Raw genomic sequence first — 54,286 nt, forward strand, 5'->3', positions numbered from 1 at the left:
GCTTCAGGCGGGGACGGCTCTGGGGAGCGGCATCGGCAGCGGCAGGTCGGGTCATGGACACCACTCCAGAGAAGCGCAGCTTCCTATGAGGCGCATGAGGAGGACTCATGCACTTCTTGGGAGACGCCGATGCGGCCCGCCGCGGGTCGAGGTCTCGACGGCGACCCGTCCTTGTTCCACAGCGTTGATCCCGCCGTAACAGTGCGGAATCACTCGCCCGGTGGAATTGGTCCCCTGCACGAGCCCGATCGGGACGGACCGGAGGCACGATGACACTCCACGGGGAGGTCGCTGTCGCGGCCCCGTCGGCGACCGGCGGCACGATGCGGGCCGCCGTGCTCGATCGATTCGGCGACGCGGGCGCGCTGCGCGTGATCGACGTCGCGCGGCCCGTCCCGGTCGTGGGCGAGCTGCTCGTGCGCGTCGTCGCCGCGGGCGTCAACCCGATCGATCTGAAGACCCGGGCCGGCGGCGGCGAGGCCGCCGGCGTCGCCGGCTTCCCCGCGGTGCTCGGCTACGACTTCAGCGGCGTCGTGATCAGCGCGCCCTACGAGGCGTTCCGGCTGCAGCCGGGCGACGAGGTGTTCGGCATCAGCAACGCGCCGCGTGCGACCGGCAGCTTCGCGGAGTACCTGACCGTGCCGGCCCAGCAGGTCGCGTCGAAGCCGAAGATCCTCTCGCACGCCGAGGCCGCGGCGGTGCCGCTCGCGGCGCTCACCGCATGGGGCGCCGTCGTCGAGCTCGCGAAGGCGCACGAGGGCCAGCGGATCCTCATCCACGCGGGAGCCGGCGGCGTCGGCCACCTCGCCGTGCAGTTCGCCGCCTACTTCGGCGCGCACGTCATCGCGACCGCATCCGGACGGAACACGAACTGGCTGCGCGAGCTCGGCGCGAGCGAGACGATCGACCACACGACGAACCGCTTCGAGGACGTCGTCGCGGAGGTCGACACCGTCATCGATCTGGTCGGCGATCAGCAGGACCGAACCGGGCCCCGCTCGCTCGACGTCCTGCGGCCCGGCGGTCTCCTGGTCAACGTGCCGAGCGGCAGCTGGCCGACGCTGATGGACGACGCGCGACGGGCGGGCGTGCGCGCCACGTCGTACCGGATGGTGCCGGACGCCGCGACGCTCGCGGTGATCGGCCGCCTCATCAACTCCGGCGACGTGCGCGTGTCGGTGCAGGAGGTCTTCCCGCTCGACCGGATCGCGGACGCCCAGCGGCTGCTCGAGGCCGGCCACGTGCGCGGCAAGGTCGTCGTCCAGGTCGCCGACTACTGAGACGCCGAACGGCGGGCCTCCGAGGAGACCCGCCGTTCTGTCAGCGTGTCCGTCGTCATCCGCAGCGCACGGTGTTCATGAACAGCGTGCGCTGCGCTACGACACAGGCTTCGATCCGCTCGCGGATCGAAGACCATCAAACGAGTGCGGCGACGTCCAGGGGGATGCCCGGGCCGAAGGTCGTGGAGACCGACGCCTTCTGGATGTAGCGCCCCTTCGCAGCGGAGGGCTTCAGCCGGTTCAGCTCGTCGAGCGCCGCCTTGAAGTTCTCGCTCAGCGCCTGCTCCGAGAAGCCGGCCTTGCCGACGACGAGGTGCACGTTGGAGTGCTTGTCGGTGCGGAACTCGATGCGACCACCCTTGATCTCGGACACGGCCTGCGCCGCGTTCGGGGTCACGGTGCCGGTGCGCGGGTTCGGCATGAGGCCGCGCGGGCCGAGGACGCGGCCGAGACGGCCGACCTTGCCCATCATGTCCGGCGTCGCGACCGCGGCGTCGAAGTCGGTCCAACCGCCCGCGACGCGGGCGATCAGCTCGTCGCCGCCGACCTCGTCGGCGCCCGCGGCGATCGCGGCCTCAGCGGCCGGGCCGATCGCGAACACGATGACGCGGGCCGTCTTACCGGTGCCGTGCGGGAGGGAGACCGTGCCGCGCACGATCTGGTCCGCCTTGCGCACGTCGACGCCGAGCTTGAACGCGACCTCGACCGTGGAGTCGAACTTCGCCGACCCGGTCTCCTTCGCGAGCGTCAGGGCCTCGTCGGCCGAGTAGAACTTGCCCTCTTCGATCTTGGCGGCCGCGGCGCGGTACGCCTTGCTCTTCTGTGCCATGGTGTCCGCCTCCTACTGCTCGACCGTGATGCCCATGGACCGCGCGGTGCCGGCGATGATGTTCGCGGCGGCCTCGAGGTCGTTGGCGTTCAGGTCCGGCTGCTTGGTCTGGGCGATCTCGCGCACCTGGTCGCGGGTGAGGCGACCGACCTTGGCGGTGTGGGGCGTGGAGGAGCCCTTGGCGACGCCCGCGGCCTTCTTGATCAGCTCGGCGGCCGGCGGGGTCTTCAGGACGAACGTGAACGTCCGGTCCTCGTAGACGGTGATCTCCACCGGGACGACGTTGCCGCGCTGCGACTCGGTCGCGGCGTTGTACGCCTTGCAGAATTCCATGATGTTGACGCCGTGCTGACCGAGCGCGGGCCCGATCGGGGGCGCCGGGTTGGCGGCGCCCGCCTTGATCTGGAGCTTGATCAGGCCGGTCACCTTCTTCTGGCGAGCCATGTTTCCTTCTCTCTCGAAGACGCGGGCGGATGCCGCACGTCTGCTCCCACCTCCGTGCCCGTGCACGGCGTGGTACCGCGGCCGAAAGGCCGACGGACGATCTTACGCCACTGAACGGGGCCACCCCCGTCCATCGACTCAGAGCTTGGTGACCTGGTCGAACGAGAGCTCGACCGGCGTCTCGCGCTCGAAGAGGGAGACGAGGACGGTGAGCTTGCCGCTCTCCGGCTTGATCTCGGAGATCGTGCCGGGGAGGCCCGCGAACGAGCCCTCCTTGATCGTGATCGTCTCGCCGGTCTCGAAATCGACCTCGGCCGGGATCGGCTGGCGAGCCGTCGCGCCGCGGGCGCCCTTGGCCGCGCCGGCGCCGGACTTCGCCGGGGCCTCGGCGACCTGGACGGTGCTCTTCAGCATCTCGAACGCCTCGTTGAAGCGCAGCGGGGTCGGGTTGTGCGCGTTGCCGACGAAGCCGGTGACGCCCGGCGTGTGGCGGACGAGCGACCACGACTCCTCGTTCAGGTCCATGCGGACGAGCACGTAGCCGGGGATGCGCACGCGGTTCACCAGCTTGCGCTGGCCGTTCTTGATCTCGACCACGTCCTCCATCGGGACCTGGACCTCGTAGATCGCGTCCTCCTGGGCGAGCGTCGTCTTGCGCTGCTCGATGTTCTGCTTCACGCGCTTCTCGAAGCCCGCGTAGGAGTGGATGACGTACCACTTGCCGAGCTTGCCGCGCAGCTCCTGCCGGAAGGCCTCGTACGGGTCGACCTCGACCTCGTCGTCCAGCTCGTCCTCGGCCACGTCCGCGGCGATGCCCTCCGCGACGGTCTCCCCGTCACCGGTGGCCGCGGCCTCCTCGAAGGCTTCGTCACTCTCGTCGTCGGTCGCCTCGGCGGCGGCCTCGTAGTCGGCGGGGTCGTGCACCTCGAGCGCCTCGTCGACGGCGCGGTCGGCAGCGGGGTCCGCCGCCTCCTCGATCGCCTCGAGCTCCTCCTCGAAGTCCTCGTCGTCGTCGTCGACCGGGCTCAGGCGGTCGCCCTCGACGGCCTCCTCGAGCTCCTCCTCCCGGCTGGGGAGGTGGGAGTCGTCAGCGAGCGCCAGCTCGGGGTCGCCCTCGTCGGGGCCGGCGTTCTGCTCGTACTCGGGCTCGAGGTCGAGCTCGTCGCGGTGGGACTTGGCCACGGTTCTTCGCGTTCCTTCTGGATCGATGACGGCGGGGTTCGCCTCGTCGGGCGTCGCCCGCATGGGTGCGCGGGCGGGCGGCGCTGCCGTGCGGCGGCGCCGGGGGTCAGCTGGTGCCGGCGAACACCCACACCACGAGGGCGCCGAACCCGAGGTCCAGCACGTACACGATCGCCATCATGACGACGACGAAGCCGAGCACCACCCCGGTGTAGGTGATGAGCTCGCGCCAGGTGGGGGTGACCACCTTGCGCAGCTCGGCGACGACCTGCCGGAGGAACAGGGCGATGCGGGCGAACGGACCACGACGTGCCTGCCGCTCGAGCCGCGCCACCGCGACGACGTCCTCGCCGGGCTCGTCGAGCACTCTGCGCGCCACCTGGGTCCTCCTCTCGCCGCTGTTCTCCTGCCGAACACGGCCCCGGAGGGGCCGCCTTCGCAGGGCGGACAGGACTCGAACCTGCAACCTGCGGTTTTGGAGACCGCTGCTCTACCAATTGAGCCACCGCCCTAGGGCTGCTCGCGGATCGGGTGCGCGCAGGCGCGCTCCGTCCCCACGGGCGCCGCAAGTGTAGCAGCGGCCCCGCCGGGGACCGCGGGCGCCACGGTCAGAGACCGACGCTGCCCTGCATGATGCCGCCGTCGACGACCACGGTCGTCGACGTCATATACGACGCCCTGCCCGACGCGAGGAACACCACGACGTCGGCGATGTCGCTCGACTCGGCAAGGCGCCGGAGCGGGATCGCGTCCTTCAACTCGCCCAGCTTCTCCGTGTTGCTGGTGGTCGCCGCATTGATCGGCGTGTCCACCGCGCCCGGCGCGACGTTCACCATCCGGATGCCGTGCGGCCCGAGCTCGACGCCCGCGGTGCGGGTCAGCATCCGCATGCCGCCCTTCGAGACGCAGTAGGCGATGTTGCCGGGCATCGGCCAGTCCTCGTGCACCGAGGAGATGTTGATCACGAGGCCGCCGTCGCCCTGCTCGATGAACCGCTTCGCCGCGGCCTGCGAGGCGAAGAACGCGCTCTTCATGTTCACCGCCATGACCTTCTCGTAGTCCTCCTCGGTCGTGTCGAGCAGCGACTGCCGGGTCTCGATGCCCGCGTTGTTGACGAGCACGTCGAGCCGCCCGAAGGAGTCCACCGCCGTCCGCATCATGCGGTGGAGGTCGTCCGCCTTCGAGATGTCGGCCTCGACCCCGACCGCCTCCCCGCCCGCGGCCTCGACCTGCGCGATCAGCTGCGTCGTCGCGTCCTCGTGCGCGACGTAGTCGACGACGACGCTCGCGCCCTCCGCGGCCATCGCCAGCACGATCGCCTTCCCGATGCCGGAGTTGCCCCCGGTCACGACGATCGACTTCCCCTCGAGCAGCATCTCCGCCTCCATCCGCCGCGCACGGTCGCGCGTCGCACGCGAGCGTGCGCCGTCCCGCCTGAACCCGACCCGTACGCGTCCCGCGTCGCTACGCTTGGGCAGCGTGCCTCGCACCGCTCCCGCCCCGATCTCCCCGCGCATCGCCGCCATCGCCGAGTCCGCGACCCTGAAGGTCGACTCGAAGGCGAAGGCGCTGAAGGCCGCCGGCCGCCCGGTCGTCAGCTACGCGGCGGGCGAGCCGGACTTCGACTCGCCGCAGCACGTCGTGGAGGCCGCCGAGCGCGCGGCCCGCGACCCGCGCAACCACCACTACACGGCGGCCGCCGGCCTGCCCGAGCTCCGCGAGGCGATCGCGGCGAAGACGCTCCGCGACAGCGGGCTCGAGGTCTCCCCCGCGCAGGTGATCGTCACGAACGGCGGCAAGCACGCCGTCTTCCAGACCGTGGCGACCCTCGTCGGCGACGGCGACGAGGTGATCATCCCCGCGCCGTACTGGGTGACGTACCCGGAGGTCGTGAAGCTCGCGGGCGGCGTGCCCGTGGAGGTCTTCGCCGGCGCGGACCAGGAGTACAAGGTCACCGTCGAGCAGCTCGAGGTGGCCCGCACCCCGCGGACGAAGCTCCTCGTCTTCGTCTCGCCGTCCAACCCCACGGGCGCGGTCTACACGCCCGAGGAGACCCGGGCGATCGGCGAGTGGGCGCTCGAGCACGGCATCTGGGTGATGACCGACGAGATCTACCAGAACCTCGTCTACGACGGCGTGCGCGCCGTGTCGATCGTCGAGGCGGTGCCGGACCTCGCGGACCAGACGGTGCTCGTGAACGGCGTCGCGAAGACGTACGCGATGACGGGCTGGCGCGTCGGCTGGATGATCGGGCCGGCCGCGGCGATCAAGGGCGCGAACGACCTCCAGTCGCACCTGTCCTCGAACGTGAACAACGTCGCGCAGCGCGCCGCGATCGCGGCCCTCACCGGACCGACCGAGCCGATCGAGGCGATGCGGCAGGCGTTCGACCGCCGCCGGTCCGCGATCGTCTCCGGCCTGAACGCGATCCCGGGCTTCCGCACGCCGACGCCGCAGGGAGCGTTCTACGTCTACCCCGACGTCACCGCGCTGCTCGGTCGCGAGTGGGGCGGCACGACGCCGACGACGACGCTCGAGCTCGCCGACCTGCTGCTCGACCGGCTCGAGGTCGCCGTCGTGCCGGGCGAGGCCTTCGGCCCCTCCGGCTACCTGCGGCTCAGCTACGCGCTCGGCGACGACCAGCTCGCCGAGGGCGTCTCCCGCCTGGCCGACTTCTTCGGCTGACCTCCCGGCTCCGCAGCTCCTCCGGGTCGGCGCGCCCCCAGAACGCGGCGGCCCTGGCCGGAGGGGCACGGCACGCCCTACGGTCGGAACCATGTCGTCGGTGGTGACCGCAGCGCTCCGCCTCGTCGTCGGCGCGCTCATCGTCGCGGCCGTCGTCGCCACCCTCGCCGACGTCCTCCCGGTGAGCCTCGTCGACTTCTTCGGCTACTTCACGATCCAGTCGAACGTGATCGGCGCCGTCGTCGCGGTCGTCGGCGGGATCCGGCTGCTCCGGGGCGCGCCGTCCACGCCGGCGTGGGTCGTCGTCCGGTGGTGCGCCGGGACGTACCTGATCGTGGTCGGGGTCGTCTACTGGACGGTGCTCGCACCGCTGCACGCGGCCGGCGGCGTCCCGCTCCCCTGGGCCAACCTGACCCTGCACGCGCTCTCCCCGCTCGCGGCGCTCGTCGACCTGCTGCTGGCGCCCGACCGGTTCCGGCCCGCCCTGCGCCTCCTCCCGCTCGTGCTCGTCTACCCGCTCGTGTGGACCGCCGTCGTGCTCGTCCGCGGGGCGACGGACGGCTGGGTGCCCTATCCGTTCCTGAACCCCTCGCAGGGCTACGGCGTCGTCGCCGCGTGGGTCGCGCTCGTCGCGGGCGTGTTCGCCGGCGTCGGCGCGCTCGCCCGCCTGATGCTCCGCTCTCGGCGGACATGAGCGGGGCGCCGGTCGTGGAGGTCGCCGACCTGAGCAAGCGGTACGGCGACCGGACGGCGCTCGACGGGGTGTCGTTCAGCATCGAGCGAGGTGAGACCTTCGCGCTGCTCGGCCCGAACGGCGCCGGCAAGTCGACGACCATCGAGATCCTCGAGGGCTACCGCCGGCGCTCGGGCGGCAGCGCCCTGGTGCTCGGCGAGGACCCGGGGACGGCCGGGCTCGCCTGGAAGGCCCGGATCGGCGTCGTGCTGCAGTCGAGCACGGAGGCGGAGGCCGCGACCGTGCGGGAGCTGCTGACGCACGTCGCCGCCTTCTTCCCCGATCCGCGCCCGGTCGACGAGACGCTCGAGGCGGTCGGGCTCACCGACGACGCCCGCACCCGGATCCGCGCGCTGTCCGGCGGGCGGCGGCGGCGCCTCGACGTCGCGCTCGGCATCGTCGGCCGACCGGAGCTGCTCTTCCTCGACGAGCCGACCACGGGCTTCGACCCCGAGGCGCGGCGCCGGTTCTGGCAGCTGATCGAGCAGCTGAAGGCGGAGGGCACCACGATCCTCCTGACGACCCACTACCTCGACGAGGCCGCGGCGCTCGCCGACCGGGCGGCGGTCGTCGCGGCGGGCCGCCTGCTCGCCATCGGTCCTGTGGACGCGATCGGCTCGCCGGCGGCACGCGTGCCGATCGTGCGCTGGCGCGACGCCGACGGCCGCCACGAGGAGCGGACGGAGGAGCCCGCGACGCTCGTCGCCCGGCTCGTCGCCGCCGCCGGGGGCGAGCCGGAGGACGTCGAGATCCGCCGCCCCTCCCTCGAGGACGTCTACCTCGGCCTCATCGGCGACGAGGGCGTCGCGTGAGCGCCGGCGCGTTCACGCCCGGCCGCAGGCTGCGGCTCGGCGCCGCGCGCGTCCGCTGGGAGGTGCGCCAGTACTTCCGCGAGCGCGACACCGTGTTCTTCACGTTCCTGTTCCCGACCGTGATCTTCCTGGTGTTCGCGGCGGCGTTCAGCGCGTCCGACCCGGTCGGTGCGCGGCCGGACGGCACCGGGGGCATCACCGTCGCCGCCTACTACCTGCCGGGGCTCGTCGCCGCCGGCGTCGTCCTCTCGGGCGTGCAGAACCTCGGCATCGCGATCGCGCAGGAGCGGAGCGACGGCACGCTGAAGCGGCTCGGCGGCTCCCCGCTGCCCGTCGTGTCGTACTTCATCGGGAAGGCCGGCTCGGTGCTCGTCACCGCAGTCGTGCAGCTGCTGCTCCTGCTCGCCGTGGCGCACCTGCTCTTCGACGTCGCGCTGCCGGACGACGCGACGCACTGGCTGCGGTTCGCATGGGTCTTCCTGCTGTCGATCCTGATGGCGACGGTCCTCGGCATCGGGATCTCCGGCATCCCCCGCACCGGGCGGTCCGCCAGCGCCGTCATCGTCCCGATCCTGCTCGTGCTGCAGTTCGTGTCCGGCGTCTACTTCACCTTCACCGACCTGCCGACCTGGTTGCAGGACGTGGCGAGCGTCTTCCCGGTGAAGTGGGTGGCGCAGGGCATGCGGTCGGCGTTCCTGCCCGAGCACTTCGCGGCGGCGGAGCGGGGCGGCAGCTGGGACCTCGGCACGACGGCCGTCGTGCTGGTCGCGTGGACCGTCGTCGGGCTCGTCGCCGCGCGGCTCACCTTCCGGTGGGTCCGCCGCGACGGCTGAGGCTCAGGCCGCCGCCGGGCGGCGGGCGGTCTCGGGCCGCGGCTGCAGCGAGGTGACGACGCGGTCCGCGAGCTTGCGCATCGGCGCCTTGCGGCCGACGTCCCCGGGCCAGCGGACGGCGGCGACGCGGCGGTCGAAGCGCGTCGCGTCCTGACCCTCCTCGTACACGTGGTGCAGGCCGTGGGCACCGAGGAAGGCGCTGAAACGATCGAACCGCTCGCCGAGCCCGGCGTTGAACGCGGTGAGGTCGGTCTCCGCGTACAGCTCGGCGGCGTCGGTGTCGGGGCGCACCTGCTTCATCGTGCGGTGCGGGATGTCGTAGTAGCGCACCAGCTCGAGGGTGCGGGAGTCGTGCGCGAGCACCATCGCGGGCGTGCCGGCCAGCAGCGCGGCGATGTTCCCGTGGATCCGGGTGCCGAAGCTGAAGTCGAAGTCGGCGAGGTACCGCATCCACGGCTCCGGGTCCACGAAGAAGCTCGTGCGGCCGTCGCGGACCAGCGGGTGCGCGTGGTGCGTCGGCAGCACCGTCTGATCCGTCGAGTGCGCCTTGCTGCGGTGGCGGTGGCTCAGCAGCATCCCGAGCGCGTCGCGGTGCTGCGCGGCGTACCGGAGGTGCGGGTAGCGCTCGGTGTGGCGCTCGACGATCGGGCCGAGGCCCGGCACGTACGGGGAGAGGTTCAGGCTGATCCGCGACGCCGCGGTCAGCGCCCGCACGCGCTTCTCGACGCGCAGGCCGGGACCGCGGAGGAACACCGAGGGGCAGCCGATCACCTCCACGTCCGAGAACCCGAGGCTCTTGAGGTAGCGCTCCGTGAACTCGCCGCGCACGCCGATGGAGGGCGACCGCTCGAGCACCGCTCGCACGAACCGGGAGACCGACTCCTTCATCGCGTCGAGCCGCTCGATCCTCCCGTCGAGCCGCAGCTGGGCGCCGACGCCGAGGATCGTGACGGGCACCCGCAGCGCCTCGATCGTCTCGGACATCCGGTCGAGGGCGGCCGTGTAGCTCGGCCGGAAGGCGTTCGCGAGCGGGATGACGACGTGGTCGGCGTGCGCGTTGATCCGTGCGGCCTCGGCGCGGCCGCCCTGGATGCCGCCGACCTCGACCTCCGTCCCCGCCGTCTGCAGCAGCTTGTAGCTGGCGCTCGAGAAGAGGAGGTTGCCGACGTTCTCGCCGATGAGGTTCTTGCGGAAGGTGGCCCGCGGGGACACCACGCGGAAGGGGTCCTTGTGCGCTCGCAGCAGGATCCGTGTCATCGGTCGCCCCTCCCCGCACCACCCGTTCGGGGGTGCGCAGTGGGGACGGTAGGCGCGAACCTGCCCGCAGCCTGCACGGCACGCCGACCGTGCACGCGAGTTCAGACGAAGGCACCCACCAGCGTCGGCTCGGGCTGCAGGATCACGCCGAACTCGCTCTGCACGCGCTGCTGGATGTACCGCGCCAGCTCGAGCACCTGGGCGGCCGTGGCGTGGCCGCCGTTCACGATCGCGAGGGTGTGCTTGCGGGAGATGTGCGCGTCCGAGCCGGGCAGCCGGAAGCCGCGCTGCACGCCGGCGTGCTCGATCAGCCAGGCCGCGGAGAGCTTGACGCGCGGCTCGCCGTCGCGGTCGGGCCGCTGCGGCAGCGCCGCGCCGAGGGGAACGACCACGTCCGGCTCGTCGCCCGAGGTGGGGAACCGTGGCGCGTCGCGCGGCAGGGTCCGCGCGAACCGCTCGGTCACGATCGGGTTGGTGAAGAAGGAGCCGACGCTGACGGACTCCGGATCCCGGTCGTCGAGCACCATGCCCTTCCCGCGCCGCAGCTCGAGGACCGTGTCGCGCAGGGCCGCGATCGGCACCCTGGCGCCGAGGGGCACGCCGAGCGCGTCCGCGAGCTGCGCGTAGGCGATCGGGGAGCTGAGCACGGGTCCGTCGCCGACGGCGCGGTGGAGCAGGAGCTCGACCGCGAGCACCACGCCCGCGAGGCCCTGCTTGAAGACGCTCGTCCGGTAGCCGAGCCGCAGCTCCGACGCGGGCAGTCGGCGGACCGTCCCCGTCTCGCGGTCCAGGAACTCGACGGCGGCGAGCGTCGCCGCGAGCTCCTGCCCGTAGGCGCCGATGTTCTGGATCGGCGCCGCGCCGCAGGACCCGGGCACGCCGGACAGCGCCTCGATGCCGCTCCATCCTTGGCGCACCGCCTCGGCGCAGAGCGCGTCCCAGGACTCCCCCGCCTGCACGCGCACCCGCACCTCCTCCCGCTGCTGCGGCGGTCGGAGGGAGCGCTCGAGGGAGCGGAGGCGGTCCTCCGGGCTCGACGGCGGGCCGCCGTTCGCGTGGACGGCGGCGCTCAGGCGCTCGATGCCGCGGGTCGCGACCACGAGGACCGTCCCGTCGAAGCCCTCGTCACCGGCGACGACGTTCGATCCGCCGCCCAGCACGAGCAGCGGCTCGTCGTCGGCCCAGGCGCCGAGCGCGGTCTGCACGACGTCGTCGACGGTCGTCGCCACGACGACGCGACGGGCCGGGCCGCCGACGCGCAGGGTCGTGAGGTCGGCAAGCCGAGGGGCGTCGGTCGCGGCGGACGGCTCGGCGACCGCGCGGTCGCCGGCGCCGTCAGGCACGCCGCGCCTCCGACGGGCTCGTCCGGACGCGCACCTGGGCGCGCCCCAGCACGGTCTGCCCGTCGACCTTCGCGGTCACGTCGATGCGGGCCTCCCCGTCGCCGACCTGGCCGACCTTCGCCTCCAGCTCGAGCCGCACCGCGCCCTCCGGGGGCACCGGGACGGGACGCGTGAACCGCACGCCGTACTCGATCACGCGGTCCACGCCGAAGCGCTCGACGACCGGCTGGATCGCGAGGCCCATCGTGAGCATCCCGTGCGCGAGCACGCCCGGCAGGCCGACGGCGGTCGCGACGTCGTCGCGGTAGTGGATGGGGTTGAAGTCCCCGGAGGCACCCGCGTAGTGGACGAGCGCGTCCCGGTCGATGTCGTGCGAGCCGGTCGCGACGACCTGGCCGACCTCCAGCCGCTCGTCGCTCATGCGTCGCCCCGGACGACGAGCGTGGAGATCGCGGTGACGACGTGCGAGCCCGTCTCGTCGCGGATCTCGGAGTCCGACGTGACCATCGCGTTGCCGCCGAGCAGCTTCACGTCCGTCACCGTCATGGTCGCGGTCAGGAGGTCCCCGGCGACGATCGGCCGGCTGAAGCGGAACCGCTGCTCGCCGTGGACGACGCGCGAGAAGTCGACGCCGGCGGACTCGTCGGCGAGCAGCTGCTGGAGCGTCGCCTCCTGCAGCACGACGGCGAACGTCGGCGGCGCCACGACGTCGGGGTACCCGGCGCCGCGGGCGGCGTCGGGGTCGAGGCTGAGCGGGTCGGTCGAGCCGACCGCGCGGGCGAACTCCCGGACCTTCTCGCGCCCGACGAGGTAGGGCGCGGTCTCGGGGTACACCCGGCCCTTGAGATCGGCGGTGACGGTCACGCCTGCATCGTAGTCAGGCGCACGGGCCGCCCAGCGGATGCTCGAACCTCCCGAGAAGACTGGCGGCATGAGCACGAAGACCACCCTCCCCTCCCGCCTGATCGGCTCCCGGTCCGTCGCCGCGATCGGCCTCGGCGCCATGCCCATGTCGATCGAGGGGCGCCCCGACGAGGCGCGATCGATCGCGACCATCCACGCGGCGCTCGACGCCGGCGTCACCCTGATCGACACGGCGGACAGCTACCACCTGCTCGCCGGCGAGGTCGGGCACAACGAGCGGCTGATCGCCCGCGCCCTCGAGACGTACGAGGGCGACAAGGAGGACGTGCTCGTCGCGACGAAGGGCGGCCACCTGCGCCCCGGCGACGGGTCGTGGACCCAGGACGGCTCGGCGAGCCACCTGATCGAGGCCGCGGAGGCGTCGCGCGAGGCGCTCGGTGTCGAGGCCATCGACCTCTACCAGTTCCACCGCCCGGACCCGCGCGTGAAGTTCGCGGAGTCGGTCGGCGCGCTCGTGCACCTGCTCGACACGGGCGTCATCCGGATGGCCGGCCTCTCGAACGTGACCGTCGACCAGATCGAGGAGGCGCAGGAGATCACGGACGGGCGCATCGTCTCCGTGCAGAACCAGTTCTCCCCCGCGTTCCGCAGCTCGCTGCCGGAGCTCCGTGCCTGCGCCGAGCTCGGGATCGCGTTCCTCCCCTACAGCCCCCTCGGCGGCATCGGCAGCGCCGCGGACCTCGGCAAGGTGAACGCCGCGTTCCAGCGCATCGCCGACGACCGCGGCGTGAGCCCGCAGCAGGTCGCGCTCGCGTGGGAGCTGTCGCTCGCGCCGGTCGTGATCCCGATCCCCGGCGCCTCGCGCCCGGAGACGATTCGCGACTCGGCGGCCGCCGCCGAGCTGCACCTCACGGAGGAGGAGCTCGCCTCGCTGAACGCGTGAGCTGGAGCACCTCCGGCACCCGCCCCGCAGCACTTCGGCAGGCCGGAACGGGTTCGGCAGGCCCGATGCGCCGCCGTCGGCCTGCCGAAGCGCGCACGGCCTGCCGAAGCGCTCGCCCGGAGACGGCGAAAGCCCCCTGCGATCGGGAGTCGCAGGGGGCTTTCGTGACCGTGGTCAGCGATCGGTGTTCGACCGTGTCACTGGCAGCTGTCGCACTGCAGCAGATCCATCGGGTCGACCGGAATCGCGTAGCCGTCGATGCTCTCCGTGTCGAAGTTCATGACCGCTCCTTTCCGCTCGCTGCCACCGACCTTCCCCAGTCGATGGCATGTGGTGCACTTCCCCCGCCGTGGAGCGAGTGAGAACACCATATACCGGGGCACCGATAGAAACGAGCCCCAACATGTAGTGGCAGTGACCTCTCAGGCGTGTCGCCCGGAACGGCGCGGATCGGCGGCTCGCAGCCCCGCGTGTCGCGGCGTGTCGGCCTTGCGGCGGCACGATTCCACGCCACTCCGGCACCGCGCCGGACGGACGCTCGAGCGACGGCACCGCGCAGTGCCGTCGACGCCGCGAACGGGGGACGACATGCGCATCGCAGCGGAAGAGGGGCGCGGGAGCGGGATGCTAGAGTCGTCGTCGCTTCCGGCCCGGGATCGGGCCTGACGCGCGCCCCGATAGCTCAGTGGTAGAGCATCTCCATGGTAAGGAGAAGGTCAAGAGTTCAATCCTCTTTCGGGGCTCGGACCGACTGACCCGCACACCCCGCGGACCAGCGGCCCTCGCGGCGGGGTAGCTCAGGTGGTTAGAGCACACGGCTCATAATCGTGGTGTCGCGGGTTCAAGTCCCGCCCCCGCTACGTCAGGCCCGGATCTCCACGGGCCGCACGATCGGCCCGGAGTCATCTCGACTCCGGGCCGATCCGCGTTCGACCGCATCCCGGTCACCGCATCGGTCAGCCGCGACCCGCGCCGGTGACGACCTCCTGGTCCTGGCGGCCGCCGCGGAGCTCGGCGACGAGCGCAGGCCGCTCGCGCATGTAGCGCACGCCGGACCGGGTCCCCCAGACGTACAGGGCCGCGGCGACGAGGGCGACGGCGATCGAGTCCCACGGTGCCGGGACCAGGCCGAGGCCGCCGAACCCGCCGATCGCAGCCATTCCGTACATCGCGACGAGATAGACGACGAGCCAGACGCCGCCGGCGATCTCGCTCCGTTCGTGGCGATGCACCACGGCCGTGACGGCGTACCAGACGAAGCCCACGGCGACGATCGGGATCGTGAGCACGAGCTGCGACCAGGGCACCCAGTAGATGACGAGCGCGCTGACGATGAAGGCGAATGGGGCGATCACCGTCATGCCGGGCAGCCGGGCGCCCCGCGGGCTGACGCCGGACCTCCGGAACGCGACCAGCGACACCGACCCGATGGAGAAGGTGAACGCGATGAGCGTGCCGGTCACGCCGATGATCGCATGCCAGCTCGGCAGCGGCAGCAGGAACAGGATGCCGACGAGGAAGTTGAGCACGAGGGCGAGGCGCGGCACGCCCGACCCCGGGTGGACCTTGGCCAGCCACTCCGGGAAGAAGCGGTTCTTCGCCAGCCCGAAGACGTTGCGCGCGTTCGACGCCGTGAACACGATCCCGGAACCGGACGGCGACACCATCGAGTCCGCGATGAGGACCCAGTAGAGCCAGGTCATCCCGAGCAGCATCGCGAGCTGCGCGAAGGGCGAGTCGAAGTCGATGCCGCCCCACCCCGTGCCGAGCAGGTGCTGCGGAATGCCGAACACGAACGCGATCTGCAGCAGCAGGTAGAGCACGATCGCACCGAGGATCGTCGTGACGAGCGAGGCGGGGATGTTCCGGCGCGGGTCCTTCACCTCGCCGGAGAGCTCGATGATGTTCCGGAATCCGGTGTACGCGAACACCATGCCCGCGGTCGCGATGGTGCCGAGGGCGGCGCCGAAACCGTAGGGCGCGAAGCCGCCGCCGGCCGCGATGTTGTCCGCACCGCCCGCTCCGCCCGTGTGGGTGAAGCCGCTGATCAGCAGCAGCACGATGGTCAGCGTCGGGATGCAGATCTTCACCGCGGTCACGACGTTGTTGCTGCGGGCGAAGAACTGCACACCGAAGAAGTTGATGACGACGAACACCGCCATCAATGCGATCGCGACGAGGATGCCGGGGAAGGTCAGCGATCCGTGCTCGAACAGGCCCGGGAGGTAGGAGCTGGCGTACTGCACCACGCCCGACGCCTCCGTCGGCGGGTTCGCGACGTACGTCACCCACATGCTCCACCCCACGATGCTCGCCGCGAAGCGGCCGTTCGAGTAGAGCGGGTACCGGACCAGGCCGCCGGACTCCGGCCGCACCATGCCGAGCTCCGCGAAGACGAGCGCGACGGCTAGCATGACGGCGCCGCCGATCACCCACGCGACGAGCGCGGCGGGGCCGGCCGTCTGCGCCGCGTACATCGCGGAGAAGAGCCAGCCCGACCCGATGACGCTGCCCACCCCGGTGGCGACGAGCGACCAGTAGCCGAGCTTCTGCTTCAGGTGGCGATCCTCATCGGTCGCGGACCCGGGCTCTTCCGTCGCGGTGTTCATCAGGCGTTGATGCGCCGTGCGGATCCGCGTCCCCCGATACGGACGCCCGACGGGCCGATGGCAGGACCGCCCGAAAGGAGCGGAGGAGTCAGCGGCCGCGGAACCAGGCGAGCAGCTCGGCGGCGCGGAAGTCGCCGACGCCGCGGGCCGCTTCCGGCGAGCCGAACCAGGCCGGCGCCTCGGCGAGGTCCGTCTCGGTCAGCGGCCGGTAGCCCATGGACCACGAGCCGAACCGGCGGCCGACGAGGTACTCCTCGTCGAGGATCCGGACGTCGCGGTGCCGCTCGTCGGCGGCGATGGTGCGGAGCACCGATCGCACCGCGCCGACGGGCCCCTCCAACGCCTGCATGAAGTGCCCGTCCCGATGCAGCAGCACGCCGGTGATGCTCTTCGCCTCGTTGTTCATCCGACTCGTCGCCAGCAGGAGTGCGAGGTCGACCTCGGTGAACGGCACCGCGGCGATGGACGAGTAGACGACCGACAGGAACTCGACCGGCCGGACGGGGCCCGCCGGGGTGCTCTGCAGGACGACGCTCATGCAGCCAGGGTCACAGATCCTCCGCCGCGGGGACATGCCCAGATCGGGCGGCAGCGCGGACGGAGCTTCAGCGGCTCCCGCTCCTGGCGCTTCCTCGGGCGGCCCGTGCAGATTGCCGGGGTGCTGTGGGAGCGAACGACCGGTGCCGCGCGACGACCTCGGGTCCGCTTCGGCCGGGACCTGCCCACCGCGCCCAGCACGCGGCGCGTCGTGATCGCCGCCGCCGCGCTGGTCGGCGTCTGGGGCGGCTCGACGCTGCTCCGCGTCGCGCACCTGCCTCCCGGGCCGATCGATCGGGCCTGGGACGCCGTGGTGATGCGGGCGAGCGGCCGGGTCTCGCGCGGCGTCGCCGAGGGGATGGCCGTCGTCGGGTCCGGCCCGTCCGGCACGGCGCTCGTCGTGGCGGCGGGCGCGCTCATCGGCGCGACACGAGGATGGTTCTGGGGCGCGTCAGTCGGGGTGACGAGCATCGTCAGCGTGCTGGATCGAGCGGGCCTGAAGGCGCTGGCGCAGCGCGCCCGACCCGACGACGCCTACGGCGTCCTCGACGCCTTCCCCTCCGGGCACACGACCTTCGCCGCTCTGCTGGGCACCGTCGTGATCCTCTTCGAACGGCGGACCGCGGTCCGCGGCGCCGCGATCGGCTTCATCGCCGCCATGGCCTGGAGCAGGACGCAGCTGCGCGCGCACTGGCTCACCGACGTGCTCGGCGCGGTCGTGCTCGGTTCCGCCGAAGCGGTCCTCCTCCTCGCCGCGGCTCACCGGCTGCGCGAGAGCTCGAGCCGATGGAGGGACGCGGCTCCGGCCGCACGGGAAGCCGCTCGGCGGCTCCCAGCCCGAGGCCCTCGCGGAGGATGACGGTCAGTCCCCGACGAGTCGACGCAGCAGGCCGAGCAGGGTCGCCCGCTCCGCCTGGTCGAGGGGCGCGAACGCGGCTCGGAAGACCTCCGCGGCCGCCTGGTGCCCGACCTCGAGCACGCGCTCGCCCGCGTCCGTGATGCGGTGCTCGATCCGCCGGCCGTGCGGGGTCGAGCGCTCGACGAGCCCCTTCCGCTCCATGCCGCGCATCATCACGCCGAGCGACTGGTCGCTCTGGAACGTCGCCACGGCGAGCTCGTGCGCGGAGGCGGCCGGGTTCCGCGACAGCGCGCGCAGGACGTCCCACTGCACGATCGTCGAGCCGACGGCACGGAGCCTCGAGTCCAGCGCCCGGTGGTTGCCCCATTGGACCTGCTTGATCGCGCGCCCCAGCTCCTCATCCTCGGACCGGGTGTCGACGTCCACAGGAGGAGCGTAGGTCGCATCCCGACTAAATGTGTTTATATAGCGATCGCGGAGGGCGCGTCGGACGCCGCCCACGACGCCGCACCAAGCAGAGCAGGAGCCACCATGGCCGCCCACGACATCACCCGCATCCCGCTGACCGTTCGACGCCTCGGTGCGGGCCGGCCCGTGCTCGTGCTCCACGGCGGCGGCGGTCCCGCGAGCGTCGCGCCGATCGTCGAGCACCTGGGCCGACGGCACGAGGTGCTCGCACCGACGATCCCGGGCTGGGACGGCACCGAGCGCCCCGACTGGTTCCGGTCGATCGACGACGTCGCGTTCGCGTTCATCGACCTCCTCCGCCGCGAGTCCCTCGAGGACGTGGTCGTCGTCGGCTCGTCGATCGGCGGGTGGATCGCCGCGGCGATGGGCGGGCTCGACGCGGACCGGGGCCGGATCGCGCGCCTCGCCCTCGTCGACGCGGTCGGTGTGGACGTCCCGGGCGAACCGATCCGCGACGTCTTCGCGCTCGACGCCCGCGGGATCGCGGACCACTCCTTCCACGACGGCGACCGCTACTTCGTCGACCCGGCCACGGTCCCCGCGGAGCGACAGGCAGCGCAACGGGCCAACATGACCGCGATGCGCGCCGTCGCCGGGGACCCGTACATGCACGACCCGGCGCTGCTGCAGCGGCTCGGCCGCATCACCGTCCCGGTGCTCGGCATCTGGGGCGCGTCCGACCGCATCGTCACTCCCGAGTACGGGCGTCAGTACCTGGCGGCGTTCCCGAACGGCCGCCTCGAGGTCGTCCCGCGCGCCGGGCACCTGCCGCACCTCGAGCGCCCCGACGCGACCTTCGCGATCCTCGACCCCTTCGTGGAGGAGGCCGACCGGGCGCAGTGACCCGGTGGAGGCGGCCGGCGTCTGCACGGTGCTCCGAGAGCGTTCAGCCCAGGCGCCCGGCCCGCAGCACGGCGGCGCGGTGCAGCGCTCCGGCGATCAGGCCGCCGACGATCGGAGCCAGGATGAACGCCCACACCTGCGCGAGGGCGTCGGGGCCGCCGTAGATCGCCGTCGCGATGGAGCGGGCGGGGTTCACCGAGGTGTTGCTGATGGGGATGCTGATGAGGTGGACCACCGTCAGGGTGAGGCTGATCCCGAAGGGGGCGATCGCCGCGAGCTCGGCGCGGGCGGTGACCGCGAGGATGACGGCCACGAAGACGCCGGTCAGCAGGGCCTCGGTGAGCAGCACGCCGAGCAGGCCGAACCCGCCGGGCGAGTGGGCGCCCCAGCCGTTCGAGGCGAAGCCCGATTCCTGCGCGTTCGCCAGGAACCCGCTCGGCCCCGTCGATGCGACGACCACGAGGACCGAGCTGGCGAGCGCGCCGCCGACGAGCTGCGCGACGACGTAACCCGGGACGTCCCGCCACGCGAAGCGTCCGGCGATCGCGAAGCCGAGCGTCACCGCCGGGTTGAAGTGGCCACCGCTGGTCCTGCCGACGAGCAGGATGCCGGCGAGGAGGGCCAGCCCGAACGCGAGCGCGACGCCGAGGTGCCCGACGCCGAGCGCGTTGTCCTGCGCGGACGGGAACGCGGCCGCGAAGAGGGCGGTCCCGACGCCGCCGAGCACCAGCAGGAAGGTGCCGAAGGCCTCCGCGCCGAGCCGCGGTGCGACGGCTCGAGGCGCGTCCGGGGCGGTCCGGCGTTCGGTGGTGGACGGGTCGGCGGTCGTCATGGCTCTCCTTCGGTCGGGCGCGCGGGCGCGCGGGAAGGAGCCCCCGCCGGGCGTCCGGCGGGGGCTCGAGGGTCGATTCTCAGCGGGTGCGGTCGGAGACGCGCTTCGCCCTGCGCCGGAGGGCGCGGCGCGCCTTCACGACGCGCGGATCGGTCCACAGCAGCGCCGCGCGCTGGTAGGCCGTGTAGTGCGAGTCGGAGGGGCGACGCGCCCGCTCGCCCAGCACGTAGGCGGTCCCGCCGAGCACTGCGAGCAGGAACACGGTCTTGCGCACTGACGACCTCCGTCGATCCGGACGGGCTCGATGCCCGCACTCACCGAGGAAGAGGGTGGCGGGGCCGTCGATGTCATGCCGCCTGCGGCATTTGCAGGCGCTTCCCAGACGGGAGGCCGGGGCACCGCCCCGAAGAGGAGGTGGGGGATCCGTGCAACGAGGAGCATGCTCGGCTGCATCGAACCATCCGCACCGCACGACGTCCGTGCCCGAGTCACCGGTCTCGCCGGCCGGCTCCTGCACCACCGCACGTTGATCCGTCACGAGGTGCGGCCGCTGGACGACGCCGAGCGCCTGAGCGGCGAGGCCACCGCGTTCCGCGTCGTGCTCGCCGGGTCGGGCATCACCTCCGGATGGGGCGTCAGCACGCACCGGCTCGCCCTCTCCGGCTCCGTGCAACGCGCCCTGCAGCAGCGGCTCGGGCGGCCCGTCGACGTCCGGCAGGTCAGCCGGATCGGCGCCTTGCTCGGGGACGCCATCGACGTCCTCGAGGACCGCCTCGACGGCACGGAGCACGTCGTCGTCCTCGCCTTCGGCTGGAGCGACGCGTTCGCGCTCACGCCGGTGTCGCGGTGGACGGAGACGCTGAACGGCCTGCTCGACGTGCTCGGCCGCGGCCGCCCGGGTCCGCTCCCGGTCGTCGTCGTGGGCCTCCCGCCGATGGACTCCCTCGGGATCGCCGGGCTGCTCGGGCCGTTCGTCCGCCGACACGGCGAGCGACTGAACGAGGCCTCGCGCACCGTCGCCGCCGCGCGGCCGGGCACCGTGTTCGTGCCCCTCGACACGGCGGCGAATACGGACCTCCGACCGTCGGGATCGCCCGAGGCCTACGCCGTCTGGTCGCTGCCGATCGCGGACGCGATCGCGGCGGCGAAGGACCCGGACGAGGACATCCGGATCGGCGGGATGCTCGGCGAGCTGTACCGGCGGTCGGCGGCTGCGTCGCACACCGACCGCGGCCCCCGGTCGCCGGTGCAGGACGCCGCCCGCGCGCGCCGTCGGCGACCGAGCCCGAGCCGACGAGGTGCGGCCGCGGTCGACGCGGTGCGGATGCGCACCGGCGTGCACGACTACGCCATGCGGGTGCTCGAGGACCTCGGCCATCCGCCGCTGATCGGCCCGACCGGCGCCCCGTGCCGGACCCTGGCCGTGGGCCCTCGCCCTGTCCGCGTGCTGTTCTTCGGCGCCGGCCTCGCGATCGGCTACGGCGTCCGCTCGCGCGAGGACGCCGTCGACGGGCCGTTCGCGCAGGCGCTCTCCGGGGCGCTCGATCGCGGCGTCGTGCTCGAGAACCGGGCCGCGAAGCACCTCCCGCTGGAGCAGACGATCGCCTCCCTCGGTGCCGTCGGCACCTGGTCCTACGACCTCGCGGTCTGGTTCCCCTCGTTCAGCGACGGCATCGAGCGGCTCCGACCGGGCTGGTGGCGCAACCGGCTGCACACGATGATCCGGGAGCTCCGCGCCGACGGCCACGTGCCGCTGCTGCTCTCGCACATGCCCGTCCCAGCCGGCCTGCACCCCGCTGCACTCATCGCCCGCCCGTGGGTCCGCCGCCTCAACCGCGTCATCGACCAGGTCGCGGCGGAGTGGGACGACGTCCGCACCGCGGCGACGGAGCCGTTCTTCCCGGCCGAGGTCGGCCAGAAGATCACGGACCGCGCGTACTTCCACGCCGTCAGCGACCGCCTCCTGCCGGCCGCCGTGGGCCTCCTGCTCACCGGTCGACCCGCCGCCTCCACGTCCTCCCACTGATCCCGCTCCGACATCCGGACGGAACGCGTCCTGATCGCAGCGAGGGACCGAGATACGGACGCGTTCCGTCCGCTTCTGTTCGTACCGTCGGCGGCATCGGAACGATCGGAGGATCGAGATGCACACCATCCAGACGGTGATCCCGACCGCAGTGCGGCCGAGCGCGCGGAGCACGGGGGCGACGCCGGCGCGCGGCCGGACCGCGTCGGCCGCGCGCCGCGCGGCGCGGCTCCTGTCCGCCTGGGCCGAGCGCCACCTGCTCGACACTCGGGAGACGAGGCAGGTCCCGGCGACACCGCGCCGCGAGTACCCGCTCCCCTGGGCGTGACGGCGGCGGGGCGCCCGCCGCGCTCTAGCCTGCTGCGGTGGAAGAGGCTGCAAGCCCGACCGCTCGGGCGCTCCGGGCGCTCGACATCCTGCGCCTGCACCCGGGCATCTCCGCCGAGGAGCTCGCGGAGCGGCTCGGCGTCACCGAGCGCGCGGCCCGACGCTACGTCGCCACGCTCCGCGACGCGGGCATCACCGTCGAGGGGGCCCGCGGTCCGGCCGGCGGATACCGGCTCGGTCGCGGCACGACCCTGGCGCCCGTCGGGTTCACGGAGGAGGAGGCGCTCGGGCTCGTCCTCCAGGTCCTGAACGGCCGACCGGCCGCGGGTCGGGACGACGACCTGATCGGCGGCGCGCTGTCCAAGGTCGTGCGAGCGCTCCCGGACGCGATCGGCCGGCAGGCGGCGCTGCTGCGCGAACGCGCGGCGGCCACGCCCGACGACCGGGCGGACCAGCAGCCCGACCCGCTGCTCGCGCACGAGCTGATCGGCGCCATCGCGGCCAAGCGCGGCGTCGTCGTCGAGTACCGCAGCGAAGGGGGCACGGAGCTCACGGCCGACCTCGACCCGTGGGGCGTCGTCGCCCGCGGCGGCCGGTGGTACCTCCTCTGCTGGGCGCACCACGTGCAGGCGGTGCGCACCTACCGCGTCGACCGGATCGCCTCCGTCACGCGGACGCTCCGCCGCTTCGACCCGCCCGAGGACCTCGACCCCGTCGCGGCGCTCGGCGAGCACCTCGGCAGCGGCTGGCGCTACCCGGTCCGGGTCGTGTTCTCGGCCCCGCTCGAGGAGGTGCGGGCGTGGACGCGCTCGCCGATGGGCCGCCTCGAGCCGCACGACGACGGCTGCGTGCTGATCGGCACCACGAGCAGCCCCGGCATGTACGCGCGCGAGTGGCTCTCCGTCCTCCCGTTCCCGTTCCGGGTCGAGAGCGGGGAGGAGCTGCGCGCCGCGGTCGTCGAGGTCGCCCGGCAGTTCGCCGCCGCCGTCGCCGCGGAGGACGACGCCTCGCGACCCTCGCCGATCGCCGGACCGGACGCCTGACCCCTCGCGGACGTCGGATGTCGCGCGCGAACCATTCCGCCCGCGTTCCGTTCCAGGCCCCCGGAACACCCCTGACGACCGGTTTGCTGGTAGTCATGCAGCCGCCGGACGTTCAGGAGGAGGGGGATGCCGATGACGGTGATCACGATCTACGACGTCGCCCGCGAGGCGGGGGTCAGCATCTCCACCGTCTCCAACGCGCTGAACAAGCCGCACATCGTCGGCCTCGAGACGAGGGAACGCGTCCTGCGCGTCGCCGACGAGCTCGGCTACGTGCCGAAGCCCGCCGCCGCGGTCCTCGCGCGGCGCGCGAACCGACGGGTCGCCGTGTTCGCGCCCTTCACGTCGTACGACTCCTTCCTCCGCCGCCTGTCCGGCGTGCTCGAGCAGGCGTCGTCTTCGGGCACCGAGGTCTCGGTCTTCGACGTGGGGTCCGCGGCCCAGCTCGCGTCGCCGGTGCTGTCGAGCGTGCCGCTGACGGCCCGTTTCGACGGCGTCATCGTGATGGGCATGGCCGTCGACCCGGTCGTCGAGCAGCGCCTCGTCGACCGGGAGATCCCGGTCGTGGTCGTGGACGCGACGAGCGAGCGCTTCACCACCCTCGTCGTCGACGACGCGGCCGCCGGCGCGCTGGCTGCGCAGCACCTCGTCGACCTCGGCCACCGCCGGGTGGGCTACGTCGCGGAGACGCAGGTCACGGACTACGAGTCGCAGTCGACGAGCCGCCTCGCCGGCTTCACGCGGGTGCTCGAAGCCGCCGGCGGCGCCGTCGAGGTGGTGGAGAGCGGTCCGACCGCCGACGAGTCGGCGGCCGCGGCCGCCGGGCTGCTCGCCTCGGACCGCGCGCCGACGGCCCTCGTCGCCCACTTCGACCGCATGGGCGTCGGCCTGCTCCGCGCGGTCCGCGCCGCCGGCCTCCGCGTCCCTGAAGACGTCAGCGTCATCTCGTTCGACGACGGACCGGTCGCCGAGGCCGCGGGGCTCACGACCGTCCGGCAGCCGTTCGAGGAGTCCGGGGCGGCGGCCCTCCGTCTGCTCGACGCCGCGGGCACGAGGGGTTTCGTCTCGCACACGCAGCTCAAGGTCCGCCTCGTCGACCGCGGCTCGACCGGGGACGCCGCACCGTCGCAGGCATGACGCCCTCCGAATAAAAGTGCTTTTACTGAAGCAGTTGACAAATGTTCCGCCGCCGCGTTGACTCGGGCCCGGGACAGTGCGGTCCGTCCGGACCGCCGCCCGCATCCGCCCCACAGCAAGGAGGCCTCCGGTGGAGAAGACCCGACCGAAGCGACGCGCCGCGATCCGCGTCCCCGCCCTCGCCGGAATGGCGCTCGCCGCCGTCCTCGGCCTCTCGGCCTGCGCGCCCGGCGGCAGCGCCGCCCCGTCGCAGACGACCGCCACCTTCGCCGGCGGCACCCCGACCTGCGGCACGAAGCCGGTCACGATGAACGCCTACTTCGAGACGGGCTTCCCGCTGCCGAAGGCGCTCACCGACGAGTTCACGAAGCAGCACCCGAACGTCACCTGGAACATCCGGGAGGACCAGTTCGCGGTCATCACGCAGAACGCGGCCCGCACGCTCTCCGACTCCGCGCCCGACCTCATGCGCCTGCCGAGCATCGCCGACCTCGCCAAGGAGGGCCTGCTCAAGAACCTCGACGGCTACGCGACGGCCTTCGGGTGGGACAAGTGGCCGGCCTCGCAGCTCGAGCAGCTCCGCGTCGACAAGAGCGGCTCGCGGGGCTCGGGCAGCCTCTACGCGCAGGGCCTCAACTTCAGCCTGACGGGCGTCTTCTACAACAAGGACCTCGCGAAGAAGGCGGGCATCACCGGCACGCCGACCACGCTCGCCGAGCTCGACGCCGACCTCGCGAAGGCCAAGGCCGCCGGCATCACGCCGATCGCCCAGTTCAACGGTGGCGCGACGGGCGGCCTCGCCTTCCCGCTCCAGCAGCTCATGGCGGCCTACGGCTCGCCGACCTCCATCAACGACTGGGTGTTCCAGAAGTCGGGGGCGGACATCGACACCGCGACCAACAAGCAGGCCGCGGCGCACCTCGAGAAGTGGGTCAAGGCGGGCTACTTCGCGAGCGACGTCAACTCGCTCGACTACGCGGGCATGATGAGCCGCTTCATCGGCGGCAAGTCGCTCTTCATCTTCGACGGCGACTGGGAGTCGGGGAACCTCGACAAGCAGATGGCCGGCAAGGCGGGCTTCTTCCTGATGCCGTCCGCGACCGCAGGCGGCAAGCAGGCCGCGATGTCCGCGCCGCTCACCTACGGCATCGCCGCGGGCGCGAAGCACGCCGACTGCGCCGCGACCTTCCTCAACTGGGTCGCGACCGACAAGACGGCGCGCAGCATCGCGGTGAAGGTCGGCGGCTCGCACCCGATGGGCCTCGCCGACGCCTACATGCCCGAGGTCGACAGCAGCACGGTGACGGGTCAGACCCTCGCCGCGGGCGCGACCGTCTCCAAGGACAACGGCGCGATGGACTTCATCGCCAACGCGACCAACGCGATCTACGCGAAGAGCTGGACCCCGCAGCTGCAGTCCCTCGTCGCGGGCCGCGTGTCCTCCGACGACCTGCTGAAGTCGGTCCAGAGCGACTACCTCTCGCAGATCAAGCAGTGACGAGCATCCTGTCCTGATGACCGGAATCGTGACGACGCCGGAGGTCGCAACGCCTCCGGCGACCGCCGCCGCCCGCCCGGAGCGCCGCCGCAGCACGCGGCGGCGCTCCGGGCGCGGGGCGCTGGTCGGCTGGCTGTTCCTGCTGCCGGCGACCGTGTTCTACATCGCCTTCGTGCTCTGGCCGATCCTGAGCACGATCAACTACTCGTTCTACGACTGGAACGGCATCACGCCGGCGACGTTCGTGGGCGTCCAGAACTACGTCGCGCTCGTGACCCAGCCGGAGCTCCTCGGCTCGATCATCAACGCGTTCGTGCTGATCATCTTCTTCAGCCTCATCCCGACCGCGCTGGGCCTCGTCATCGCGGCGACCATCCGCGGGATCAGCGGCAGCCGCCTCGCGGGCATCGCCCGTGTCGTGCTCTTCCTGCCGCAGATCATCCCGCTCGTCGCCGCGGGCATCATCTGGACCTGGCTGCTCTCGACGGACGGGCTGATCAACCAGCTGCTGCGCGGCATCGGGCTCGGCGGCATCACCCGCGCCTGGCTCGGCGACTTCACCACCGCGCTGCCGGCCGTCGGCGTGATCGGCGCCTGGGTGCTGCTCGGGCTCTGCACGCTCCTGCTCCTGTCGGGCATGAGCAAGCTCGACCCGAGCCTGTCCGAGGCGTCGCGCCTCGACGGCGCCGGCGCGGTCCGGGAGTTCCTCTCGATCACCGTCCCGCTCCTCAAGGCGGAGATCGGCGTCTGCATCACCGTCACCGTGATCGCGGCGCTCGCGAGCTTCGACATCATCTACATCGCGACGCAGGGCGGGCCCGGGAACTCGACGATGGTCCCCGGCCTCCAGATCTTCTACCTCGCCTTCACGCAGCGGGAGGTCGGCCTCGCGTCCGCCCTCGCCGTCGCGCTGATGGTGCTGGTGCTGGCCGTGGTCCTGCCCATCCAGCGCATCTTCCGGGGGAACGACCAGTGAGCTCCGTCACCACCGTCCGGGCGGGTATCCCCGGCCGGATCATCCTGATCCTGCTGATGATCGTCACCGTCGTGCCGTTCGTCAGCGTGTTCATCACGGCGCTGCACCCCTCGGGCACGTACCCGTCCGGCATCGCCCTGCCGGCGACGCCGCACTGGGAGAACTTCGTGCAGGCGTTCCAGGTCGCGGACATGGGCGCCCTGCTGCTCTCGAGCGGGATCATCGTGCTCGCCGTCGTCCCGATCAGCATGCTGATCTCGACGATGGCCGGCTTCGCGCTCGGCCACCTCCGACCGCCGGGCTCGCGGATCGCGTTCCTCGCGTTCGTGCTGGGCCTGACCCTGCCGCTCGAGGGCATCATCACCCCGCTCTACTACCAGGTGCGCTCGATGGGCCTGCTCAACACGAGATGGGCGATCATCCTGCCGTTGATCGGCCTGTACATGCCGTTCGCGATCGTGTGGATGCGGGCGCACTTCATCGGCATGCCGGCCGAGATCACCGAGGCGGCCCGCATCGACGGCGCCTCGACCTGGCAGCTGTTCTGGCGGGTGCAGGTGCCGCTGGCCCGACCGGCGCTGTCGTCGCTCGGCATCCTGCTGTTCCTCTGGACGTGGAACCAGTTCCTGCTCGCCATCGTGCTCGTCGACGACCCGCTGAAACGCACCATGGCGGGCGCGCTGGGCGCGTTCCAGGGGCAGTGGGGCACGAACATCCCGCTGCTCTGCGCCGGCGCCCTGCTCATCCTGACCCCGACGCTCATCGTGTACCTCGTCTTCCAGCGCGCCTTCATCTCGGCGCTGCTCGAGGGCTCCGTCAAGGCCTGACGGCCCGGCGCGACACGACGGCACCCGATCCGACAGGAGCACCATGCCCGCATTCGACCTGCCGATCGACGCGCTCCGCGCGCACCGTTCGTCCGTGCCCGAGCCCGCCGGATTCGACGAGTTCTGGTCGTCCACGATCGCCTCGTCGCGCGAGCTCGGCTTCGTCCCCACCGCGGAACCGGTCAGCACCGGGCTCACGGTCGTCGACACGTTCGACGTCGTGTTCAGCGGGTACGACGGCGAGCCGGTGCGCGCGTGGCTGCACCGCCCGGTCGGCGCCGACGGGACGAACCCGGTCGTGGTGCGCTACGTCGGCTACAACTGCGGCCGTGCGCTGCCGCACATGGTGCCGCCGCTCGTCCTCGCCGGGTACAGCGTGCTGACGATGGACAACCGGGGCCAGGGGGCGGTGGCCGGCTACACGTCCGACACGAGCGACACCGGCGGGCTCCGCCGCGTCCTCGGCGGCCACGTCACCCGCGGGATCGAGTCGAAGGAGTCCTACTACTACCGACGGCTCTACACCGACGCCGTGCTCGCCGTCGACGCGGCGCGGGCGCTGGCGGGCGACGGGACGGCCGACGTGGTCGTGAGCGGGGTGAGTCAGGGCGGCGGCATCGCGCTCGCCGTCGCCGGGCTCGCGGACGGCGTCACGGCCGCGCTGATCGACGTCCCGTTCCTCAGCGACGTGCCGAGGGCGCTCGACCTCGTCTCCACCGTGCCGTACGGCGAGATCAGCACCGTGCTCGCGACGTACCCCGCCGACGCCGCGGACGCCCTCGAGGTGCTGTCGTGGTTCGACGGCGTGCACCTCGCCCGCCGCGCGAGCGCTCCGGCGATCTTCTCGGTCGGCCTGATGGACGACGTCTGTCCGCCCTCCACCGTGTACGCGGCGTTCAACGCGTACGGCGGGCGCAAGGAGATCCACGAGTACCCGTACGCCGGTCACGAGGGCGGCGGGTTCTTCCACGAGGCGGTGCAGCTCGCCTGGCTCGCGCAGCAGCGGGAGGCGGGGGTCGGGTCACGGGATCGGCTGGTGTCCGATGCCGGGCTTTGACGATCGGCTCGACCCGGGGCTGCGCGCTCCGCTCGACGCGTTCCTCGCCGGCATCCCCGACGGCTACGCCGCACTCCCCCACACCCGGCGGCGCGCGATCGCCGAGGAGGCCGCTGCGCGGAGCACGTCCGGCGACCCCGGGCGGTCGGGCGTGCGGTGGGAGGACCGGGTCGCCGATCGGAACGGCGCTCCGGAGGTGCCGGTCCGGGTCTACCGCCCGCGCGGGGCACCGGAGCCCGGGCGGGAACGGCGTCTGATCCTCCTCCTCCACGGCGGCGGCATGTGGGCCGGCGGCATCGACTCGGAGCACGCGACCGCACTCGACCTCAGCGAGCGCTTCGGGACGACGGTGGTCTCGGTCGGCTACCGCCTCGCGCCCGAGCACCCCTACCCGGCCGGGCTCGAGGACTGCTTCACCGCACTCCGCTGGGCGCAGCGCCACGCAGCGGACCTCGGCGCCCGCGCCGAGGAGCTCGTGGTCTACGGCGGGAGCGCCGGCGGCGGTCTCGCACTCGCCCTCACGCTGCTGTGCCGCGACCGGTCGATTGACGGCATCGCGCACGTCATGGCGCCCTATCCGATGCTCGACGACCGCGACGCGACGGCGTCCGCCCGCGAGTTCGAGCACCTCCGCGAGGGCCTCTACGACGGCGCCGCGAACCGGGAGTCCTGGCGCTTCTACCTGGGCGGCGGCGAGGCGGACGCCCTGGCCGCACCCGCTCGGGCGACGGACCTCTCCGGCCTGCCGCCGACCTTCATCGACGTCGGGGAGCTCGACGTCTTCCGCGACGAGGACGTCGAGTTCGCCCTCCGGCTCGCACGGGCGGGCGTCCCGGTCGAGCTGCACGTCTACCCGGGCGCGTTCCACGCGAGCGAGATCGTCGCGCCCGATGCGGCGCTCAGCCTGCGGATGCTCGAGACGCGCCGCGCCGTGCTCCAGCGCGCGGTGCTGCCGCCCTCCTCCTGAGCGGCGTTCGGGCGTCCTCCCTGCCGCTCCGCCGCCGTGCGTGCGACGATGGCGCCCGTCAGCCGTCGCGTGCGGCACCGTGAGCAGGAGGAACCCATGGCCGACTTCCCCGCGGAGAACATCCGCGACTGGCGGGACCACGACGTGGTCGACGGCGCGGGCGAGAAGATCGGCTCCCTCGAGTCGGTGTACTTCGACACCGCGACCGACGCCGCCAGCTTCGCCGCGATCCAGATCGGCATCCCCGGCCGGCGCAGGCTCGTCTTCGCGCCGCTGACGGGCGCGGTCGTCTCGCCCCGCTACCTGAAGGTCCAGGTCGATCGGAAGACGGTCAAGGACGCGCCGAGCATCGACACGGACGGAGAGCTCACGAGCGAGGCCGAGCCCGCCCTGTTCGAGCACTTCGGCCTCCCGTACGCGCTCGGTGCGAACGGGGAACGGCGACTCGGCCGCCGCTGAGCGGATCTGCCGCTGGCCGGGACGTGCGCGATTCGGAGAAGCGCCGACGCCGCGCGTTCCCTACCGTCGTGCTGCAGCGACAGCCCAGGAGGCAGCCATGACCACCCCCGTCGACTTCGTCGAGGTCTCCACCGTCGGCCTCGAGTCGTCCCCGGTCGCGCCCGCGCTCGCGGGCCTCCGCGCGAACGAGGCCCGCTACTTCAAGAACAAGTACGGGCACGACTTCACCACCGAGCCGGCGTCCAGCCCCGCCGGCTCCGCCGTCGTCGACCGCGTGGCGGAGGTCCTGCGCGACGAGCGGGGCATCGTCATCGCGTCGCCCGCGCTCGAGGCGACGGAGTTCGAGGTGGAGGGCGTCCGCTGGTCGTACGTCTTCTACGAGAGCGGCCTGTCGATCAACGTGCTCTACACGCTCGCCGAGGGCGGCAAGCGTGCGGTCGGCTTCAAGCTGTCCGACGGCATGGCGGTGCCGGAGGAGCTCGCCGCCTTCAAGTTCGCCCGCCAACGCTCGAAGCTCGCCGGCACGATCCGCGGCTCGTACTTCGTCATCAAGCACGAGCACTGAGCCGTCAGTCGGTCGGGATCCACACCCGCATCGCCCCGACGGAGCGGTTCGCCCACGCGAAGTAGGGCACCGCCCGGATCGCCACCGGCCCCGCGGCGACCGCGTCGACGGCGCCCGGGTACGGGTCCGGCCCGTGCCGGTGGATCCTCCCGCTGGCGAGCAGGGTCGGCACGCCGAGCCGCGCGTCGGACTCACCGACGAGCAGCGGCTCGTCGAGGTCGATCCGGAGGTCGTCGACCGGAGCGCCGTCGCCCAGGTCGACCTGCTCGACCGCGTAGACAAGCGGGCCGGCCTCGATCGCAACCGAGCCGCGGAGGGCGTCGATCCGGTCGTTCGGGTGGACGACGCGGGGCGCGAACGGCAGCACGAGCTCGACCTCGTCGCCCGGGGCCCAGGTACGCCGGATCCGCGCGAGGCCGGCCTCGACCGGCTCGCCGTCGAGCGTCGCGCCGACCGCCCAGGCGGGGACGCGGAGACCGAGCTCCGCCTCCCCCTCCGGCGCCTCCCGCACCCGCACGAGGACGCGCCCGTCGCGGGGATGGTCCGTCTCGACGTCGAGGGCGAAGCCCGCGGCCGCGACCGAGCCGTGGACGTACTGCTGCAGCTGCAGCGCCGGTACGTCGTCCACCGACGCCGTGGTCGCGACGTACGCGCCGAGGCTCGACAGCGTCCGCATGATGTTCGGCGGGCAGCAGGCGGTCTGGAACCAGCCGAGCCGGCCGTTCACGGGGTTGCGGTCGTCGTCGGGCACGGCGTCGCCCCGCACCTGCAGCGCGTTCACGTAGAAGTACTCGCCGCCGGCGAGCGAGACGCCGGGCAGCACGCCGTTCAGCAGCATCCGCTCGACCTGGTCCGCGTAGGACTCGTCGCCGGTCGCGAGGAGCATGCGCTGCGCCCACTGCACGCCGCCGATCGCCGCGCAGCTCTCCGCGTACGCGCGGTCCGACGGCAGCTCGTACGGGTCGCCGAACGCCTCGCCCTCCCACCGCGAGCCGAGGCCGCCGGTCAGGTACTGCTTCGTCGCGGCCATGGCGGCGAACTGCCGCTCCAGCGCGGCGAGCAGGTCGGCGTCGCCGCGCTCCACGGCGACGTCCGCCGCGCCCTCGGCGAGGTAGACGGCCCGGACCGCGTGCCCCTCCGGCGTCGTGGTCTCGCGGACGGGCACGCGGTCCGAGAAGTAGTTCGCGTCGCGCGCGTGGTCGCCGATCGTGCTGCGGCCGCGCGCGTCGACGAACCACGCGGCGAGGTCCAGGTACGCGGCCGTGCCGGTCTCGCGGAAGAGCTCGACGAGCGCGGTCTCGATGACGGGGTGCCCGTCGAGGGCGTGCGAGGCCCGGGGCCCGAAGGTGCGGACGAGGTGGTCCGCCAGCCGGACGGCGACGTCGAGCAGCCCGGTGTCCCCGGTGCCCCGCCGCTGCGCGACGGCGGCCTGGATCAGGTGCCCGGCGCAGTAGTGCTCGTGGGTCCAGCCCAGCTCCGTGTACCGCGGCATCCCCCGCAGCCGCACGATCGTGTGGAGGTAGCCGTCCTCCTCCTGCGCCGCCGCGACCTTCGCGGTGAGCTCGCGCTGCTGGCGCAGCAGCACCTCATCGCCGGTGCGGGCGATCTCCCACGCGGCGGCCTCGAGCCACTTGTACACGTCCGAGTCCGCGAAGATCTCGCCGCGCGTCTCCCCCTCGCCGCGAGCCGCCGCCTCGAGGTTCGCCACGTTCCCCGCCGCGTGGAGGCGCTCCCAGCCCTGCGGGATCGACGTCGCCGCGTTCACGGCCAGCCGCTCCCCCCAGAAGCCGCCGCGGATCGCGACGCCCTCCAGCCCCACGGGGTGAAGCATGGTCGCGCTACCAGCCGTGGGTGCGAGCGGACCGCTCACCGTCGTCGTCATCGGGACCGCTCCGTTCCGCGACGCACCGGTGAGGGGCGGGCACGTCGGTCCCAGCGTCGCCCATCGAGGTCCGGATCGCCAGTCCGGGCCGTGGTCAGTCGGTCGCCGCCCCGAGCGCCCGGAGCATCGGCGCGGCCTTCAGCCGCACCTCGTCCCACTCCGCCTCCGGTCGGGACAGCGCGGTGATGCCGCCGCCCGCGCCGACCACCGCGGTGTCGCCGTGGAGGAGGGCGCTGCGGATCACGACGGCGAGGTCGAGGGACCCGTCGCCGGCGATGCGGCCCCACGCCCCCGAGTACGCACCGCGCGGGCCGCCCTCCAGCCGCGCCAGGTGCTGCATCGCGGACCGCTTGGGCGCCCCGGTCATCGAGCCCGCCGGGAACAGCGCCGCGATCGCGGAGATCGCGTCGCCCGTCAGCCGCGACGCCACCGTCGAGACGAGGTGGTGCACCGAGGCGAGCCGCTCGACCTCGAACAGCCGCTCGACCTCGACCGAGCCGACCTCGGAGACCCGGGACAGGTCGTTCCGCATGAGGTCGACGATCATCAGGTTCTCCGCCCGCTCCTTCTCGTCGGTGCGCAGCTCCTCCGCGAGCCGGCGGTCCTCCTCGGCGTCGCTGCCCCGAGGGCGCGTGCCCTTGATCGGCCGCGTGGAGGCGCGGCCGTCCAGCTCGACCCGGAGGAAGCGCTCCGGCGAGGCGCTGACGAGCGACCGGTCGCCGAAGCGGAGGACGCCCGCGTGCTCCGATCGGTCCGTCGCGCGGAGCCGCCGGAGCACGTCGCCGTCGACGTACGGCCGATCCGCGCGCACGGTGACCCGGTCGGTGAGGCACAGCTGGTACGCGTCGCCGCGGCGGATCGCGTCCAGGCAGGCGGCGATCCGGTCGAGGTAGTCCTCGCGCTCGAGCCGCCAGGCCGCCGCGGCGCGAGGCGCCTCGAGCACGGGCGAGGGCCGCAGCCCCGACAGGCGGGCCGCCGTCGCCTCGGCCCAGGGCCGATCGGCGGCGAGCGCCAGCACCGTCGCGCGGCCCGCCGCGTGGTCGAACTCGACGCCGCGCAGCGTCAGGAGGAAGGCAGCGGCGGGCTCGTCGCTCGGCGCCGTCTCGACGCCGGCCGCCGCCGCACCGAGCTCGTAGCCGATCCAGCCCCACCAGCCGAGTCGCCTGGACCGGACGGCGGGCAGTCGCTCACGGAGCGTGGAGCAGAGCGCTTCGAGGGCACCGGGCCCCGTCCCGCTCCACGGGAGCACGTCCGCCGCCGACCGCGGCAGCCCGATGAAGCTGACCGCGTCGTCGGGCGCCGTCGACCGGTCCGACCACACGAGGTGGTCGTGCTCGGCGGCGAGCAGCGCCCAGGCCGAGGACGGCTCGACCCGGCCGGCGACGTCGACCCGGACCACGTCCGCCGCCCGCTCGATCCGCTCCACAGCACGCCTCCGCCCCCATCCTGGCGGGCCCGAGCGGACTGGAGGACCGCCCACTCAGCCGCGGGAGGCGACGACCCGCTCGGCCTCCCGCTCGGTGCCGGTGGTGACCACCTCGAGGCCGCGGGACCCGCGCAGCTTCGCGTCGATGTGCTCGGCGACCGTGATCGGCGGATAGAGCGGTCGCTCCCCCGCCGCGACGACACCCGGCAGCGCCGCGATGACGGCGTCGTGGTTGCCGTCGAGGAAGAAGGCGGCGGATCGGCGGCGGCGGATGGTGCCGTCCACGATCGGGGGCTTGACCCGGTGCAGCGTCGACCGCCAGCGCTCGTTCGTCCAGCGCGCCATGAGGTCGCCGAAGTTGATCAGCAGCGCGCCGGGCAACGGCGACACGTCGTGCCAGCCGCCGTCGGCGGCGAGCACCTGGAGCCCCTTCACGTCGTCCGCCCAGAGCAGGGTGACGATGCCGAAGTCCGTGTGCTCCCCCATGCCGATGAGGTCGCCGTCGAGCTCGATGCGCTCCCCGGGCGGCAGCGCGTAGTTGTTCATCCGCAGGACGTTCAGCGAGTGATCCGTGAACCGGTCGAAGTACCCGGCGGGCAGCGACAGCGCGTCCTCGAAGACGGCGAGCAGCCGGTGCGCGACGACGTCGACCTCCGCCATCCACGCCTGCACCCGGGTCGCGAACGCGTCGACCTCGTCCGGCCAGCGGTTCGGCGCGTAGGCCGTGCGGTCGAGCGGCAGGTCGGGGAACCGGTCCGCGTCGATCCCGACGTTGTACGCCTCAAAGAAGTCGTTCATCCGCTCGGCCTTCTCGACGCCGAGGCTCAGGCTGAGGCGCTCCGACTTCGGCGCCGTGTAGCCGCGGTTGACGCCGGGCGGCGCGATGTAGGCCTTCTTCACGTCGAGCGGCAGGCCGAAGAAGTCGTCGATGACGGAGCCGAGGCCGTCCCACGCCTCGGCGGAGACGCCGTGGCCCGTCACCTGGAGGAAGCCGACGGTCCTGGCGGCCTCGTCGAGCCGCCGCGCGACAGCGAGCCGCTCCTCGCGGGAGGCGTGCGGGTCGCCGTAGGGGGCGATGTCGACGACGGGGACCTGGAACGGCGTCGGGTCGGTCACGCCTCCAGCGTGCCACCCGCATGTTTCGTCGGTGTCACCCGGCGCCCGCTCAGCGGTCGAAGAGCACCCGGCGGCCGAGGAGCCGGAGGTCGAGCTCCCGCATCGTCACCGCCGCGAGGTCGGCCAGGTCGGCGAGCTCCGCCTCCGTGAACTCGCGGACCCGCCGGTCGAGGGCGACGATCGCCCCGACGGTCTGCCCGTCGAAGGTGGTGAGCGGCTGGGCGGCGTAGGCGCGCAGGTCGCCGTCGGCGGCGAGCAGCGGGTGCCCGTCCGCCCGCGGGTCCTCGGTGAGGTCCGCCGTCGTCCAGCCCTCCCCCGACGACACCGTCTCGGCGGCGAAGGAGGCGTTGCGCGGCACCTGCGCGACGTCGAGGTCGCCGTGGGAAAGGAACCACTCGCGGTCGCCGTCGACGATCGACACGAGCACCAGCGGGACGTCGAGCAGCCGCCGCGCGAGACGCACGATCCGCTCGATCGCGTCGTCGGTGCGGGTGTCGAGCACGCCGACCCGGCGCACGGCCGCGAGGCGCTCCCCCTCGTCGTCGCCGAGGACCTCGGGGTCGAGGCGGCGGGACTGGACGAGCCCGTCGACGAAGGCCTCCTGCAGCGCGACGGACGCCTCCGCGGCCGTCGGCCGGTCCGCCGGATCGCGGGCGGTCATCGCGCGGAGCACATCCCCGAGCACCGCGGGCACCGAGTCCGGGACCTCCGGATCCTGCTTCAGCCGCGCGAGCGCGGACTCGTCGACCCCGCCGGGGTACGCGACGGTGCCGGTGAGCGCCTCGAGCAGCACCAGGCCGAGCGCGTACACGTCCCACGCGGGCGCGGGATCCTGCCCGAGCACCTGCTCCGGGCTGAGGTACGCCGCCGTGCCGGTCGTGTACTCGGCGTCGCCGGCCGCGCCGATGATCGTCGCGATCCCGAAGTCGGTGAGCTTCCCGCGGATGCGCGAGGAGGGGCCGCGCCGGAGCAGCAGGACGTTGGCGGGCTTGATGTCGCGGTGGAGGAAACCCGCCTCGTGGACCGCGTCCAGCCCCTGTGCGAGGTCGGAGCCGAGCGTCGCGACCTGCCCGGCCGTCAGCGGGCCCTCGCGGAGGCGGCGGCGGAGGTCGCCGCCCGCGACCCGTTCCATGACGAGGAAGATCCGCGGGCCGTCGGGGTCGCTGGTGTCGACGCCGGCGTCGAACAGCGTCGTCAACGCGAAGTGGTCGAGCCCGGCGACGAGCCGCGCCTCCGCCTCCTGCAGCCGCACCTCGTCGGGCGTGGTCGCCGTCGCGGTGAAGAGCTTCAGCGCGACCTTGCGACCGAGCAGCGGGTCGTTCGCCTCGTAGACCGTCGCCCGGCCGCCGCGGCCGATGACGTCCCCGATGCGGTAGCGGCCCGCGACGGCGGGCGGCTGGGCCTGGGGCATCGGGCGGGTGCTCCTCGAACGGATCGACCACCGGGCGGGCTGGGCCCGGTCCGAGCATCGTCACACACCGCGGCGACGCCGCGCGGCGGCCTCCGGTCAGACGGAAGCGCCTGCGTACTGCAGCTCGGCGCTCGCCAGCACCGCGAGGTCGCGGAGGATCTCGCCGTCGAACTCGTCCGCGACCCGCGGCTCGGTGTCGAACACCGAGATCGTGCCCATCGCCGATCCGTCGGCGAGCTCGAGCGGATGGGCGGCGAAGAACCGCACCTCGCCCTGCGGCCGGATGTCCCGCGCGAGGTGCGTGTCGTGCCATGCGTCGAGCACGAGCAGCGGCCGCACCGCTGCCGCGCGGACGCACGCCTGATCCGGGAGCGCGGGGCCGACCGCCGCGAGCGTCCGCGTCCGGCCGGCGGTCAGCACGGCGATCGCCGCCGAGCCGACGGCGAAGGCGGACGTCGCGATCACCGCGATCCGCTGCAGGTGCTCGGCGACCGTGTCGCGCTTCGGTGCTTCGAGCATGCGCGGGGTTGTCCGGGGCTGCAGGACGCCGAGCAGGCTGCTGCTGACGGCCTCGGCGACGAGCGGCGCCGGGCACTCGCCGGCTCGCGGCGCGATGCGCACGTCGCGCCAACCGGCCGCCGAGCCCGGCGCGGGCGCTCGGAAGGGCACGTCGCAGACGCCGAGCACGCGCGTCATCTCGGCGATGCGGTCGATCACGCGCTGCAGCCGCTGCGGCAGCGGCGAGGCGCCGAGGTCCGGCAGCAGCACCACCGCGTCGTAGTCGCCGACGTTCCAGGCGTCCGCGAAGGACTCGAGGATGCGCAGCACGCGGCCGACGCCGCAGACCACGTCGAGCTCGATCCCGCGGCGCGACGACAGCCAGAGGCGGTCGAGGAGCCGCACGGGGACGCGGTGCTCGTCCGGCGAGTCGCTCGTCTCGAGCCAGCTCCGGTCGGCGATCAGGAGGATCCGCGCACCGTTCGCGCCGGGACGGCGCAGCCGCGCGGCGGTCAGGTCCGTGATCGACACCGAAGTCCCTCCTGCCGCCGGATCGCCGCTCATCGTCGCCCCCCGAACCCGAGTGAGCGCTGAACAGCAGGTCGTGCGCAGGCCGCACGGCGTGCACCTGCGTAGTCCCTCCTGCACCGAGGTGGTGTCAGCTCGGCGGTCGGTCGTCCGTCCGGCCCGGCAGGTGCGGCATGCGGATGTCGCCCGGCTCCACGTCCACCTCGCCCGGATCGGTGTAGTCGCCGGTGCCCGGCAGCAGCCGCACCTTCGACCGGTCGATGTCCGGATCGGCGAGCGCGGGGCTGTCCTCCTGGTCGTCCTGGAGCACCTCGGTCTCCCGCTCGCTCGACGGTGAGTAGTCGGTGTCGAGCCGCTCCGAGGGGTCGACCTCCGGATCCGACTCGATCGGGTCGCCGTGGTGCTTCGTCATCGCGCCGAGGGTACGGACCGCGGCCGGGAGGTCGCTCAGGCGCCGAGCTCGAGCAGGACCGACCGCAGCTCGGCCACCACCTCGCCGTGCCCGGCGAGCACCATCCGGTTCGTCGGCGCGTCCTCCTCGAGGCCGCGGACGACGCCGCCCGCCTCCTGCACGAGGAGCGCACCGGCCGCCTGGTCCCACGGGTTGAGACCCTGCTCGAAGTACGCGTCGAGCCGTCCGGCGGCGAGGTACGCGAGGTCGATCGCCGCGCCGCCGGCCCGGCGCAGGTCGCGCACCCGGGCGAGCAGCGGCTGGGCGACGCGGGCCTGGTTCGTGCGGATCCCCTGCGTGTAGTGGAACCCCGTCGCGACGAGCGCGCGGTCCAGCGGGACGGGCTCGCGGACGCGCAGCTCCCGGTCGCCGAGGTGCGCCCCGCCGCCTGCGGAGGCGGTGTACAGCTCGCCCAGCGCGGGCGCGTCGACGGCGCCGGCGAGCGCGGTCCAGGATCCCGGATCCGGGTCGCCCTCCACCACCGCGATGGAGACCGACCAGTTCGGCAGGCCGTACAGGTAGTTCACGGTGCCGTCGATGGGATCGACGACCCAGGTCAGACCGCTCGTGCCGCGCTCGGCGCCCGACTCCTCGCCGAGGAAGCCGTCGTGCGGGCGCAGCTCGGCGAGGCGACCGCGGATGAGGTCCTCGGTCGCCCGGTCGGCTGCGGTGACGATGTCGATCGGCGACGACTTCGTCGCCTGCACCTCGACGCCCTCGCGCCGCAGCCGGGCCGCGAGGGCTCCCGCCTCCTCGGCGACGGCGCGGGCGATGTCGAGCAGTTCGTCGTGAGCCATGCCGCCAGCCTGCCCGACGCCGGTCGGCGATCCGACCGGCCCTCATGGACTTCTCACAGACGACTCCAGTGGGTCGCTTGCCGACCGTCGACCTCCCTCATGGGAAGGAGGCGTTCCATCGTCGATGTGAACGACCAGAACCCCTTCGAGGTCACGCCCGACGACGGGCGGCCCGCCGACGTCGCCTCCGACCGCGCGCCCGAGTCGGTCGCCCCTTCGCCGGACGCGCCGGTGAGCGCGGACGCGACGCCCGCGACCGCCGCTTCGACCGAGGCCCTGGAGGACGACGCCGAGGCCGATCGTGCGAAGCGGAAGCACCGCCGGATCGCCGCGCTGAGCGTCGCGGCCGCCGTCGTCTTCACGGCGGGCGCCGGTGGCGGGGCGGCGGTGTCGCTCGCCCTCGCGAACAGCACGACCGCCACGAGCGCGAGCGGCGGGACCTCGCAGTCCCAGACCCAGGGCGGGAGCACGGGCGGGTTCGGGCAGAACGGGTTCGGCGGATCGCAGAACGGGTTCGGCGGACAGAACGGGTTCGGCGGGCAGGGCGGCTTCGGTGGGCAGGGCGGGTCGCAGGGCGGCTTCGGCGGCTCGCAGAGCGGGTCCGGGACCGGGTCGTCGACCTCCCGCTCCACCGCAGCGACGGCCGCGCAGTCGGTGGGCCTCGTCACGGTCGTCTCGAAGCTCGGCTACGAGAACGGGGAGGCCGCCGGCACCGGGATCATCCTCACGTCGAACGGCCGCATCCTCACGAACAACCACGTCATCGACGGGGCGACGGCGATCGAGGTCACCGTGCAGTCGACGGGCAGGACCTACACGGCGGACGTCGTCGGCACCAACGCGACGAAGGACATCGCCGTGCTGCAGCTGCAGGACGCGTCCGGCCTCACGCCTGCGGACCTCGCGACGAGGAGCGCGGCCGTCGGCGACGACGTCACCGCGGTCGGCAACGCGAACGGGACGGGCACGCTGAGCGCTGCGACCGGCACGGTCAGCGCGCTGGACCAGACCATCACCACCTCGAGCGAGGGCAACACCGCCGGCGAGACGCTGCACGGACTGATCGAGGTCGACGCGGACGTCGTGTCCGGCGACTCGGGCGGCGCGGTGGAGAACGCGGACGGCGACGTCATCGGCGTGACGACCGCGGCTTCCTCCGGGACGTCGGACGTGACCGGGTACGCGATCCCGATCGACTCCGCGATCTCGATCGCGAAGCAGATCGTCGCGGGCGACGACACCAGCGAGATCACGATCGGGCTGCCCGCCTTCCTCGGCGTCTCGCTCTCGCAGGACTCGAGCCGGGCGGTCATCGAGCAGGTGCTCTCCGGCACGGCGGCCGCGAAGACGGACCTGGCCGCCGGCGACACGATCACGGCGATCGACGGCACGTCGATCGCGTCGGCGAGCGAGCTCTCCGCGGCGATCGCGAAGCACGCCCCCGGCGACCGGATCACGGTCGGCTACACCGACTCCTCGGGCGCCGGCCACAGCGTCACGGTCACCCTGACGGAGGGGCCGGCCGACTGATGACCGTCGATGCGCGGACCTGGGCGGCGGACCACGCCGCCGCCCTCGTCGGCCTGCCCTCCGGCGCCGCCGTGCAGGAGGTCGAGGAGGCGGGCCTCCGTTCCCGCGTCGCGGGCCCGGACGAGATGCTGACGCTCGAGTTCCGCGCCGACCGCGTCACCCTCGTCACGGATGCGACCGACCTCGTCACCGAGGTCCGCCCCGGCTGACGCCCCGACTTTGCTCACGCTTCTTGCCGCCTCGAGGCCTCCGAGGCGGCACGAAGCGTGAGCAAAGTCGGGGTGGTGCCTTGGAACGCACTGCGGCCCCGCACTCGAGAGTGCGGGGCCGCAGTGGCGGGTGAGGGATTCGAACCCCCGAAGGCTGAGCCGGCTGATTTACAGTCAGATCCCTTTGGCCGCTTGGGTAACCCGCCTGGCTGCTCGGGCCAGCCCTGTGCGGGCTGGCCCGAGGCGCGTGGACGAGGATACGCGACGCCGCGAGTGCTCGGAAACCACGCGAGCGGGGTGCGCGAGGGGTGCACGCGCATCGTTCTGGTCGGCGCGTGCCCGAACGCTCCACGACCGTCTCCCCGGACGCACACGACCAGCCGATCCCGCGCGACCTCCTGGACGCGGAGGACCTCACGCGGCTGCGCGACCGGATCGCCGCGGCTGTCACCGCTCCTTGACGGCGCGGATCGTGAAGGTCAGGGGCAGGAGGTCCTCCCCCTCCGCGAGCCGCCACTCGTCGAACTCGGTGCGGACCATGCGGCCCGGCAGGGCCTCCCACGGCACGGAGCGGTGCTCCTCGAGCAGGGTGAGGCGCAGGCCTGCGGCGAAGAGGGCGGTGATGGTCTCGCCGATGCCGTGGCTCCAGGAGGCGGTGCGGGTGTGCACGAACTCGTGCTCGGACGCGACGTACGTCCCCGGCTCGTCGAACACCTGCGGCTCCGCGGTCTCGAAGTAGGGGTAGCGGACCGTCAGCGCGTCCATGCGCGCCTCGTCGATCGCCCACAGCATCGGGTGGCCGTCGCGGATGAAGAGCTCGCCACCGGGCCGCAGGAGGCCCGCCACGGTGCGCGCCCAGGCCGCGATGTCGGGCAGCCAGCAGATCGCGCCGATGCCCGTGTAGACGAAGTCGAACGACCCCGGCTCGAGCACGTCGAGCGCCCCGTCGACCGTCGACTCCACGAAGCGGATGCTCGCGCCCGCCCGGGCCGCGAGCGCCGTCGCCTCCGCGAGCGCCGGAGCCGAGAAGTCCAGTCCGGTCATCTCGGCGCCGAGCCGCGCGAGCGAGAGCGTGTCCGTGCCGATGTGGCACTGCAGGTGCACGCCCCGCTTCCCGCGCACGTCCGGCAGCCGGGGCAGGTCGAACCGCACGACGTCCGACAGGAACGCGGGATCCGCGACGAAGCGCTCCACCGCATAGTCGGGCGACGCCGCGTGCGGGGCCGCCCGCTCGTCCCAGTTCGTGCGGTTCAGCGCGATCCACTCGTCCACACCGGAAGCCTCCTACACTCCTGGTCCCATGGCCGATAGCTCGTTCGACGTCGTCAGCAAGGTGGACCCGATGGAGGCGGACAACGCCGCCAACCAGGCCCGCAAGGAGATCGATCAGCGCTACGACTTCAAGGGCGTCGGCGCCTCGCTCGAGCTGAAGGGCGAGCAGTTCCTGCTCAAGGCCTCGACCGAGGAGCGGGTGAAGGCGGTGCTCGACGTGCTCGAGTCGAAGCTGATCAAGCGCGGGATCTCGCTGAAGTCGCTCGACGTGGGCGAGCCGTTCGCCTCCGGGAAGGAGTACCGGATCGAGGCGAAGCTGAAGAACGGCATCGACAGCGACAACGCCAAGAAGGTCACGAAGCTGATCCGCGACGAGGGCCCGAAGAGCGTGAAGTCGCAGATCCAGGGCGACGAGGTCCGGGTCACGTCGAAGAGCCGCGACGACCTGCAGGCGACGATCGCCCTGCTGAAGCGCGCCGACCTGGACCTCGACCTCCAGTTCCTCAACTTCCGCTGACGCGGAGCACGCGGGGCTGGCACCCGAAGTCGGGTTCGAGGCCGCCGCGCCGCCGCCCGTAGGATCCGGGCATGCAGGGCTGGCTGGCGACGGCCCTCCCCATCGCCGTGATCGTGGTGGACGTGGTCATCCGCGTGCTCGCGGTGGTCTTTGTGCCGAAGAACCGGCGCCCGGCGACCGCGACCGCATGGCTCCTCGCCATCTTCTTCATCCCGTACGCCGGCCTGATCGCCTTCCTGCTGTTCGGCAGCACGAAGCTGCCCCGGCGACGTCGGGCGAAGCAGGCCCAGGTCAACCGCTACGTCATGCATGCGACCGAGGGCATCGACCTCGCGACCGAGACCCCCGACTGGCCGCCGTGGTTCGCCTCCCTCGCGGCGCTCAACCGGCGCCTCGGCGCGATGCCGCTGCTCGGCGGCAACACCGCGCGGCTGCTCGGCGACTACGACGCGTCGATCGCGGAGATGACCGCCGCGGTCCGGAGCGCGGAGACCTTCGTCCACGTCGAGTTCTACATCCTGTCGCTCGACCGCACGACGGCGCCGTTCTTCGACGCGATGGAGGAGGCGCTCGCCCGCGGCGTGACCGTGCGGGTGCTGCTCGACCACATCGCGTCGCTCCGCGTCCGCGGCTACCGCCGCACGATCCGCCGACTGAAGGCGATGGGGGCGGACTGGCACCTGCTGCTGCCCGTGCAGCCGTACCGGGGCCGCTACCAGCGGCCGGACCTCCGCAACCACCGCAAGGTCCTCGTGGTCGACGGCCGCGTCGGCTTCATGGGCTCGCAGAACATGATCGACCGCACCTACGACCGGTGGACGAACCGGCGCCGCGGGCTGCGGTGGCAGGACCTGATGGTCCGGCTCGAGGGGCCGATCGTCGCCGAGCTGAACACGATCTTCATCTCGGACTGGTTCGCGGAGACCGATGTGCTGCTCGAGCGGGCGGCTCGGCAGAGCGTCGCGCCCGTCGGCACCGAGGACCTCGACTGCCAGGTCGTCCCGAGCGGCCCGGGGTTCGAGCGCGAGAACAACCTCCGGCTCTTCAACGGCCTCATCTACGCGGCGCAGCGCCGCGTCGTCCTCGTGAGCCCCTACTTCGTGCCGGACGACTCCATGCTCTACGCGGTCACGACCGCGGCGCAGCGCGGCGTGGAGGTCGAGCTGTTCGTCAGCGAGATCGGCGACCAGGCCGTCGTCTTCCACGCGCAGCGCAGCTACTACGAGGCGCTGCTGAAGGCCGGCGTCGTCATCTGGCTCTACCGGAAGCCCACGATCCTGCACGCGAAGCACTTCACGATCGACGACGACGTCGCGGTCGTCGGCTCGAGCAACCTTGACATGCGCTCGTTCACGCTGAACCTGGAGGTGTCGCTGATGGTCCGCGGGCGCGCGTTCGTCGACGACCTCCGCGTGATCGAGGAGGGCTACCGGCGCGAGAGCCGCCGCCTGACGCTCGACGAGTGGGACGCCCGCCCCTTCCGCTCCGCGGTCCTCGACGACGTCGCGCGCCTGACCGCCGCGATCCAGTAGCGCTCCTGGGGCCTCCCGCTGCAGTTCGGGCGGTGCGCACCGCCCGGTCAGCAGCGGGGAGCCCCCGTAGCGTGGAGGCCGTGAAGACGCCGCCCAGGCCCGTCGTGCGCAACGCGGCGCGCGTGCTGCTCATCGACCCGGACGCGCGCGTGCTGCTCGTGCAGGGCGGCGATCCCGCGGATCCCGATGCAGGCACGTGGTGGTTCACCCCCGGCGGCGGCCTGGAGGCCGGTGAGTCCCCGGAGGCCGCGGCGCTGCGGGAGGCGTTCGAGGAGACCGGCCACCGCGTCGCGGCGCTCGAGGGGCCGGTCGCCCGCCGGTCGTCCGTGTTCCCCTTCGACGGCGTGCTGATCGAGCAGCGCGAGCAGTTCTTCGTCGCGCGCGTGCCCGCGTTCGAGCCGACGACCGCCGGGTGGACGGAGCTCGAGCGGCGGGCGCTCGCAGGCCTCCGCTGGTGGACGCTCGAGGAGCTGCGGACCACCGCGGCCACCGTGTTCCCGCCGAATCTCGCCGACCTCGTCGCCGAGCAGCTGGCGTGAGGGCGCGCAGAAGTCTCGCGCTCGGGCCCGCCCCAGCGCTAGGGTGACGCCGTTCCGAGCGACGAGAGGAGGCATCGCCATGACGGTCGTCGTCGTGCCCGCACCCGCCCTCCTCCCTTCCGAGGCGTCCCGCTGAACTGACCCCGGGCGCCTCCCGTTCTTCGGAGCCCCACCCATGTCGTTCGACGACGCCTTCCTGCTCGACGGTCTCGGGACCGCGAGCCTGCCCGACTACGAGCCCGGGCCGGACCAGCGCTGGTCCACCTGGGCCGCCGCCACCCCGACCGAGCGCGGTCCGCGTCCCTGGCCGGACTGGCTCGAGACCTCCTCCGCCGCACTCGACACCGAGCTCGGCATCGTCAAGACGGGGAAGGAGGCGGACGTGTTCCTGATCGAGCGCGCCGTCCCCGGCACCCCGGGCTGCCGCCTGGCCGCGAAGCGGTACCGCGGCAGCGACCATCGCGAGTTCCACCGCTCCTCCGCCTACGAGGAGGGGCGGCGGATGCGCAACACCCGCGATGCCCGCGCGGTCGCCCGCGGTACCGCCTACGGCAAGCAGGTCGCCGCCGGGCACTGGGCGGTCGCGGAGTTCGCGGCGCTCCACCGCGCCTGGACGGCGGGCATCCCCGTCCCCTACCCCGTGCAGGTGAGCGGCACGGAAGTGGTGATGGAGTTCATCGGCGAGGGCCGGACCGCGGCGCCCCGGCTCGCGCAGACGAGGCTGCGCGGCGCCGACCTCGAGGACGCGTTCGGGCAGGTCGTCGATCTGCTGCGGGCCTTCGCGCGGGGCGGCTTCGCGCACGGGGACCTCTCCGCGTACAACCTGCTGCTGCACGAGGGCCGCGTCGTGGTCATCGACCTGCCGCAGATCGTCGACCTGGTCGCCAACCCGCTCGGCGCGGACTTCCTCCACCGCGACGTGGTGAACGTGTGCACCTGGTTCGCGGGTCGGGGCGTGGAGGCGGATGCGGAGGCGCTGTTCGGCGAGGTGCTCGCCGAGGCCTGGTGAGCGCTCGGCGAGCTCGCAGCGCGCGTGCAGACGCGCGGCTCTAGCTTCCGCTCATGACACGGTCGCTCAGAGTCGAGTTCCTTCCCGTCGACGTCCTCAATGAGGTCCCCTCGGACCCGCAGGTCCACGACGTCTCGATCCCGGACGGGGTCGCCGACGTGCCGGAGGTCCTGGAGAACCCGCACGTCGACTTCCCGGGCGCCTGGACGCTCGTCGGCGAGGGCGCGGACGGGGCGTACCGGTACCAGCGGGCCGACCGCGTCGCGAGCTCCTCCGACACCGCGGCCGGCTGAACCCGCGCGGATCCGCATCTCCCGAGCGACACGCCGCGCTCCGGCGCTGCGGAGGCGGCGTGTCGGCCGGGTTCTGCGGATCCGCGGCAGAAGTGCGGATCCGCGAGGGCTACGCGACCGGGTCGCCGAGCGATGCGGCGAGCATCTCGTCGCGCGGCACGACCTTGATCCGCGTGCGGCCGACGTGCTCGCCGAGTGCGAGCTCGTGCTGGTCGAGCAGGTGCCAGCCCTCGACGGTCGTGTAGCGGACGCCGCGGGAGGTGAGGAGCTCCTCGACGGACCGCTCCTCCGGGTGGGCCGGGTTCCACCACAGGCCCGCGTCGGTGAGCACGTGCTCGACGGTCTCCATCGCGTCGGACTTCGTGTGCCCGATCAGGCCGATCGGGCCCCGCTTGATCCAGCCGGTGGCGTAGACGCCGGGCAGTAGCGCACCGTCGTCGGCGAGCACCTGCCCCTCGTGGTTCGGGATGACGCCGCGCACCTCGTCGAACGGGACGCCCGGCACCGGGGATCCGAAGTAGCCGACCGCGCGGTAGACGGCCTGGACGGCCTGCTCCCGGAACTCGCCGGTGCCGCGGGCGCCGCCGAGGCCGTCCGGCTCGGTGCGCTCCCAGCGGATGGCCTCGACCCGGCCGTCGCCGAGGATCTCGACCGGCCGCGCCCACCAGTGGAGGTGCAGGCGCCGGCTCGCCGCGCCGACCTCCCGGGTGCGCCAGCTCTGCAGGATCCGGTCCATGACCATGACCTGCTTGTTGGCGGCGATCGCCGTGCGGGACTGGTCGTCGTAGTCGAAGTCCTCGTCCTTGACGATCATGTCGACGTCGCGGACCTCGCCGAGCTCCCGCAGCTCCAGCGGGGTGAACTTCACGTTCGCGGGACCTCGACGCCCGAAGACGTGCACGTCCGTCACCGGCGAGGAGCGGAGCCCCGCCTCGACGTTCGCGGGGATCTCAGTCGGCATCAGGTCCTCGACGTGCTTCACGAGGATGCGGGCGACGTCGAGGGCGACGTTGCCGTTGCCGATGACGGCGACCTCCTTCGCGTCGAGGGGCCAGTCGCGGGGCACGTCGGGGTGGCCGTCGTACCAGGAGACGACGTCCGCGGCGCCGTAGGAGCCGGGCAGGTCGATGCCGGGGATGTCGAGCGCCGCGTCGCGGATCGCGCCGGTCGCGAAGATCACGGCGTGGTAGTGCTGCTGGAGGTCCTCCAGGGTGATGTCCGTGCCGAAGTCGACGTTGCCGAACAGGCGCACCGCGCCGCCGTCGAGCACCTCGCGCAGCGCGCCGATGATGCCCTTGATCCGCGGGTGGTCGGGCGCGACGCCGTACCGGACGAGGCCGTAGGGCGCGGGGAGGCGCTCGAAGAGGTCGATCGAGACGTCGAAGCCGCGTTCGGCCTTCTTCGCGATGTCGGCGGCGTAGATGCCGGCGGGGCCGGCCCCCACGATCGCGAGGCGCAGCGTGGTCATTCGTCGTCTCCCTTCGAGCCGGGCGCGCGCGGCGCCGCAGGCGATGTCGGATGTCAGGCGGAGCGGTCGACGAGCAGGTCCGCGAAGCGGATCAGGGCTCGTCGCACCGTGCCTGCGGGCAGCGCGTCGAGCGCCGCCTTCGCGGAGGACGCCCAGCGGAGCGCCTCCTCACGGGTCTCCGCCGTCACGGGGTGGGCGCGCAGCTCCGCGACCACCTCGAGCACGGCCTCGTCGCTGTCCTCGGCGGACAGCGCGTCGATCCGCGCGAGCAGCGGGCGGTCCTCGACCACGGCGGCCGCGCGGCGACGCAGCAGCAGGAGCGGCAGCGTCGGCACGCCGGCCTTGAGGTCGGTGCCGGGGTGCTTACCGGTGTCCTCCTCGTCGGGCGCGAGGTCGATCACGTCGTCGATCAGCTGGAATGCGACGCCGATCCGGCGGCCGAACGTGGAGAGCGGCGCCCGGTACTCGTGCGGGGCGTTCGCGTACGACGCGCCCCACTCGGCCGCGGCGGCGATGAGCGCGCCGGTCTTGTCCTCGAGCACCTGCAGGTAGTGGTCGACCGGGTCCTGGTCGGGCTGCGGGCCGACCGTCTCGTGCAGCTGGCCGAGGACCAGCCGCTCGAACACCTCCGCCTGGGCGAGCACGTCGCCCGGGCCCTCGATGCCCGCGATCAGCTTGCTGGCCCGGGCGAACAGCAGATCGCCGGTGAGGATCGCGACGGAGTTGCCCCAGACCTGCTGGGCGGACGGGACGCCGCGGCGCTCGGACGCCTCGTCCATGACGTCGTCGTGGTACAGCGAGCCGACGTGGAGGATCTCGACGGCCTGCGCCGCCGTCACGACGTCGTCGGTGACCCCGTCGCCGAGCTGTGCCGTCAGCAGGGTCAGCAGCGGCCGCACCCGCTTGCCGCCGGCGGCGAGCAGGTAGCGCGAGCGCACGTCCGCCACCTGGTCGTGGAACGCGACCTGCTCGAGGATGCCCGCCTCGACGCGCTCCAGGCCCTCGTCGATGCGCGCGGCCATCGCCTTGTCCTCGCGGGACGCGAAGAGCCGCTCCGAGAGCCGCAGCTGCGCGCTGAGCGCCGCGCTCCGCCCGGCGACGGCCTCGCGGGCGCTCACTCGCTGGCCCAGACGCCGGCGGAGGGCTTCACGCCGCGGTGCAGCGCCACGATGCCGCCGGTCAGGTTCCGGTACCGCACCTGCCGGAACCCCGCCTCCCGCAGCCAGGCGGCCAGCGTCGTCTGATCGGCCCAGGCCTTGATCGAATCGCCGAGGTACCCGTAGGCGGGCGCGTTCGACGACGCGATGCGCGACACCATCGGCATGACGCGGTCGAGGTAGGCGAAGTAGGCGGCGCGGAACGGCGCGAGCGGCGGCTTCGAGAACTCGCAGATGACGATGCGCGCGCCGGGCTTCGCGACGCGGAACATCTCCGTCAGGGCGCGGTGCGGGTCGGCGACGTTGCGGAGCCCGAACGAGATCGTGACCGCGTCGAACTCGTCGTCGCCGAACGGCAGCGCCTGGGCGTCGGCGAAGACGAACTCGATGCGCTGGTCGTCCGCGTGGCGCGCCCGCCCGACGGCGAGCATGCCCTTCGAGAAGTCCGCCGCGACGACGCGGGCCCCCGTGCGGGCGAGCGCCTCGCTCGAGGTGCCGGTGCCGGCCGCGAGGTCGAGGATGCGCTCGCCGGCCTTCGGCGCGACCGCCCGGACCGTGGCGGTGCGCCACAGCTGGGCGTTGCCGCCGGACAGGACCGTGTTCATGAGGTCGTACCGGCGCGAGGCCTCGTCGAACATCGCGGCGACATCGGCCGGCGTCTTGCTCAGATCGGCCGCGGACACGCTTGCAGATGGTAGTCGAGCCGCCGAAGTAGCCTGAGCGAATGATGGAGGGGGACGCGACCGCATTCCCCGTCGCGATCAGGCGGATCGTCGACCCGGCGGCCGAGGCCGACGGGCTCCGCTCCGCCCACGGCGCTCCGACCGCCGTCTGGCGCCACGGCGACGACGCCCTGACCGGCTTCGGGACGGCCGCTCGCCTCGTCTTCCGAGGCCCCGACCGGGTGCGCGACGCCGCCGAGCGGTGGCGCCGGCTGGTGGCCGACGCGGTGGTCGATTCCCAGGTGCCGGGGGCGGCGCCGATCGCCTTCGGCGCCTTCGCGTTCGCGGACGGCTCGGCGGCCGACAGCGTGCTGCTCGTGCCCCGTGCCGTGCTCGTGGAGCGCGGCGGCCGGGCGCACGTCGTCGAGACGCCGGTGCTGCATCCCGGAGGACCGCGCACGGAGCCGCCCGCCGCGGCGGCCTTCCCGCCCGAGGCGTACGAGCGCGCCGTGGCCGCCGCCGTCGAGCGCATCCGCGCGGGCGACCTCGAGAAGGTCGTGCTCGCCCGCGACCTGGTGCTCGAGTCCCCCGGGTTCCGCCTCGAGGACGCCCTCGACGTGCTCGCGCAGCGGTACCGCGGCGCCTGGATCTTCGCGGTGGACGGCGTGTTCGGCGCGAGCCCGGAGACCCTCGCGACCGTGCGGGGCGGCCTCGCGACCTCCCGCGTGCTCGCCGGCACCGCGGCGCGCTCGGACGATCCGACCGCCGACGACGCGAGCCGCGAGGCGCTGCTCGGCTCGCCCAAGAACCGCTTCGAGCACGCCCTCGCGGTCGACAGTCTGCTCCTCACGCTCGGCGGGATCACGACGGACCTGACGATCGGGCGCCCGTTCGCGCTCGGGCTGCCGAACGTCTGGCACCTCGCGACCGATGCGACCGCCGAGGTCGCGGAGGGGGTCGGGGCGCTCGACCTCGTCGCGCTGCTGCACCCGACCGCGGCAGTCGCGGGTGCGCCGCGCGCGGCTGCCCTCGCGGCGATCGCCGAGCTCGAGCCCTTCGACCGCCGCCGCTACGCCGGCCCCGTCGGCTGGATCGACGGCCGCGGCGACGGCGAGTGGGCGATCGCGCTGCGCTCGGCGGAGGTCGAGGGGCCGGACCGCGTCCGCGCCTTCGCCGGCGCCGGCGTCGTCGCGGCCTCCGACGCGCACCAGGAGCTCGAGGAGACCGGCTGGAAGTTCCAGCCCATCCAGGAGGCCCTCGCCGCGGTCGCGACCTCGCGCTGAGCCGCCGCCTCCCGCCGTTCTTCGTTCTGTAGAACGGCGCCTTCTCCAGAACGAAGAGTGCGGATCAGCGGAGGGGGACCTCGATGAGGCTGCGGCCCGCCGCCGGTGCGGTGAGCACGCGGTCCAGGTCGCCGCGCGTCGTGATGCGCCGGTGCTCCCAGCCGTAGGCGGCCGCGAGCGCCGCGTAGTCGACCTCCCGCGGCGTCCGGAGGACCCGCTCGAAGTCCGCCGCGTCCGCGGTGCCCGCCACCTCGAGCGAGTCGAAGATCGTGCCGCCGCCGTCGTCGCCCACGATCACCTGCAGGCGCACCTCCGGCTCCCCCGGGCTCCGCAGCAGCGCTCCGGCGTCGTGGAGGAGGGCGAGGTCGCCGAGCAGGACGCGGGTGGTGCCGGGCCGTTCCGCGGAGGCGGCCGCGAGGGCGACGCCGGTCGCGGTCGCGACGGTGCCGTCGATGCCCGCGAGGCCGCGGTTGGCGAGCACCCGGATCCGCTTCCCCGGCACGGCCGCGTCCATCTCGCGGATGAGCCGGCTCGCGGCGACGACGAGGCGGTCGTGCGGCCAGGTCGCGCGCCAGACCGCATCGACGAGCACACGGCGGGTGATCGGAGCCCGCAGCGCGGCGAGCTCGGTGCGCTGGTGCTCGCGCAGCTCCTTCGCGCCCGGCGCATCCGGGTCGCCCGCGTACGGGAGGTCGTCGGTGGCCTCGAGGAGCCGCCGCGACGCCGCGACCCAGCTCCCCCGCCAGGACCGGTCCGGCTCCGGTGCCGCCGCGCGCACCGAGTCCGCACGGACGGCCCGGCCGCGGGTCGGGTCGTACCGCTCGCCGCCCGACGGCCCGACGAGCAGGACCTCCACGCCCGGCCGTACGAGCAGCGCGGGCACCTGGCGCGAGAGCGTCGGGTGCCCGAACACGACCGCCCGCTCGATGCGGCCGCCGAAGTCGGGGTCGTCGAGCAGGGGGCGGTAGGCGCCGACCAGCTGCGGCCCGAAGCGCGCCCCGCTGGACACCTCCGCGAGCAGCGGGACGTCGAGCTCGCGGGCGAACGCCTCCGCCGCCTCCCCCGCCCGGTCCCCGGCGATCACGACGGTGCGCGGGCCGGGTTCGACGACGAGCGGCTCGGGCGTCGGCGCCGTGACGCGGATGGGTTCGCCGGCGGGCTCCACGGCCGCGAGCGCGGTCGAGAGCGGCTCGCGGTACGCGAGGTCGACCTGCACCGGCTGCTGCCGCTCGACGGCGATCGACCAGGCCCGCTCGGCGACCTCCGCGGCCGCCGCCACGTCCTCGTCGGAGGCCGGCGCCGGCACGTCGAGCACCTCGGCGACGGCCACCCCGAAGATGCCCGGCTGCACCGTCGTCTGGTTCGACCCGGTGCCGCGCAGCTCCGCCGGCCGGTCCGCGGTGAGCAGCAGGAGGGGCACGCCGGCGTGGTGCGCCTCGAGGACGGCGGGGTGCAACTCGGCGACCGCGGTGCCGGAGGTCACGACCACCGCGACGGGGCGCCCCGACTCGGCGGCGAGTCCCAGCGCGGTGAAGCCGCCGACGCGTTCGTCGATCCGGACGTGGACGCGGAGCGCACCCGAGCGCTCGAGCGCGGCCGCGGCGAGCGCCAGAGCCTGCGAGCGCGATCCGGGCGAGACGACGACGTGCTGCAGGCCGAGCCCGACGAGCCGGGCGAGCAGCCGGGCAGCGGCGGCGCCGGCGGGAGAGGGTTCGGTCATGCCGGCGTCGAGCGTAGACCGGCGTCAGCGGCGGGGCGCGTCGCCCTCGTCGTCGGCGTCCGAGTCGAGGTTCGCGAGCTCCTGCTCGAGCCGCTGCCACTGCGCCTCGTCGGGCTCCGGCGCTGGCGTCGCCGTCGTGCGCGGCCGCGAGCCGTGGGAGCGGAGGAACGCCGGGTCGTCGTCCGGCCCGATGACGCGCGGCGCCGGTCTGCGGTCCACGGACCCGCGCCCGATCAGCAGCCAGAGCAGCGGGCCGACGACCGGCAGCAGGAGGGCCACGAGCAGCCACAGCCATTTCGGCAGGGCCCGCACGCGGCGGCGCTCGGTGAGGGCGCAGTCGACGACGGCGAACACGGTCAGCACCGCCGCCGCGATCGCCGCGAACACCAGCACCCGCGCCATGGCGGCAACTGTACGTGCGTGCGCACGACGTGCTGCGCGGCCGGGCACCCCAGCTCGATTCGAATCCCCTGAGACCGGCGCGCGCGGCCGGGCATCGGGGCGGTGCCTACACTCGAAGCGTCATGGCCGGTCAGCGCAACTCCATCGCCCTCGCGTTCGTGGCGTACTCGGCGCTGCGCTTGGCCGTGTTCGTGGTGCCGCTCGTCGTGATCTACGCGCTCAGCCGCAACGCGATCCTCTCCGCGGTGCTCGCGACGGTCATCGGCTTCGCGCTGTCGATGATCCTGCTCCCCCGCCAGCGCGCCCGCATGGCGGAGCAGATCGAGGAGCGCACCGCCACCCGCCGCCGGGTCACGGACGAGGCCGTCGAGGACGAGGCGGTCGACGGCGCCGGCGATCAGAACGACAGCGCCGCTGCGAGCCCCAGGCCGTAGACCAGCGCCTCGATGCCGGTGAGGCTGAGCGCGAGGATCAGCTCCCGCGCCGTCCTGGCGGTCGCCGTGATCAGCACGGCCGGAACCGCGAGCAGCAGCACGAGGAACACGAGCGGCGCGAGCGGGTAGAACAGCGACAGGTACCCGACGACGAGGAACGGGATCAGCATCAGGACCCCGAACAGGATCCGGCTGCCGGTCGCCCCGATCCGGACGCTGAGCGTGCGCTTACCGGCTGCGGCGTCCTGCTCGATGTCGCGGAGGTTGTTCACGACGAGGACCGCAGCGGCGATGCAGCCGATCGCGAGCGCGCAGAACCAGCTCTCCGCGGGCACGATGCGCGCGATGACGAAGCTGGTGCCGGTGGTCGCGGCGACGCCGAAGAACAGGAACACGGCGATCTCACCGAAGCCCGCATAGCCGTACGGACGCTTGCCGCCCGTGTAGAACCAGGCGGCGGCGATCGCGGCCGCACCGACGGCGAGCAGCCACCACACCTGCGTCACGACGACGATCGCGATCCCCGCCGCCGCGGCGAGCGCGAAGCAGACGATCGCCGCGACGAGCACGGTCCGGGGCTTCGCGGCGCCGGAGGCGGTCAGGCGGGCGGGTCCGACCCGGTAGCGGTCCGTGCCGCGGACGCCGTCGGAGTAGTCGTTCGCGAAGTTCACGCCGATCTGCAGCAGCAGCGCGACGGCGAGCGCGAGGAACGCGAGCCAGTACGTGCCGTCGAGGCTCTGCCCCTTCACGGCCCCCGTGCCCAGCGCGACGGGCGCGATGGCGAGCGGGAGGGTCCGCGGCCGGGCGGCGCCGATCCAGCCGCGCACCCCGGCTTTCGGCGGCGCGGCCGAGGTCGCTCTCGCCGGGGCGCCGGGACGCCTCCGCACCGGGGGCCGCCTGGTCGCACTCGCCTTCGCCACGGCCCGTCATCCTAGGGATCCGGGCGATGACGCTCGTGCGCCCCGTCCGGGCGGAGCGGAGGGCGGTCGGTCAGCCGGCCGCGAGGGCGGCCAGCGCGACGCGGTCGGGCTTGCCGGAGGCCAGCAGGGGGATCTCCGGCACGACGACGAGCCGCCGGGGTGCGGCCGCACGGCCGAGGCTGCCGCGGACCGCCGCCCGCACGGACTCTAGGTCCGCCTGCGCGGTCGCGACGACGACCGGCACCTCGCCCCACTCCGGGTCGCTCCCGCGCACGACGAGCGCGGCCCCGAGTCCCGGGAGGGACTGGACGACCTGCTCGACGAGGCCGAGCGAGACCTTCTCGCCGCCGGTGATGACGACGTCGTCGAGGCGCCCGGTGATCGTCAGCCGCTCCCCGTCCCAGGTGCCGGCGTCGCCCGTGCGGTACCACCGCCGCCCCGGATCCTGCACGAAGACGGCCTCGGTCCGCTCCGGGTCGCCCAGGTAGCCCTCCGCGAGCACCGGTCCCGCGAGCTGCACCTCCCCGTCCACGATCCGGACGTCGACGCCCGCGAGCGGGACGCCGTCGTAGACGCAGCCGCCCGCGGTCTCCGACGCGCCGTAGGTGCGACGGACCCGCACGCCGACCGCGGCCGCGCGCTCGGCGAGCTCCGCCGGGAGGCGGCCGCCGCCGATGAGGACCGCGTCGAGCGCGCGGATCGCTTCCCGAACGGTCGGATCCCCGGCCTCCGCCGCCTCGACGACGCGGTGCAGCTGCGTCGGCACGAGCGCGGTGCACCGCCGCCGGTCCGCCGGCAGGCCGAGCACCGCGGCGGCGAAGGCGGCGGCCGTGAACGGCCCCGCGGGCAGTCCGACAGGCTCGGTCTCGGCGGCGATCGCCCGCACGATCACCTGGATCCCCGCGATGTAGTGGCCCGGGAGCGCGAGCACCCACTCCCCCGGACCACCGAGGGCGCTCTCGGTCGCCGCGGCGGACGCGAGCAGTGCGCCCGCG

59 protein-coding genes and 4 tRNA genes (2 of these 63 running past the window's edge) are annotated in these 54,286 nt (G+C 73.2%); 31 read left to right on the forward strand and 32 right to left on the reverse strand.

What is annotated here, in order from left to right:
• A protein-coding gene (locus CLV52_RS00610) for a response regulator transcription factor (RefSeq protein ID WP_133763905.1) crosses the window boundary here: on the reverse strand, positions 1-55 show its 5' end (the start). It extends 701 nt beyond the left edge of the window; the window shows 55 of its 756 coding nt (coding positions 1-55); its start codon is at positions 53-55; its stop codon lies off the left edge, out of view.
• 214 nt (positions 56-269) lie between these two features.
• On the opposite strand from CLV52_RS00610, the gene CLV52_RS00615 reads away from it, so the two are divergent.
• A complete protein-coding gene (locus CLV52_RS00615; protein WP_246017850.1) occupies positions 270-1,280 on the forward strand; it encodes an NADP-dependent oxidoreductase in 1,011 nt (336 codons plus the stop codon).
• 136 nt (positions 1,281-1,416) lie between these two features.
• On the opposite strand, the gene rplA is transcribed toward CLV52_RS00615, so the two are convergent.
• The 6 genes from rplA to CLV52_RS00645 form a co-directional block, all read right to left on the reverse strand.
• Positions 1,417-2,109, reverse strand: a complete 693-nt coding sequence (gene rplA, locus CLV52_RS00620; RefSeq protein ID WP_133763907.1) for a 50S ribosomal protein L1 — start codon at positions 2,107-2,109, stop codon at positions 1,417-1,419.
• Positions 2,110-2,121: 12 nt separating this feature from the next.
• Positions 2,122-2,553 (reverse strand): 50S ribosomal protein L11, encoded by a 432-nt coding sequence (gene rplK, locus CLV52_RS00625; protein WP_133763909.1) that lies wholly within the window; start codon positions 2,551-2,553, stop codon positions 2,122-2,124.
• Positions 2,554-2,691: 138 nt separating this feature from the next.
• Positions 2,692-3,735, reverse strand: a complete 1,044-nt coding sequence (gene nusG / locus CLV52_RS00630) for a transcription termination/antitermination protein NusG (RefSeq protein WP_162850655.1) — start codon at positions 3,733-3,735, stop codon at positions 2,692-2,694.
• Between the two features lie 106 nt (positions 3,736-3,841).
• Positions 3,842-4,114, reverse strand: a complete 273-nt coding sequence (secE, locus tag CLV52_RS00635) for a preprotein translocase subunit SecE (RefSeq protein ID WP_133763913.1) — start codon at positions 4,112-4,114, stop codon at positions 3,842-3,844.
• A gap of 60 nt (positions 4,115-4,174) precedes the next feature.
• Positions 4,175-4,247, reverse strand: a tRNA-Trp gene (locus tag CLV52_RS00640).
• A 96-nt stretch (positions 4,248-4,343) separates the two neighbouring features.
• The gene (locus tag CLV52_RS00645; RefSeq protein WP_246017852.1) at positions 4,344-5,123 is read right to left on the reverse strand and encodes a glucose 1-dehydrogenase; all 780 of its coding nucleotides are present in this window, start codon (positions 5,121-5,123) and stop codon (positions 4,344-4,346) included.
• A gap of 91 nt (positions 5,124-5,214) precedes the next feature.
• On the opposite strand from CLV52_RS00645, the gene CLV52_RS00650 reads away from it, so the two are divergent.
• The 4 genes from CLV52_RS00650 (at position 5,215) to CLV52_RS00665 (ending at position 8,798) form a co-directional block, all read left to right on the forward strand.
• Positions 5,215-6,420 carry a pyridoxal phosphate-dependent aminotransferase gene (locus CLV52_RS00650; RefSeq protein ID WP_246017854.1) on the forward strand — a complete coding sequence of 402 codons (1,206 nt, stop codon included), beginning with the start codon at positions 5,215-5,217 and terminating at the stop codon, positions 6,418-6,420.
• Between the two features lie 91 nt (positions 6,421-6,511).
• On the forward strand, positions 6,512-7,114 hold the full coding sequence (locus CLV52_RS00655) for a Pr6Pr family membrane protein (protein ID WP_133763918.1): 603 nt from the start codon (positions 6,512-6,514) through the stop codon (positions 7,112-7,114).
• Positions 7,111-7,965, forward strand: coding sequence for an ABC transporter ATP-binding protein (locus tag CLV52_RS00660; protein ID WP_133763920.1), 855 nt, complete (start codon positions 7,111-7,113; stop codon positions 7,963-7,965). Before CLV52_RS00655 ends, CLV52_RS00660 begins: the two co-directional genes overlap by 4 nt.
• Entirely contained in the window at positions 7,962-8,798 is an 837-nt protein-coding gene (locus tag CLV52_RS00665) for an ABC transporter permease (RefSeq protein WP_246017856.1), read from the forward strand. Before CLV52_RS00660 ends, CLV52_RS00665 begins: the two co-directional genes overlap by 4 nt.
• 3 nt (positions 8,799-8,801) lie before the next feature.
• Here CLV52_RS00665 and CLV52_RS00670 read toward each other — a convergent pair whose 3' ends face one another.
• The 4 genes from CLV52_RS00670 to CLV52_RS00685 all read right to left on the reverse strand — a co-directional run bounded on the left by CLV52_RS00670 (position 8,802) and on the right by CLV52_RS00685 (position 12,262).
• Entirely contained in the window at positions 8,802-10,055 is a 1,254-nt protein-coding gene (locus CLV52_RS00670) for a polysaccharide pyruvyl transferase family protein (RefSeq protein WP_133763922.1), read from the reverse strand.
• Between the two features lie 101 nt (positions 10,056-10,156).
• Positions 10,157-11,398, reverse strand: coding sequence for a UDP-N-acetylmuramate dehydrogenase (locus CLV52_RS00675; protein ID WP_133763924.1), 1,242 nt, complete (start codon positions 11,396-11,398; stop codon positions 10,157-10,159).
• Entirely contained in the window at positions 11,391-11,819 is a 429-nt protein-coding gene (locus tag CLV52_RS00680; protein WP_133763926.1) for a MaoC/PaaZ C-terminal domain-containing protein, read from the reverse strand. The genes CLV52_RS00675 and CLV52_RS00680 overlap by 8 nt, the downstream gene beginning before the upstream one ends.
• Positions 11,816-12,262 carry an FAS1-like dehydratase domain-containing protein gene (locus CLV52_RS00685; RefSeq protein ID WP_133763928.1) on the reverse strand — a complete coding sequence of 149 codons (447 nt, stop codon included), beginning with the start codon at positions 12,260-12,262 and terminating at the stop codon, positions 11,816-11,818. The genes CLV52_RS00680 and CLV52_RS00685 overlap by 4 nt, the downstream gene beginning before the upstream one ends.
• 67 nt (positions 12,263-12,329) lie before the next feature.
• Between CLV52_RS00685 and CLV52_RS00690 the strand changes: the two genes are divergently transcribed.
• The 3 genes from CLV52_RS00690 to CLV52_RS00705 all read left to right on the forward strand — a co-directional run bounded on the left by CLV52_RS00690 (position 12,330) and on the right by CLV52_RS00705 (position 14,065).
• On the forward strand, positions 12,330-13,205 hold the full coding sequence (locus CLV52_RS00690; RefSeq protein WP_133763930.1) for an aldo/keto reductase: 876 nt from the start codon (positions 12,330-12,332) through the stop codon (positions 13,203-13,205).
• A 671-nt stretch (positions 13,206-13,876) separates the two neighbouring features.
• Positions 13,877-13,948, forward strand: a tRNA-Thr gene (locus CLV52_RS00700).
• Between the two features lie 43 nt (positions 13,949-13,991).
• A tRNA-Met gene (locus tag CLV52_RS00705) sits at positions 13,992-14,065 on the forward strand.
• A 96-nt stretch (positions 14,066-14,161) separates the two neighbouring features.
• On the opposite strand, the gene CLV52_RS00710 is transcribed toward CLV52_RS00705, so the two are convergent.
• Positions 14,162-15,814, reverse strand: coding sequence for an APC family permease (locus CLV52_RS00710; RefSeq protein WP_133763932.1), 1,653 nt, complete (start codon positions 15,812-15,814; stop codon positions 14,162-14,164).
• 88 nt (positions 15,815-15,902) lie between these two features.
• A complete protein-coding gene (locus tag CLV52_RS00715; RefSeq protein ID WP_162850656.1) occupies positions 15,903-16,352 on the reverse strand; it encodes a BLUF domain-containing protein in 450 nt (149 codons plus the stop codon).
• A gap of 120 nt (positions 16,353-16,472) precedes the next feature.
• Between CLV52_RS00715 and CLV52_RS00720 the strand changes: the two genes are divergently transcribed.
• Entirely contained in the window at positions 16,473-17,210 is a 738-nt protein-coding gene (locus CLV52_RS00720; protein WP_133763936.1) for a phosphatase PAP2 family protein, read from the forward strand.
• Positions 17,211-17,213: 3 nt separating this feature from the next.
• Here CLV52_RS00720 and CLV52_RS00725 read toward each other — a convergent pair whose 3' ends face one another.
• Positions 17,214-17,636, reverse strand: coding sequence for a MarR family winged helix-turn-helix transcriptional regulator (locus tag CLV52_RS00725; protein ID WP_133763938.1), 423 nt, complete (start codon positions 17,634-17,636; stop codon positions 17,214-17,216).
• A gap of 105 nt (positions 17,637-17,741) precedes the next feature.
• Between CLV52_RS00725 and CLV52_RS00730 the strand changes: the two genes are divergently transcribed.
• Positions 17,742-18,521: an alpha/beta fold hydrolase gene (locus CLV52_RS00730; RefSeq protein WP_133763940.1), complete on the forward strand. Its 780-nt coding sequence runs from the start codon at positions 17,742-17,744 to the stop codon at positions 18,519-18,521.
• A gap of 43 nt (positions 18,522-18,564) precedes the next feature.
• Here CLV52_RS00730 and CLV52_RS00735 read toward each other — a convergent pair whose 3' ends face one another.
• On the reverse strand, positions 18,565-19,353 hold the full coding sequence (locus CLV52_RS00735; protein WP_133763942.1) for an aquaporin: 789 nt from the start codon (positions 19,351-19,353) through the stop codon (positions 18,565-18,567).
• Between the two features lie 79 nt (positions 19,354-19,432).
• Positions 19,433-19,627, reverse strand: a complete 195-nt coding sequence (locus CLV52_RS00740) for a hypothetical protein (protein WP_133763944.1) — start codon at positions 19,625-19,627, stop codon at positions 19,433-19,435.
• 165 nt (positions 19,628-19,792) lie between these two features.
• Here CLV52_RS00740 and CLV52_RS00745 point away from each other — a divergent pair, with 165 nt between their 5' ends.
• From CLV52_RS00745 to CLV52_RS00795, 11 genes are all read left to right on the forward strand, one after another.
• Positions 19,793-21,379 carry a GDSL-type esterase/lipase family protein gene (locus CLV52_RS00745; RefSeq protein WP_162850657.1) on the forward strand — a complete coding sequence of 529 codons (1,587 nt, stop codon included), beginning with the start codon at positions 19,793-19,795 and terminating at the stop codon, positions 21,377-21,379.
• A gap of 118 nt (positions 21,380-21,497) precedes the next feature.
• A complete protein-coding gene (locus tag CLV52_RS00750; RefSeq protein WP_133763949.1) occupies positions 21,498-21,707 on the forward strand; it encodes a hypothetical protein in 210 nt (69 codons plus the stop codon).
• A 37-nt stretch (positions 21,708-21,744) separates the two neighbouring features.
• Complete coding sequence (locus tag CLV52_RS00755; protein ID WP_133763951.1) at positions 21,745-22,749, forward strand: helix-turn-helix transcriptional regulator; 1,005 nt, start codon at positions 21,745-21,747, stop codon at positions 22,747-22,749.
• A 126-nt stretch (positions 22,750-22,875) separates the two neighbouring features.
• Positions 22,876-23,886: a LacI family DNA-binding transcriptional regulator gene (locus tag CLV52_RS00760; protein WP_211342579.1), complete on the forward strand. Its 1,011-nt coding sequence runs from the start codon at positions 22,876-22,878 to the stop codon at positions 23,884-23,886.
• 130 nt (positions 23,887-24,016) lie between these two features.
• The gene (locus tag CLV52_RS00765; RefSeq protein WP_246017857.1) at positions 24,017-25,384 is read left to right on the forward strand and encodes an ABC transporter substrate-binding protein; all 1,368 of its coding nucleotides are present in this window, start codon (positions 24,017-24,019) and stop codon (positions 25,382-25,384) included.
• A gap of 16 nt (positions 25,385-25,400) precedes the next feature.
• Complete coding sequence (locus CLV52_RS00770; RefSeq protein ID WP_133763954.1) at positions 25,401-26,360, forward strand: carbohydrate ABC transporter permease; 960 nt, start codon at positions 25,401-25,403, stop codon at positions 26,358-26,360.
• Between the two features lie 56 nt (positions 26,361-26,416).
• Complete coding sequence (locus tag CLV52_RS00775) at positions 26,417-27,187, forward strand: carbohydrate ABC transporter permease (protein WP_133765766.1); 771 nt, start codon at positions 26,417-26,419, stop codon at positions 27,185-27,187.
• A 43-nt stretch (positions 27,188-27,230) separates the two neighbouring features.
• Positions 27,231-28,244 carry an acetylxylan esterase gene (locus CLV52_RS00780; RefSeq protein ID WP_133763956.1) on the forward strand — a complete coding sequence of 338 codons (1,014 nt, stop codon included), beginning with the start codon at positions 27,231-27,233 and terminating at the stop codon, positions 28,242-28,244.
• Positions 28,231-29,211 (forward strand): alpha/beta hydrolase fold domain-containing protein, encoded by a 981-nt coding sequence (locus CLV52_RS00785; RefSeq protein ID WP_133763958.1) that lies wholly within the window; start codon positions 28,231-28,233, stop codon positions 29,209-29,211. Before CLV52_RS00780 ends, CLV52_RS00785 begins: the two co-directional genes overlap by 14 nt.
• A 96-nt stretch (positions 29,212-29,307) precedes the next feature.
• Entirely contained in the window at positions 29,308-29,670 is a 363-nt protein-coding gene (locus CLV52_RS00790) for a PRC-barrel domain-containing protein (RefSeq protein ID WP_133763960.1), read from the forward strand.
• 97 nt (positions 29,671-29,767) lie between these two features.
• Positions 29,768-30,235 (forward strand): phage tail protein, encoded by a 468-nt coding sequence (locus CLV52_RS00795; protein ID WP_133763962.1) that lies wholly within the window; start codon positions 29,768-29,770, stop codon positions 30,233-30,235.
• A gap of 4 nt (positions 30,236-30,239) precedes the next feature.
• Here CLV52_RS00795 and CLV52_RS00800 read toward each other — a convergent pair whose 3' ends face one another.
• From CLV52_RS00800 to CLV52_RS00830, 7 genes are all read right to left on the reverse strand, one after another.
• A complete protein-coding gene (locus CLV52_RS00800; RefSeq protein ID WP_246017859.1) occupies positions 30,240-32,054 on the reverse strand; it encodes a glycoside hydrolase family 127 protein in 1,815 nt (604 codons plus the stop codon).
• A 157-nt stretch (positions 32,055-32,211) separates the two neighbouring features.
• On the reverse strand, positions 32,212-33,543 hold the full coding sequence (locus tag CLV52_RS00805; protein WP_246017860.1) for an anthranilate synthase component I family protein: 1,332 nt from the start codon (positions 33,541-33,543) through the stop codon (positions 32,212-32,214).
• Between the two features lie 54 nt (positions 33,544-33,597).
• Complete coding sequence (locus CLV52_RS00810) at positions 33,598-34,659, reverse strand: isopenicillin N synthase family dioxygenase (RefSeq protein WP_133763966.1); 1,062 nt, start codon at positions 34,657-34,659, stop codon at positions 33,598-33,600.
• A 49-nt stretch (positions 34,660-34,708) separates the two neighbouring features.
• Positions 34,709-36,070 (reverse strand): GAF domain-containing serine/threonine-protein kinase, encoded by a 1,362-nt coding sequence (locus CLV52_RS00815; RefSeq protein WP_133763968.1) that lies wholly within the window; start codon positions 36,068-36,070, stop codon positions 34,709-34,711.
• Between the two features lie 96 nt (positions 36,071-36,166).
• Entirely contained in the window at positions 36,167-37,099 is a 933-nt protein-coding gene (locus CLV52_RS00820; protein WP_133763970.1) for a GAF domain-containing protein, read from the reverse strand.
• A 127-nt stretch (positions 37,100-37,226) separates the two neighbouring features.
• On the reverse strand, positions 37,227-37,508 hold the full coding sequence (locus CLV52_RS00825; RefSeq protein ID WP_133763972.1) for a hypothetical protein: 282 nt from the start codon (positions 37,506-37,508) through the stop codon (positions 37,227-37,229).
• Positions 37,509-37,543: 35 nt separating this feature from the next.
• Positions 37,544-38,344, reverse strand: coding sequence for an inositol monophosphatase family protein (locus CLV52_RS00830; RefSeq protein ID WP_133763974.1), 801 nt, complete (start codon positions 38,342-38,344; stop codon positions 37,544-37,546).
• Positions 38,345-38,470: 126 nt separating this feature from the next.
• On the opposite strand from CLV52_RS00830, the gene CLV52_RS18200 reads away from it, so the two are divergent.
• Complete coding sequence (locus CLV52_RS18200) at positions 38,471-39,874, forward strand: S1C family serine protease (protein WP_162850658.1); 1,404 nt, start codon at positions 38,471-38,473, stop codon at positions 39,872-39,874.
• Positions 39,874-40,083 (forward strand): hypothetical protein, encoded by a 210-nt coding sequence (locus CLV52_RS00845; protein WP_133763980.1) that lies wholly within the window; start codon positions 39,874-39,876, stop codon positions 40,081-40,083. The genes CLV52_RS18200 and CLV52_RS00845 overlap by 1 nt, the downstream gene beginning before the upstream one ends.
• A gap of 124 nt (positions 40,084-40,207) precedes the next feature.
• Here the strand turns inward: CLV52_RS00845 and CLV52_RS00850 are convergent.
• Positions 40,208-40,289 (reverse strand) — tRNA-Tyr (locus tag CLV52_RS00850).
• A gap of 129 nt (positions 40,290-40,418) precedes the next feature.
• On the opposite strand from CLV52_RS00850, the gene CLV52_RS19005 reads away from it, so the two are divergent.
• Positions 40,419-40,544, forward strand: a complete 126-nt coding sequence (locus CLV52_RS19005; protein ID WP_281276037.1) for a hypothetical protein — start codon at positions 40,419-40,421, stop codon at positions 40,542-40,544.
• Here CLV52_RS19005 and CLV52_RS00855 read toward each other — a convergent pair.
• On the reverse strand, positions 40,531-41,355 hold the full coding sequence (locus tag CLV52_RS00855) for a class I SAM-dependent methyltransferase (protein WP_133763982.1): 825 nt from the start codon (positions 41,353-41,355) through the stop codon (positions 40,531-40,533). The genes CLV52_RS19005 and CLV52_RS00855 overlap by 14 nt on opposite strands.
• Before the next feature lie 28 nt (positions 41,356-41,383).
• On the opposite strand from CLV52_RS00855, the gene CLV52_RS00860 reads away from it, so the two are divergent.
• The 5 genes from CLV52_RS00860 to CLV52_RS00880 all read left to right on the forward strand — a co-directional run bounded on the left by CLV52_RS00860 (position 41,384) and on the right by CLV52_RS00880 (position 45,245).
• Entirely contained in the window at positions 41,384-41,872 is a 489-nt protein-coding gene (locus CLV52_RS00860; protein ID WP_133763984.1) for a YajQ family cyclic di-GMP-binding protein, read from the forward strand.
• A gap of 71 nt (positions 41,873-41,943) precedes the next feature.
• Entirely contained in the window at positions 41,944-43,404 is a 1,461-nt protein-coding gene (cls, locus tag CLV52_RS00865; protein WP_133763986.1) for a cardiolipin synthase, read from the forward strand.
• 80 nt (positions 43,405-43,484) lie between these two features.
• Entirely contained in the window at positions 43,485-43,943 is a 459-nt protein-coding gene (locus CLV52_RS00870; RefSeq protein ID WP_133763988.1) for an NUDIX hydrolase, read from the forward strand.
• A 175-nt stretch (positions 43,944-44,118) separates the two neighbouring features.
• Complete coding sequence (locus CLV52_RS00875; protein WP_133763990.1) at positions 44,119-44,952, forward strand: serine protein kinase RIO; 834 nt, start codon at positions 44,119-44,121, stop codon at positions 44,950-44,952.
• A gap of 53 nt (positions 44,953-45,005) precedes the next feature.
• Positions 45,006-45,245: a hypothetical protein gene (locus CLV52_RS00880; protein WP_133763992.1), complete on the forward strand. Its 240-nt coding sequence runs from the start codon at positions 45,006-45,008 to the stop codon at positions 45,243-45,245.
• 109 nt (positions 45,246-45,354) lie between these two features.
• Here CLV52_RS00880 and CLV52_RS00885 read toward each other — a convergent pair whose 3' ends face one another.
• Genes CLV52_RS00885 through CLV52_RS00895 form a run of 3 tightly spaced genes read right to left on the reverse strand, consistent with a single transcriptional unit; the run spans position 45,355 to position 48,553 of the window.
• Positions 45,355-46,713, reverse strand: coding sequence for an FAD-dependent oxidoreductase (locus CLV52_RS00885; protein ID WP_133763994.1), 1,359 nt, complete (start codon positions 46,711-46,713; stop codon positions 45,355-45,357).
• Positions 46,714-46,766: 53 nt separating this feature from the next.
• The gene (locus CLV52_RS00890; protein ID WP_246017861.1) at positions 46,767-47,831 is read right to left on the reverse strand and encodes a polyprenyl synthetase family protein; all 1,065 of its coding nucleotides are present in this window, start codon (positions 47,829-47,831) and stop codon (positions 46,767-46,769) included.
• Positions 47,828-48,553, reverse strand: coding sequence for a demethylmenaquinone methyltransferase (locus tag CLV52_RS00895; RefSeq protein WP_133763996.1), 726 nt, complete (start codon positions 48,551-48,553; stop codon positions 47,828-47,830). The genes CLV52_RS00890 and CLV52_RS00895 overlap by 4 nt, the downstream gene beginning before the upstream one ends.
• 41 nt (positions 48,554-48,594) lie before the next feature.
• On the opposite strand from CLV52_RS00895, the gene CLV52_RS00900 reads away from it, so the two are divergent.
• On the forward strand, positions 48,595-49,815 hold the full coding sequence (locus CLV52_RS00900) for an isochorismate synthase (RefSeq protein WP_133763999.1): 1,221 nt from the start codon (positions 48,595-48,597) through the stop codon (positions 49,813-49,815).
• Between the two features lie 64 nt (positions 49,816-49,879).
• Here the strand turns inward: CLV52_RS00900 and menD are convergent, their stop codons facing one another.
• Complete coding sequence (gene menD / locus CLV52_RS00905; protein ID WP_133764001.1) at positions 49,880-51,535, reverse strand: 2-succinyl-5-enolpyruvyl-6-hydroxy-3-cyclohexene-1-carboxylic-acid synthase; 1,656 nt, start codon at positions 51,533-51,535, stop codon at positions 49,880-49,882.
• A gap of 24 nt (positions 51,536-51,559) precedes the next feature.
• On the reverse strand, positions 51,560-51,937 hold the full coding sequence (locus tag CLV52_RS00910; RefSeq protein ID WP_133764002.1) for a PLDc N-terminal domain-containing protein: 378 nt from the start codon (positions 51,935-51,937) through the stop codon (positions 51,560-51,562).
• A 122-nt stretch (positions 51,938-52,059) separates the two neighbouring features.
• Between CLV52_RS00910 and CLV52_RS00915 the strand changes: the two genes are divergently transcribed.
• On the forward strand, positions 52,060-52,371 hold the full coding sequence (locus CLV52_RS00915) for a DUF4229 domain-containing protein (RefSeq protein ID WP_133764004.1): 312 nt from the start codon (positions 52,060-52,062) through the stop codon (positions 52,369-52,371).
• On the opposite strand, the gene CLV52_RS00920 is transcribed toward CLV52_RS00915, so the two are convergent.
• Together CLV52_RS00920 and CLV52_RS00925 are read right to left on the reverse strand one after the other, a co-directional pair.
• Positions 52,335-53,291 carry a 1,4-dihydroxy-2-naphthoate polyprenyltransferase gene (locus CLV52_RS00920; RefSeq protein ID WP_133764006.1) on the reverse strand — a complete coding sequence of 319 codons (957 nt, stop codon included), beginning with the start codon at positions 53,289-53,291 and terminating at the stop codon, positions 52,335-52,337. The two genes, CLV52_RS00915 and CLV52_RS00920, sit on opposite strands and share 37 nt — an antisense overlap.
• Positions 53,292-53,361: 70 nt before the next feature.
• On the reverse strand, positions 53,362-54,286 hold the 3' portion of the coding sequence (locus CLV52_RS00925) for an AMP-binding protein (protein ID WP_211342580.1). 203 nt of this gene lie beyond the right edge of the window; 925 of the gene's 1,128 nt are visible here — the last part of the coding sequence; the start codon falls outside the window, past its right edge; it ends in the stop codon at positions 53,362-53,364.

Origin of the sequence: Amnibacterium kyonggiense (genome assembly GCF_004364555.1) — a bacterium.
GTDB lineage: Bacteria > Actinomycetota > Actinomycetes > Actinomycetales > Microbacteriaceae > Amnibacterium > Amnibacterium kyonggiense.

Excerpts from the sequence above, each read along its gene's own strand:
- CLV52_RS00830 (WP_133763974.1), bottom strand. The coding sequence starts at position 38,344 with ATGGCTCACGACGAACTGCTCGACATCGCCCGCGCCGTCGCCGAGGAG.
- rplA (WP_133763907.1), bottom strand. The coding sequence starts at position 2,109 with ATGGCACAGAAGAGCAAGGCGTACCGCGCCGCGGCCGCCAAGATCGAA.
- CLV52_RS00785 (WP_133763958.1), top strand. The coding sequence starts at position 28,231 with ATGCCGGGCTTTGACGATCGGCTCGACCCGGGGCTGCGCGCTCCGCTC.
- CLV52_RS00760 (WP_211342579.1), top strand. The coding sequence starts at position 22,876 with ATGCCGATGACGGTGATCACGATCTACGACGTCGCCCGCGAGGCGGGG.
- CLV52_RS00885 (WP_133763994.1), bottom strand. The coding sequence starts at position 46,713 with ATGACCACGCTGCGCCTCGCGATCGTGGGGGCCGGCCCCGCCGGCATC.
- CLV52_RS00645 (WP_246017852.1), bottom strand. The coding sequence starts at position 5,123 with ATGGAGGCGGAGATGCTGCTCGAGGGGAAGTCGATCGTCGTGACCGGG.
- CLV52_RS00900 (WP_133763999.1), top strand. The coding sequence starts at position 48,595 with ATGATGGAGGGGGACGCGACCGCATTCCCCGTCGCGATCAGGCGGATC.
- CLV52_RS00750 (WP_133763949.1), top strand. The coding sequence starts at position 21,498 with ATGCACACCATCCAGACGGTGATCCCGACCGCAGTGCGGCCGAGCGCG.
- CLV52_RS00845 (WP_133763980.1), top strand. The coding sequence starts at position 39,874 with ATGACCGTCGATGCGCGGACCTGGGCGGCGGACCACGCCGCCGCCCTC.
- CLV52_RS00690 (WP_133763930.1), top strand. The coding sequence starts at position 12,330 with ATGAGCACGAAGACCACCCTCCCCTCCCGCCTGATCGGCTCCCGGTCC.
- menD (WP_133764001.1), bottom strand. The coding sequence starts at position 51,535 with ATGACCGAACCCTCTCCCGCCGGCGCCGCCGCTGCCCGGCTGCTCGCC.
- CLV52_RS00745 (WP_162850657.1), top strand. The coding sequence starts at position 19,793 with ATGCTCGGCTGCATCGAACCATCCGCACCGCACGACGTCCGTGCCCGA.
- CLV52_RS00790 (WP_133763960.1), top strand. The coding sequence starts at position 29,308 with ATGGCCGACTTCCCCGCGGAGAACATCCGCGACTGGCGGGACCACGAC.
- cls (WP_133763986.1), top strand. The coding sequence starts at position 41,944 with ATGCAGGGCTGGCTGGCGACGGCCCTCCCCATCGCCGTGATCGTGGTG.
- CLV52_RS00875 (WP_133763990.1), top strand. The coding sequence starts at position 44,119 with ATGTCGTTCGACGACGCCTTCCTGCTCGACGGTCTCGGGACCGCGAGC.
- CLV52_RS00680 (WP_133763926.1), bottom strand. The coding sequence starts at position 11,819 with ATGAGCGACGAGCGGCTGGAGGTCGGCCAGGTCGTCGCGACCGGCTCG.
- CLV52_RS00735 (WP_133763942.1), bottom strand. The coding sequence starts at position 19,353 with ATGACGACCGCCGACCCGTCCACCACCGAACGCCGGACCGCCCCGGAC.
- CLV52_RS00670 (WP_133763922.1), bottom strand. The coding sequence starts at position 10,055 with ATGACACGGATCCTGCTGCGAGCGCACAAGGACCCCTTCCGCGTGGTG.
- CLV52_RS00660 (WP_133763920.1), top strand. The coding sequence starts at position 7,111 with ATGAGCGGGGCGCCGGTCGTGGAGGTCGCCGACCTGAGCAAGCGGTAC.
- CLV52_RS00770 (WP_133763954.1), top strand. The coding sequence starts at position 25,401 with ATGACCGGAATCGTGACGACGCCGGAGGTCGCAACGCCTCCGGCGACC.
- CLV52_RS00795 (WP_133763962.1), top strand. The coding sequence starts at position 29,768 with ATGACCACCCCCGTCGACTTCGTCGAGGTCTCCACCGTCGGCCTCGAG.
- CLV52_RS00780 (WP_133763956.1), top strand. The coding sequence starts at position 27,231 with ATGCCCGCATTCGACCTGCCGATCGACGCGCTCCGCGCGCACCGTTCG.
- CLV52_RS00715 (WP_162850656.1), bottom strand. The coding sequence starts at position 16,352 with ATGAGCGTCGTCCTGCAGAGCACCCCGGCGGGCCCCGTCCGGCCGGTC.
- CLV52_RS00825 (WP_133763972.1), bottom strand. The coding sequence starts at position 37,508 with ATGACGAAGCACCACGGCGACCCGATCGAGTCGGATCCGGAGGTCGAC.
- CLV52_RS00910 (WP_133764002.1), bottom strand. The coding sequence starts at position 51,937 with ATGGCGCGGGTGCTGGTGTTCGCGGCGATCGCGGCGGCGGTGCTGACC.
- CLV52_RS00775 (WP_133765766.1), top strand. The coding sequence starts at position 26,417 with ATGATCGTCACCGTCGTGCCGTTCGTCAGCGTGTTCATCACGGCGCTG.
- CLV52_RS00655 (WP_133763918.1), top strand. The coding sequence starts at position 6,512 with ATGTCGTCGGTGGTGACCGCAGCGCTCCGCCTCGTCGTCGGCGCGCTC.
- CLV52_RS00710 (WP_133763932.1), bottom strand. The coding sequence starts at position 15,814 with ATGAACACCGCGACGGAAGAGCCCGGGTCCGCGACCGATGAGGATCGC.
- CLV52_RS00915 (WP_133764004.1), top strand. The coding sequence starts at position 52,060 with ATGGCCGGTCAGCGCAACTCCATCGCCCTCGCGTTCGTGGCGTACTCG.
- CLV52_RS00880 (WP_133763992.1), top strand. The coding sequence starts at position 45,006 with ATGACACGGTCGCTCAGAGTCGAGTTCCTTCCCGTCGACGTCCTCAAT.
- CLV52_RS00615 (WP_246017850.1), top strand. The coding sequence starts at position 270 with ATGACACTCCACGGGGAGGTCGCTGTCGCGGCCCCGTCGGCGACCGGC.
- CLV52_RS00860 (WP_133763984.1), top strand. The coding sequence starts at position 41,384 with ATGGCCGATAGCTCGTTCGACGTCGTCAGCAAGGTGGACCCGATGGAG.
- rplK (WP_133763909.1), bottom strand. The coding sequence starts at position 2,553 with ATGGCTCGCCAGAAGAAGGTGACCGGCCTGATCAAGCTCCAGATCAAG.
- CLV52_RS00815 (WP_133763968.1), bottom strand. The coding sequence starts at position 36,070 with ATGCCCCAGGCCCAGCCGCCCGCCGTCGCGGGCCGCTACCGCATCGGG.
- CLV52_RS00730 (WP_133763940.1), top strand. The coding sequence starts at position 17,742 with ATGGCCGCCCACGACATCACCCGCATCCCGCTGACCGTTCGACGCCTC.